We start from the raw sequence: 42,550 nt of genomic DNA on the forward strand, positions 1-42,550 counted from the left end.
GCCCGCGCGATGCGCTGGGGATCCCAGCCGAGAACCGCCGGCTTGCCCGAGAAGCCGTGGCCGGGGAGCGAGGGAATCACAAGGTCGAACGCGTCCGCGGCCTTGGCACCGTGTGCGGTCGGATCGGTGAGCGGACCGACGATCTTCATCTGCTCGATGATCGAGCCGGGCCAGCCATGCGTGACGATCATCGGCAGTGCATTCTCGTGCCGCGAGCGGACGTGAATGAAGTGAATGTCGACGCCGTCGATTTCGGTGACGAATTGCGGCAAGGCGTTCAACCGCGCTTCCAGCTTGCGCCAGTCGTAGTCGCTCTGCCAGTAGCGCACGAGCTGTTGCACCGTCGTCACCTGCACGCCCTGCGACTGATCATTGACGATCTCGCGATCCGGCCAGCGCGTGGCAGCCAGGCGCCGGCGCAGGTCGAGCAGATCCTGCTCGGGCACGTTGATCTGGAAGGGGAGGATGGCGCCGCCTGCGGCGGCCCTGGCCGGATGCAGCGGCAACAGGCTCGATACGCTGGCGGCAACCGCGGTCATCGCGGCCTGGCTCAGCAATTGACGGCGATCGGGATTGAGGCTCTCGGTTCGTGCTTGCGCGGTCATGTTGGATCTCCCTTGCCTTGGTCGGTGACGCTGACCGAGTTCGAAATCAACGCGTCGGTTGGTGTGCAGAGAGATTGGCGCGGGCCCCGGAAATTTGCTCGTTATGGATTGTTAGCCTGCGTTAGCCGTTGCGAGTCCGCGCACCGCAAGAGGACGATGACATGCGCGCGATGCGACACGGCGCGCGATGACCATGTCATCGCGCGCCGTGTCGGCTAAAGTCGGAGATGCCTTTCGCGGCAGCTCAAGTCGGCAACGGCTGGCCGGCCTGCTCGCGGGCGATGTAGTCGGCGTACCATTCCGCCCAGTTCTCGTCGTGCCCGCCGGTCCGCGCCTCATGCTCGCCATGCGCCAGCGCCGCGCGACGCAGCGCTGCGGCCAGATCGGTCGCTGAGGCGAATGCCGTACCGTCGCCTGCGATGCGTCCGGGCAATCGTGTCGTGACTTCCTGGAACAGCCAGCCATTGCCGTCGGGATCGCTGAACGCGGCGAATGAAGCATAGCTGCCGCGCTTCGGGTCAGCACCACTGACTCGAACGCTGCCGAACAGATAGGGCTCGTCAGGCCCGGCATGAACGTCGCCGGCACCGTGGAACGGCGCGCTGACTTCGACGCCGCGGTCGAGCAGATCCTGTCGTGCCGCCTCGAGATCGGAGACGACCAGATACAGGCCGCGCGCCGAGCCGGGCGCTGCCGCCGTGACGTTCCTGCCGAAGATCACCGAACAGGCCGAGCCCGGCGGCGTGAACTGGATCACGCGCCAGTCGTCGCCTGACGTGAAATCGGCATCCAGTCGCCAGCCGAGTCGCGCATAGAACGCCTTGGCGCGGTCGACATCGGACACCGGGATCACGAGGACCTCGAGCTTCATATCGACGCCGCGAGATGTCGAGGGCTTGGTTTCAGCTTCGCGATTGATCTCGATCACAGCCATGTCCAACTCCTTGTTTCAAGCCGCGGGCCCGGAATCGACACCCGCTCTGAACGTCAGGACTGTCGCGCAAACAACAGACCTTTGCCCGTTATGGAGTGTTAGGGTCCGCTAGCCGTTGTGAGGCAGGGGGAAGCTTCCCCCGCGGTCACGCCGCAGCAATCGGCATCACGATCGTGACCCGGGTGCCGCCCTCCCCCGCCTCGCCCTGCAGCCGCGCATGGATGCTGCGTGCGAGCCCTTCGAGAATCCGGCTACCGGTGCCCTGGAGCGGACCGGTCGCGCCGATGCCGTTGTCGGCCACCGTGCAGAGCCAGGCGCCGCCGCGTCGGGCCAGGCCGATGCGGATCAACGCACCATTCTTGCTCGGGAAAGCATGCTTTGCCGCATTCGTGACCAGCTCCGTCAGCATCAGCGCGAGCCGATGACGCTGCGCCGCCGGCAATGAGCCGCTTTCGATCGCAGCCTCGCAGCGGATACCTGCCGGTTCCAGCACAGCCTCGGAGATCGCCTCGCACAGGCTTTCGAAGAAGGCCGCTGTGGAGACGACCGGCAGATCGTCATGATCAGACAAGAGTTGATAGAGCCTGCCGAAGGCGACGATGCGCCGCTCGAGCCGGTCCACCGCCAGCGACATATCGCCCCTGCCCGCGCGCGTGAAATCGCGACGGACTGACGCACCCAGCAGCGTCAGCGTGTTCTTCATGCGATGGTGGGATTCCCGCAGCACGAGCTCCCAATCACGCGACTGATCATCGAGACCAGGTACAAATTGAGATCGAACGACGTGGTCGTTCGGCCGAGCGCCGATCGCGGACATCATAGCCTCCCGTTGAAAATTGCGTCTAACTCGAAGGCCATACTGGATGCTGTTTGCGCCCGTTGCTCGTTAGACGTTGCAAGATTCTGTTATGATCACCGTCGCGACGACCGAGATCCAGATCCGCCATCGCGGTCCAGCGCATTGCCGGATTGTCCCGATCGCTCGCTAGACCATTCGCGTTTAAGTTAGATTTGCGACGCTCCTCGCGCATCGGCCGATTGCGATGATCGCCACGCGATTTCGCCACTTTCGGCCAGTTTACTGGACGTCTCGTTCTGTTAGACCAAGACTGCACTTTAGCATTTTCACTGGAATTATTGGCCCGTGCCGGACACTAACGAGCAAGATTCGGTCATTGCCTTCGGACCATTCCGCTTGTTCGCGAAGTCGCGGCTGCTCGAGAAGGACGGCGTCCCGCTTCACCTCGGCGGCCGTGCGCTCGACATCCTCATTTTTCTCGCCGAGCGTGCGGGTGAGGTCGTTGACAAGCGGGAGCTGATCAAGCGCATCTGGGCCGACGTGAATGTCGACGAAGGCAGCCTGCGTTTCCACATCACGACGTTGCGCAAGGCTTTGAACGACAAGGCCTTGAACGATGCCGGCGAAGGCTCCCGCTACGTGATCAACGTCCCCGGACGCGGCTATTGCTTCGCGGCCCCGCTGCTCCGGGCTGCGCCTTCGGAGAGCCGGACCAGCCCGCCCGACGCTTCGCTCCGCTCGCTGCCCGCGCCGCTCGCGAAGATGATCGGGCGGGACGATGCGGTCGAGAAGATCTCGGCCGAGCTTGCCCAGCATCGCTTCGTCACAATCGTCGGCCCGGGCGGGATCGGCAAGACGTCGGTGGCACTTGCCGTCGCGCATCGCGAGCTTGCCGGCTTCGATGACCAGGTGTGTTTCGTCGATTTCGGCGCGTTGACGGATGTCCGGCTGGTTCCCGGCACGATTGCGGCCGCACTGGGCCTGACCGTCAACGCCGACGATCCCGTGCCGAGCCTGCTGACGGTCCTGCGCAGCCGGCGCATGCTGCTGGTGTTCGACAGTTGCGAGCATATCCTCGATGAGCTCGCCCCTCTGGCCGAGCGCATGGTCCGCGAGGCGCCGAAGCTGCATATTCTGGCCACCAGCCGCGAATCCTTTCGCACCGAAGGTGAGCGCGTCCACCGGCTGTTTCCGCTGGATTGCCCGCCGCAGCGCGAAGGCCTCGGCATCGCCGACATCCTTGCCTATCCCGCAAGCCAGCTCTTCGTGGAACGCATTGCCGAGAGCCTGAGCGAATTCGAGCTCACCGAGGAGGATGCGTCGCTCGTTGCCGAGATCTGCCGGCGGCTGGACGGCATTGCCCTGGCAATCGAGCTCGCGGCCGGACGCGTCAACGCCTATGGCATTGCCGGGACCGCATCGCTGCTGGACAGCCGCTTCTCGCTGCTGTGGCGGGGACGGCGCACCGCGATTCCGCGGCACCAGACCCTGAGCGCAGCGCTTGCCTGGAGCTACGATTTGCTGCCGCCGGCCGAGAGCGCGACCCTGCGCGGCTTGTCGGTGTTCGTCGGGCCGTTCACGCTGGAAGCCGCGCTTGCGGTCGCATCCTGCCAGGGCATCAGCGAGGGCGAAGGTGTGGAAGCCATTTCGAACCTGCTCTCCAAATCCCTGATCGCGACCTCGCCGGCGGAGCGGCGGTTGCGCTATCGCCTGCTCGACACCACCCGGGCCTTCATGGCGGACAAGCTCGTCGAGAATGGCGAAGCGGACCGCGTCGCGCGCGCCCACGCCGAATATTTCCGCGACTTCCTGCGCGACATTGCGCTGAAATCCACGGGCATGCAGAGCGCGGGCGGCTTCCTTCCCTATGCCGACCATGTGCCCAATGTCCGGGCCGCGCTGACCTTCAGCTTTTCGGACGGCGGCGACCGGACGATCGGCGTGGATCTGGCGGCCTCGGCGGCGCAGTTCTTCCTCGAACTGACATTGCTGACGGAATGCTACCGATGGACCCAGCAGGCGCTGGCGTCGCTCGACACCAGCGCGGTGGACAGCCGTCAGGAAATGACCTTGCAGGCCGCGCTCGGCGTCTCCGTGATGTTCACGCAAGGCAATACGGAAGCGGTCCGGTCGGCCTTCACGCGAAGTCTCGAGCTCGCCCGGCAGCTCGATGACCTGCACTGGCAGCTCTGGCTGCTGCGCGGATTGCACATCTACCTGACCAGGGTCGGAGATTTCCACGGCGCGCTCGGGACCGGCGAACAGGGCGAGGACGTTGCGCTCAAACTGAATGATTCCGCCGCCACGCTGAACGTGGATTGGATGCTCGGCGTCGCGCATCATCTGATCGGCAACCAGGACAAGGCGGTTCGGTTCTGCGAAAGCGCGATGGTGCACAATCCCGGCTCGCAACGGCTGAATATCGGGCATCTCGGCTATGACGACCGCATCGTCGCGCTGGTTGCGCTGGCGCGCGGGCTCTGGCTCACGGGCCGGCCCGAGCGAGCGGTCGAGGTGGCCAGATACACCGTTCGCGAGGCCGAGTTGCTCGAGCAGCCGCTCACCCTCGGCATCTCCCTGATTTGGACGATCTATGTGTTCCTCTGGGTCGGCGACTGGGCCAGTGCCGAAATCCTGATCGAGCGGCTGATCGACCATTCCGCGCGGCACTTCCTCGGCCCCTATCACGCGGTCGGCATCGGCCAGAAGGGCGAGCTGCTGCTGCGCCGGGGCGACGTCGCGGGGGGTATCGAGCACCTCCGCCGCAGTCAGGCTACGTTGTACGCCACACGGCACCGCATCATGACAACGGTGTTCGCGACGGCGCTCGCGGAGGGTCTCGCCTCCCAGAACCAGCCCGACGAGGCCTTGCAGACGATCAACGAGGCGATCGCCCAGATTCCCGATCATGGCGAATCCTTCGACATGCCAGAGATGCTCAGGATCAAGGGTGACATCCTCGCCGGGTCGGGCAACGCTGTGGAGGCCGAGAGTACCTTGCGCAGATCGCTCGATCTGTCCCGGCGTCAATCCGCGGTCGGCTGGGAGCTTCGCGGGGCGATCAGCCTCGCCCGCATCTGGGAGCAGGCCGGCAAGGCCGCTGACGTCCGCGCTTTGCTCAACCCCCTCGTTGCGCGCTACCAGGAGGGCCTCCAGACCCGCGATCTGATCGCTGCCAGGGAGCTGCTGGGCACCCTGAATTGAGAGTATCTTCAACGAGATACTGCCATGCTGCCCGCTCGCAACTCCTAACAACTTCTAACACGCCAAGCCGCATGCGCCCCGCCATGGTGGAGACACTGCACGGTGGATGTGACGGGACATGGCGCTTCTTGACGATGTAATCGATGCCAGCGGCGGAATGGCCCGCTGGAACAGCTTGAGCCGGTTCACGCTCCACCTTTCCGTTGGCGGGACGCTGTTCTCCAGTGCCGGCCATGCCCGGGAATTCAAGGATGTGACCGCTGAAGGCTCGACCCGGACGCAATCGGTGCGCTTCACCGGCATCACCGGGGGTGAGCACTCCGGCTCCTTTCAACCGGATGCGATCACGATCGAGAGCCTGGATGGTGAGGTCCTGCGGTCCTGGCGTGACCCGAGCCTTGCATTCTCCGAGGTCGATCCACCTGCGCTTGCCGATGAACTGCATCTCGTCTTCTTCTGCGGCGTCGCGATCTGGAGTTATCTGACGATTCCATTCCTGCTTGCCCACCCCGATGTCGTGATCGAGGAGCTGTCGCCCTGGCAGGAGAATGCCGAAACCTGGCGGCGGCTGCGGGCACGATTCCCGGCTCACCTGATGACGCTCGCGCCCGAGCAGATATTCTATTTCGACGAGAGCGCCCTGCAGCGGCGGACAGATCACGATCTCTTCGGGATGAAGGTCGCACATTCTTCCTGGGCTCATGACAACTTCGGCGGCATCCTGGTGCCGACACTTCGGCGCGCGCAGACATTGCGGCCCGATGGAACCGTGATTGCCAAGCCGGTGCTGATGGACGTCGAGATCTTCGACGCCGTCTTCGAATAGCGGCGACACCTGATATCGCCGCTCTCAACATCTAACATTACATAACGAGCCAACGGCCCGCCTCGAGCGCAGATTGGGTTCGCGAGCAACGCACGACGTGCTCGAACGAAACCCAGGCGACGCATCCACAAGCGTGGAATGCGTCGCAGCACTTTCCGCAAACCCTCGCGCCACGTGCAAGAGCAATGACATGAGCATTCCAGCCACACTCGCCCTCTCGGCCGCAATGGCCTGCGCCGTCGTGCAAGCCTCAGCGCAGGAATTGCGATCGAGCCGGCGCTCGATCAGCTATCACAGCGTCGATGTTCGTGACCTCAAGATATTCTACCGCGAAGCTGGGCCAGCCGACGCCCCGACCGTGCTGCTGCTGCACGGCTTTCCGTCCTCGTCGCGGATGTGGGAGCCCTTGCTGCCGCTGCTCGCCGACAAATATCACGTGATCGCACCGGACTATCCCGGCTTCGGCAACAGCAGCGCGCCGCCGCCGTCCGATTTCACCTATACGTTCGACAACATCGCCGGCGTGATGAACGAGCTTACGGTGAAGCTCGGTCTTGGCAACTACGTCCTGTTCATGCAGGACTATGGCGGCCCGGTCGGCTTCCGCATGGCGCTGGCGCATCCCGAACGTGTCCGCGGGATCATCATCCAGAATGCCGTGTCGCACGAGCAGGGCTTGAGCCCGCTCTGGGAGGCGCGTCGCAGATATTGGGCCGATCCGGCCCACGAGCTCGAGGCGCTCAAGGCCAATTTCACCTCGCTGGCGGCAACGCGCCAGCGGCATCTCGGCTCCAGCCCGCACCCCGAACGCTACGACCCCGATAGCTGGACCGACGAATACGCCTTCCTGACCCGTCCGGGACAGGCCGAGATCCAGACCACGCTGTTCCTGGATTACCGGACCAACGTCGCCTCCTATCCGGAATGGCAGGAATGGTTGCGCAAGACCCGGCCGCCAACGCTGGTGGTCTGGGGCAAATACGATCCGTCCTTCGCGGTCGCCGGCGCGTCGGCCTATCGCGACGACGTTCCGGATGCGCAGGTTCACATCCTGGAGGCGGGCCATTTCGCGCTGGATGAAGCCACCGACGAAATCGCTGCGCTCGTTCGCGGCTTCCTTGCGCGACTGGACGGGCACAAGGGCTGACAGCAACCCGCGGGGCGGATCGCTACGGAGGCGCCGCCGCTGTTCGGCTTGATCAGGGGGAAGGCGGATTCAGCATGAGCCGTGCGGCCTTGAGATCGGCGGTCTCGAACCCTTCGGAGAACCGCGTGTACGTCTTGGCGAGTTGTTCGCGCGGATCTCGTACACCCTGCCGCTCGCGTAGCCGCGCCAGCGACATCTCGGTGCGCAGCCGCCAGGACAGCGCGCCCTGTTGCTCGGCGAGCTCTGCCGACGCAACAAGGCTAGCCTCGGCCGCGTCGAGCTTTCCGCTCTGCGCCTCCAGCTCTCCGCGCAGACGGAGCAGCTCCGGCATGTCGAAGGCGCCGCCTTCCTGCTCGACGCGGTCGATGGTTTCGTGAAGGACCTGAGCGCCTTCCGCCAAGCGCCCCAACGAGACCAGCCCGGAAGACAGATCCGCGGCGAACGCCGACATATAGAGCTCGTAGCGATCCGCGTGCAGACGCGGAAGCGCGCTCCGCAACAGGTCGATGCCGCCAATGGCCTCGCCGTGGGCAATCATGGTCTGCGCCCGAAAGCCGGTCGCAACGGCTTCGTAGGGGACGAGCCCGTGCATACTCGCATGCGTCGCCAGGCGAGTGCTCATGGTCTCGACGGCGGACCAGTCGCCGACCCAACCGAACACCGAGGCGGACCAGCACAGCGCGATACAATGCATGACCACGTCGCGCGGCGCTGATGCGCCGACGAGCGGGAGGACGCATTCGAGCGCGCGATCGGGATAGCCGCGCAGCCACAACACGCGCGCGAGCGGAATTTGCGGCGTACGCGAATAGGCGAAATGTCCCGGTTGCGTGCCCCGCAGCGCGGCGTCGTCGCGCATGCCCTCGTCGAGATGAGCTTGCGCCTCGGCCTGGTCGCCGGCGAGGTGATAGGACACGCCGAGAAGCGCCTTGCTGCCCGCAATGCCCGCGGTATCGCCGATCAGGCGCGCGATCCGCTCGGCGTGACGCGCTGTCGGCACCAGCTGCCGGTAGCCGCCGGTCCGGCGGTAGAACATGTTCAGTCGCGACAGCAGCCTGAACGTGTTGGCATGGTCGCCGAGCGCTTGCGCGATCTCCAGCCCGCGCCTGAGCGCCGCTTCCGCCTGCTCGCTGTTGCGCTCGGTGAACATGAAGGCGTGGCCGAGCGTCGACTGGAGCTCGAGCTCCCATCGGCCGCCACGATCGGCGTCGTCGAGCATCGCGAGTGCGCGATCGGACCAGATGCGCGCCTCGTTCAGCAAATTGAGCTCGACGAACAGCCCCGTGCAACTGCCGGCAAGCGGCACGCGCAAATCGGCGCCGTCATCATGGGCGTAGCTCCAGGCCAGCGCCGCGCGGGAATCGGCGAGCAGACCCGCGCGCTCCTGCGAGCGGGACACCTGGCCGCCGCCGCCCTGCGCCGTCAGGCCGGCTTCGAGCGTGCGTTGAACGTAACAGGCGTGACGGCGCGCGATAGTGTTGGCCTCACCGCCATCCGCCAGCTTCTGCATGGCATAGGCACGCGTGGCATCCAGCAGGCGATAGCGCCGCGATGCGCCGTCCGGCTGCGAGGACACCAGCGACTTGGCCACGAGCTGCTCCAGCGCCTCGATGACGCGATCCTCCGGCGTTGCCTCCTTGGCCGCCACCGCTATGGCGCCCTTCAGGGTGAAGTGACCTGCGAAGACGGCGAGCCGCAGAAACACGATGCGCTCGTTCTCGCCGATCAGGCCGAAACTCCAGTCGAGCGTGGCACCGAGCGTCTGCTGCCGCGGCGGCGCCGTTCGCCGCCCGCGCCATTCGAGCTGCAGACGGCTGTCGAGCAGCGCCGCCATCTCGCGCAGCCCGTAGAGACCGACGCGCGCGGCGGCAAGTTCGATCGCGAGCGCGATGCCATCGAGCTTGCCGCAGATCTGCACCAGGATTTCCGCATCCTCGTCGGTGAGATCGTCGCGATGCCCCGCCGCACTGGCGCGGTCGACGAACAGGCGCGCCGCCGGATAATTCAGCACCTCGCCGGCGCTGAGGCGTGTGCCTTGCGGCGGGCCGGGCAGCGGAGCAAGCTCGAAAACCTGCTCGCCCGCCACCGACAGCTGCTCGCGGCTGGTGGCGAGGATGGCGACGCCGGGCGCCTCGCGGTGGATGTCTTCCGCGAGACGTGCGACCGCGTCGATGACGTGCTCACAGCTGTCGAGAACGAGAAGCAGCCGCCGCCCGCGCAGGAAATTGACGATGCTGCCACTCGGATCGTTGTGATGCACGACGAGGCCAAGCGCGGCGGCAACCGTGCTCGCTACCAACGCGGCATCCTTGAGCGGACCGAATTCAAGGAAATGGACGTTGCCCTCGAACCTGTCGTACAGGTCATGCGCGAGCGCGACCGCAATGGTGGTCTTGCCGATGCCGCCTGGCCCGCGCAGCGTGATGAAACGATCGCGGAGCAAGCGCGGCGCCAATTCGGCCACGATTTCGTCCCGCCCGACCATCCGGTCCAGGCGATGCGGCAGAGACGGCGACGGCGTCACCCTTTCGGCCGGCCGCGACGTGAGCGCAGGCGGCTCAGCGCGTGGGCCACGCTGCACCGGCGCGACGAAGCAATAACCCCGGCTCGGGATGTTGGTGATGTAGCGGACACCGTCCTTGCCGTCGCCGAGCACCTTGCGCAGCTCCGCGACATGAACCCGCAAGGAGATCTCCTCGACGGAGAGTCCGGACCACGCGTAGCCGAGAATCTCGTTCTTTGGCACCACCTCGCCGGCTCGGCTGACGAGCAGGCGCAAAATATCCATCGCCCGACTGCCGAGCTTGACCGGCACGCCGTCCTTCTCCAGCAGCCGCGAGCGCAGCGAGAACGGCCCGAACGAGACGGCATCGAGATCTGGGATCGTTCCGGCGCCGCCGCTGCGGGGGCCATGTCCTGCCGTGAGGTCGGTCACATCTTGCTCATCTTGACGACTGCTTCCTCGAAACGCGCGGGGACTATACCCGGCACCGATGCGAGGTCCAGCGAAGGCCCTGCGCGGATCTCACACCGGCACGTCGATCCCCACGCGATCCTCCTTGAGGTCCCCTCAAACAGCGGCAGCCGGGCAAATCTCCGACAAATTGGACTTGATCAAACGACTGCGGCGGGCTGTCGCACCTGGTGCACGCGCACAAAATCTAACAGATCCTAATCACCACTAACGGGCGTCCTGGCCAGCTCACGCCTATCCTCCGAGTATGGAAAGCATTGGGTTTGCGCGTTTGCCGGTCGTTGCAAACCGCGGCAAAGCCAGGAGAGGACGAGCGATGTCGAACAATTTGCACGCGGCCCATGCCTGGATCGATTTTCCAGCCGGCTCGCGGGATCACGAGGTTCTTCGCCCGACGCAGGTGATCGCCCGGGAGAGCCAATGGCGTCAGATCGATCGCGCTCCGGACGCCGCGACCCAGGACATCACGATCTCGCGATGGGAGGACACGCGGAGCAGCTCGTCGCACGAGACGACGACGCCGGACGATCGCTATTTCATCGGCATCGCCCTGAAGACCACGCGCGCGAAGCTGACACGGGACCGCCAGATCATTTTCGACGGCACCATGCCTGCGGGGACGCTCTATGTCACCGCTCCGTCGAAATCTCTCGGCGTGCAGTTCCAGTCGCCATGCGCCTTCCTGCACGTCCACATCTCCACGGATCATCTTCCGGCCCATGTCGTTGCGACTGACGGGCTCAATGATCTCGTGCTGCTCCGCGATCCGCTCGCCGCCGAACTTGCCAAGGCGCTGATCGAGCAGAGTGATGCCAAAGACCGGCATTTCACGCAGTGCATCGGCCGGACCCTGGCGATGCATCTCACCCGGATGGAGTTGCCGCGCGTCAGGGTCAACGCCTTGCCGAAATGGCGGCTGCGGCGTGTCGAGCAATATATCGCCGATCATTTCCACCGCGGCATCAGCCTGTCCGAGCTCGCCAATGTCGCCGGCCTGTCCCGGATGCACTTTGCGGCACAATTCCGCGCAGCGACGGGTTACCGTCCCCGCGAATATCTGCTCAATCACCGGACCGAGCAGGCGAAGACGCTGCTTGCAACCACCGAGCGGCCATTGGCGGAGATCGCTCTTGCCGTGGGCTTCAGCACGCAGGCGCATTTCTCGACCGTGTTCAAGCGCATCAGCGGCGAGTCACCGGCACGCTGGCGCCTCGCCAGCAGGGGTGAGCGGCTCGAGGTCGAAGCGCCGCCGCGGCGCCGCCCTTCCCCGCAGATCGGTTGGATCGCCAGCGCCGCGGCGTAGTGCAGCGTCGGGCGCACGTGAGGGCTACACCGGATCGAACGCGCGGATCGGCGGCAGATTGCCGGTGAACTTCTCCACCTCGACCACCGTCAGCTGCCCGGTGCAGCCTTGCGCGAACGACGAGGTCCCGATGTCGCGGGTGAGCACGTTCGGATTGCCGTGAACGCAGAGCGGCGCCTCGTCCTCGGGGTCCATCGGATCGTACCAGGCGCCGGTCGGAAGCTGCACCACGCCGGGCGCGATGCCGTCGGTGACGTGGACCGCGGCGAGGCACGCACCGCGATCGTTGAACAGGCGGATGATGTCGCCGTCCTTGATGCCACGCGCGTTCGCATCGCGCGGGTTCATCCGCGCGACCTCGCGGCCGCGATGTTTGGCGGCAAGCGAGTGCCCGCCGAAATCAAGCTGGCTGTGCAGGCGCGTCACCGGCTGGTTGGCGACGAGGAAGCACGGCGCCCCCGGCTTGGGCATGTCGGTCTTGTCGAGCCAGACCGGATGTCCCGGACAATCCGCATCGTTGTGCCCGGCAATCTTGGCCGAAAATATCTCGATGCGCCCGCTCGGCGTCGGCAGCGCGTGATTGACGGGATCCTCACGGAAGCGGCGCAGCCGGCCGCCGTCATCGGGCTGCTGCGGCACGACCAGGCTGCCGCGCGCCCAGAACTCGTCGAAGCGAGGGGCTTCCAGGCCGCGCTTGGCGAGCGAGGCGCGGGTCGGCTCGTAGAGATGCTCCAGCCATTGCCGCGAGGTGCGGCCCTCGGTGAAGGGTTCGCGGGCCCCCAAACGGTCGGCGAGATCGGCAAAGATATCGTAGTCGTCGCGCGAAAGCCCGAATGGCTCGGCGATCTGGTGCATGGCCACCATGAGGGGGTCGTTGCTGGAATAGCCGATGTCCTCGCGCTCGAGCGTCATCGTCGACGGCAGCACGATGTCGGCATGACGGGCGGTGGCGGTCCAGGCAAGCTCATGCACGACGAACGTATCGAGTTTCGCAAAAGCCTTGCGCAGGCGGTTGATATCCTGGTGGTGATGGAAGGGATTGCCGCCGGCCCAGTAGACCATGCGGATGTCCGGATAGGTCCGCGTCTCGCCATTGTAGCGATAGGTGCTGCCCGGCTTGAGCAGCATGTCGGCGATGCGCGCCACGGGAATGAAATCGGCGACGCCGTTGCGGCCCTGCCCCAGCGTCGGCCCCGGCACGTCGTTGACGCGGCGGCCGTAATAGCCGATGGCCCCGAGCGAATAGGCATAGCCGCCGCCGGGAAGGCCGATCTGGCCGAGGGCTGCCGCCAGCACCATGCCCATCCACACCGGCTGCTCGCCATGCTCGGCGCGCTGCAGCGAATGCGAGACGGTGATCAGCGCGCGCTTTCCGGCGAGCCGGCGCGCGAGCTTGCGGATCGTCTCCGCCTCGACGCCTGAGATCGCGGCGGCCCATTCGGCATGCTTGGCCTGCCCGTCACTCTCGCCGGTGAGGTAGCGCAGGAAGACCGGCCAACCCTCGGTGTAACGATCGAGGAAGGCCTGATCGTGCAGGCCTTCGCTGACCAGCGTGTGAACGATGCCGAGCATCAGCGCGGTATCGGTGCCGGGCACGCAGCTCATCCATTTGGCACCGGCTTCCACCGGCAGATCGTCACGCAGCGGGCTGACCAGGATGAAGTCGCAGCCGCGCCGGCTCGCCGCTGCCATCGCGCCGCGCTCGACGTGCTTGCTGATGGAGCCGCCGGCCACCATTGAGTTCTTCAGCGCCATGCCGCCGAAGGCCAGCACGATGTCGGTGGTCTCGGCGATCTGCTCCCAGGTGACATTGCGCTTGGTGATGTCCTCGTAACCCGCCAGAATCTGCGGCAGCAGCACCGAGGACGCGCCGGAGGAATAGGTGTTGACCGAGCGCACATAGCCGCCCATCGCGATGTTGAGGAAGCGATGCACCTGGCTCTGGGCGTGATGAAAGCGGCCGGCGCTCGACCAGCCATAGGAGCCGCCGAACACGGCGCCAGGCCCTCGCGTATCGCGGATGCGCGACAGCTCGTCGCCGAGGAGGTCAAGCGCCTTCTCCCAGCTCACGGAGACGAATTCGTCGCGGCCGCGGCGATCGTCGGGGCCCGGCCCGCGCTCGAGCCAGCCGCGGCGGATCGCCGGCTGGGAAATGCGCGCCTGATGGCGGAGCGCGCCGGGGAAATTGTCGATGATGCCGTTCGGATCGGGGTCGCCCGCATAAGCCCTGACCTCCAGCCCGGCCGCGCCCTGACGCGCGGAAAACACGCCCCAATGCGAGGTGTGCGGCTTGAAGCCATCCGACAGGTCGAGACCGGGATCGGGGAAGCCAATCGTATCGTCCATCATCTGATCCTTGTTCCGGTACGTGGCGGCAGTATACCGATCCCAGCCGGGATGTCGCCGAGATCAGCGCCGACAGAAACGCCGGGCTGTCGTGCGCAAGCCCGGGCTGGCAACCGTCGCCAGACCATGCGGCGGCGATTCACAGGACAATGCGCCGAAAATGTGCGATATGCCGCTCCTCTCACAGCGACAACGGACACCTCATGATCAAACGCCATTTGCCGTACGAAGGTCTGCTCCACGAAGTGGTCGAGCACAATGGCGTGCTTTACATCGGCGGCATCGTCCCGGAGGACACCAGCCTCGATATGTCGGGCCAGGCCAAGGACGTCCTCACTCAACTGACGCAGCTCTTGAAGACGCTCGGATCCGACCCAGCCAACGTCTTGCAGGTGACGATCTACATGACAGATCTCAAGGAGAAGGCTGAGTTCAACGCGGTCTGGAAACCGCACTTCGCAGAAGTTCATCTGCCGGCTCGCGCCGCAATCGGCGTGGCCGATCTCGGTCCGGGTGTCAAACTCGAGATGACCGCCATAGCTGCCGCGCAATAGTGCGGCCCAGGGATTCGCTGCTTGCTGCGTCGACGACGCGAGAGGATCCCGTCATCTCCAATCGCCAGTGCTTCGCGGTCCGTCATCGCGCCATGACTCCGTCATCGCACGATGACACAATGCGCGGTCACGGGGCGCGTCCGATTTGGAACGGCATCACTCACCTGCGCAGCAATCCACCAGCAGCTGCCAGATCCGCTGCGCCTCGCGTCTCTCGTGGCTCTCCGTCACCTTATCGGCGCCGGACTGACCATAGCCGGCGATGGTGCGCGCTTCACGCGGCGCGATCCACCGTTCCGAGATCGGGTCGTACCATTTTCCGATGTTCATCTCAGTCACGGCGATCGACTCACAAATTTTCCAACGGTCGAGCGATGCACCTCCTTGCGGCCTCATGCGAACCATCCGGCGGCGCGTCGCTCAGTTACCAATCAGCGGCGCGTATGTTGGTTCCAGTCGCTGCATCATCCCGGCCGGGCCGGATGAAGCGTACGCGGGTGCCGCTCGTGCAACAGCCGCGCGAGCTCCTCGCGCTCGGTCTCGCGCCCCTTCATGGCCGTCTCGAACAGCGCTTCCTGGATGTCGCGAGGCATGTCGCCCCACACGTCCATCGCCGCGCGGCCGAGCAGGCCCGCAAGATGATCAATTCCGTCGCTCATTCGGCCCTCCTGGTCTGCACACAGGAATGGAACAGCTGCGGCCGCGCAGCGTTCCAGTGTCATCATTGTGAAAAGGAGGCGTCTTTTATGGGATTCTTCACCAAGGACATCAAATCGATGGAAGACCTGCTGCTGCACGGGCTGCAGGACATCTATTACGCGGAGCAGCAGATCCTGAAGGCGCTGCCGAAGATGATCGACAAGGCGACCAACAGGGATCTCGTCGCCGGCCTGAAGGCTCATCTGGACGAGACCAACAAGCAGGTGGAACGGCTCAACAAGGTGTTCGCCAAGCTCGGCAAGGAGCCCAGCGGCACGCAGTGCCCCGCCATCGACGGCCTCATCGAGGAAGCCGACGCGACCGCCGGCGAGATCGAGGACAAGGCCGTGCTCGATGCCGCGATCGTGGCCAACGCGCAGGCCGTCGAGCACTACGAGATGTGCCGCTACGGCACGCTGATCGCCTGGGCGCAGGAGCTCGGCCACGACGACATCGTGCGCTTCCTCACGACCAATTTGAACGAAGAGAAGGCCGCCAACACCAAGCTGAACACGGTGGCGCTCCGCAAGGGCGTCAACGCCAAGGCGTCCAACGCCGCCTGATCGATCTGCTGGCCAGGACGTGGCGGCCCGGCCTCCGGCGCCGCCACGATCCTCGTGCTCTCAAGACGCTGACGAGGCACCTTCAATCAGATGAACGGCTTCCCGCCGGTGACGGCCAAGGTGGCCCCCGAGGTGAAGCTCGATAGCGGATCGGCCAGCATGACATAGGCGGTCGCGAGCTCGGCCGGCTGGCCGGCGCGCTGCATCGGGACCTGCTTGCCGAAATTCTTGACCCTTTCCTCCGACATCGTCGACGGGATCAGCGGCGTCCAGATCGGCCCCGGAGCCACGGCGTTGACCCGAATGCCTTTCTCGGCCAGCATCTGCGCCAGCCCACCCGTGAAATTCTGGATGGCGCCCTTGGTCGTGGCGTAAGCCAGCAAGGTCGGGTTCGGCATGTCGGAGTTCACCGACGCCGTGTTGATGATCGCAGCGCCCGGCCGCATGTGAGGCACGGCGGCCTTGGTCAGATAGAACATGGCGTGGATGTTGGTCTCGAACGTGCGCTGCCACTCCTCGTCGCTGATGTCGGCGATGTCCTTGAACGTGGCCTGGTGGGCGGCATTGTTGACGAGGATATCGATCCCACCGAGCTCCTCGACCGTGCGACGCATGATGGACCGGCAGTGCTCGGGATTGCTGATGTCGCCGGGAATCAGGATCGCCTTGCGTCCCGCTTGCTCTACCAGCGCCTTGACCTCGGCTGCATCCTCGTCCTCGTTCAGATAGGAGATGCCGATGTCCGCGCCCTCACGGGCATAGGCGATCGCGACCGCGCGGCCGATGCCGCTGTCACCACCGGTGATGAGCGCCTTCTTTCCGGCCAAACGTCCTGAGCCTCTGTAGCTCTCCTCGCCATGATCGGGGCGTGGATTCATCGCACCCGTCGAACCAGGCATCGGCTGCTGTTGCGAAGGATAAGGCGGCTTGGGGTATTCGATCATGGACAGCTCCAGCAATTCGCTCCGCTAACGGAGCCCCGCCCGAAGCGTTCCTGTGACAGCCTGTTGCACCGCGGAACCATTTGCGCCGCACCATTCAAAAATGAGACTGCCCGTCAAACCAAAGGAGGCGCTAACGGATGCACCGCATCCGACTTCGGTTAGCTTTCCCATCAAAGCCGCGGGCCTTTCGAGAGCCACGCGGCGACAAAAGACGACACACAGGGAGGAGCACAATGTCGAAATGCAGTGTGGGACTGCTCGCGCTGAGCAGCTTGTTTCTTTCAAGCGCAGCGATCGCCCAGGAAAAGATCAAGGTGGGCGTAACCGCAACCCTCGAAGGCACCTACACGGTGCTCGGCGAGGACGGCATGCGCGGCCACCAGACGGCACTCAACGTCCTCGGCAAGAAGGTCGGCGACAAGGAGCTCGAATTCATCGTCGCCTCGACCGACGCAACGCCGGACAGCGCGGTGCGCGCCGTGCGCAAGCTGATCGAGCAGGACAAGGTGCAGATCCTGCTGTCGCCGCTCTCCGGCGACGAAGGCATCGCGGTGAAGAACTTCGCAAAGACCCATCCGGAGCTGACCTTCATCAACGCAGCCTCCGGCGCGCAGGAAACCACTTATGTCGATCCTGCCCCGAACTTCTTCCGCTACAACATGGACGGCGCGCAGTGGCAGGTCGGCCTCGGCAAATACGCCTTTGAGGACAAGAAGTATCGCAAGATCGCGACCGTCGGCGAGGACTATTCCTTCATCTACACCCAGGTGTTCGGCCTCGTGCTCGAGTTCTGCGGCGCCGGCGGACAGGTCACCAACCGGCAATGGGTGCCGCTCGGCACCAAGGATTTCGCCTCGGTCATCGCCGCACTGCCCGACGACGTCGACGCGATCTATCTCGGGCTTGGCGGCGCCGATGCCGTCAACTTCCTCAACCAGTACCAGCAGGCCGGCGGCAAGGCGCATCTGATGGGCGGTTCCATCATGATCGACCAGACCATCCTGTCGTCGAAGGGCAACGCCAAGAACGCCCTGGTCGGCACCATCGCGGCGAGCGGCCAGGCCGATACCTGGGAGGATCCGGGCTGGCAGAAATTCGTGAAGGCCTATCAGGACGCCTTCCCGCCGAACAAGCGCTTCCCGAGCCCGTCACTGCTCGCCACCAACTATTACGGCTCGACCATGGCGCTGATCCTGGCGCTGCGTGAGGTCAATGGCGATCTCTCCAACAACCAGGCCAAGTACAAGGAAGCCCTCGCCAAAATCGAAATCGATGCGCCGAACGGCAAGATCAAGCTCGACTCCAACCGGCAGGCGATCGGCACCAACTTCGTCACCGAAGTCGTTGATGACGGCAAGGGCGCGCTGTTCAGCAAGGTCGTGAAGGTGATCCCGAACGTGAACCAGACGCTCGGCTACGATCCGGCCGTCTTCTCCAAGATCGGGCTGCCGAGCCGCACCGTGCCGGAATGTAAGAAATACTGACGCATCACCTCCGCGATGCACAACCCGGGGAGCGACTTGCTGACGCGGTCGCTCTCCGCTCTTGCAATCTCGTCGGCGTTGTTGAACGCTGAGCGAAAAGACAAGAACATTCGGGAGGGGAAGGCATGAGCCGTGCGCTCGCCGTCTTCCACGGCCGGTTCGGCCGGGCGACGGTTTATCAGTTGAACCGCCCTTTCAATATTCACGCCCATCGTGAAGGTCATCTGATCTTCCATGTTGGCGGCATGCCGGCATGCATCGACGTCTCCGAGGGACACCACGATCTCAACGAGACGTCCGTCGTCGCGGTCAATCCCTGGGAGCCGCATAATTTCCTGCCCGCCGATCTCGACGGCGGCGCGATCTTCTTCGTGCTCTATGTCAATGCCGAATGGTTTGCACCCGATGCCTCCGGCACCCATCGGATGCGTTTCGGCCGCACCCAGTTCCGGCGCACGCCGGCGCTGGACAAGCACATCAGGCGGACGGCCGCGCTCGTGTGCGGCGCACCATCGCTCTCCAGCCTCGATTCCGAGCTGCGGCGGCTGATCGACATCTGCTACGACGAAAGCTGGCAGCAGGCCGAGATCGCGCGCGATCCACGCGCAAACGGCTCCGTCACCGATTTCCGCGTGCGCAAATGCATCAAGATGATGTCGGAGAGCCCCGGCGCCGAGATCGAGCTCGATACGATCGCGCGGGAATCCGGACTGTCGCGACCGCATTTCTACCGGCTGTTCCGCGTCCAGACCGGCGTGACGCCGAACCTCTATCTCAACACGCTGATCATGGAACATGCGCTCGAAGCGCTGGTGGCAAGCGAGACGCCGATCGCCGATATCGGCTTCGATCTCGGCTTCTCCTCGCAGAGCGGCTTCACCCGCTTCTTCGCCGCCAATGTGGGAATGGCCCCGACCGATTATCGACGCGCAGCCAAGATTTTGCGCGCCTGAGAGCGGGCCACGAAAAGATACTCACGATCAAACGTCGCCCTCGCAGCCCCGCTAGGATGCGGGCAACGCGATCCCGAAAGAGGGTCGCGAGTCCAGGGAGGACGTGCGTCCATGGCAGGGCCAGCAGCAGCCGGCAACGGCTTGCATGCCCCCTCGCCCCGCTTGCAGGGAGAGGGTTGGGGTGAACCCGCGTGCTCGGCGCGACCTCTCTCCGCACGCGCGAGCGCAATCGCACACGATCTCCTGGAGCCGCCTGAACAAGCGCCTCCTCCTTCGAGACGATCGCTGCGCGGTCTCCTCAGGATGAGGCTAATCGGCATCGACCCCGCTGAAATTGCTGCCGCATACTCTGCCCTCATCCTGAGGAGCCCGCCAAAGCGGGCGTCTCGAAGGATGGGCCGCGGAAAATCCGCTTACGATATGCCATTGCCCCGCCGCAAGCGATACGAGGCGAGAGCATGAGCCGCTTCGTCGAACGCCATCCGGCCTGGGCGCTGATCTCGATCATTGCCATTGCCGTCGGGCTGTGGCTGGTCTTCGCGGTCTGGCCGCCGGGCCTGGAAGAGGCCATTGGCCGCAAGCGCGTCTTCCTCAACGCGGTCTTCAACGGCATCACGCTCGGCGGACTCTACTTCCTCGTCGCCAGCGGCTTCACGCTGATCTTCGGCCTGATGCGCAACGTCAACCTCGCGCACGGCTCGCTCTATCTGTTCGGCGGCTATGTCGGCTACGCCATCAGCACGGCGACCGGCTCCTGGCTGCTCAGCTTCATCGTCGCCTTCATCCTCACCGCCCTGGTCGGCGTCCTGCTCCAGTTGATCGTGTTCCGCCGGATGGAGGGACAGGACCTCAGGCAGACCATGGTGACGATCGGGCTTTCGATCGTGTTCGCCGATCTCATGCTGTGGGCCTGTGGCGGCGACTTCTACCAGATCCAGACGCCGAACTGGCTGATCGGCCCCATCGAGCTGCCGCTGGTCACGGCGATCAAATCCTCGGGCGAGCCGGTCTATCTCCGATATCCCCTGGTGCGGCTGGTGATCTTCGCCGCCTCTGTCGTGATCGGCGTGGCGATGTGGCTCGCGCTCAATCGCACCCGCGCCGGCATGATCATCCGCGCCGGCGTCGACGACCGCGATATCCTCGCCGCGACCGGGGTGCGCATCCAGCTCGTCTTCGTGGCGGTGTTCGCGTTCGGCGCAGGACTTGCCGGCATCGCCGGCGTCGTCGGCGGCACCTTCCAGTCATTATCCCCGGGCGAGGACATCCGCTTCCTGCTCGCCTCCCTCGTCGTCGTGATCGTGGGCGGCATGGGCTCGATCCCCGGCGCGGCGCTCGGCGCGCTGATCATCGGCCTCGCCGAACAGCTCGGCTCGGTCTACATCCCGACCTATGCCATCGTCGTGACCTTCCTGATCATGGTGCTGGTGTTGGCGATCCGGCCGCAAGGCCTGTTGGCGAGGCGCTGACATGTCGCTCGCCCACGATGCCCGCGTTACCGTTCGCCCCGCCGATGTTGCGCAGCGCCCGGCGCGGACATGGCCGGAGATCAACAATCCCGCCGCCTGGATCGTCGCAGTCATTCTCTTGATCATGCCGTTGATCGCGAGCGGCTTCTTCCTGATCGAGATCTTCGCGACCACGCTGATTCTCGGCATCATGGCGCTCAGCCTGATGTTCCTTGCCGGCTATGGCGGCATGGTCAGCCTGATGCAGCTCACCATCGCGGGCTTCTCGGCCTACATGGTCGCCGTGTTCGGCGTCAGCGGCAACGCCAATATCAGCCTGGGCTGGCCGTGGTGGCTCGCGGTCCCCATGGCGCTGGCGCTGGCGACCGCCTTCGGCACGCTCGGCGGCGCGCTCGCGGTGCGCACCGAAGGCATCTACACCATCATGATCACGCTCGCGATCGGAGCGGCCTTCTACTATTTCACCAACCAGAACTGGGCGATCTTCAACGGCCATACCGGCATCAACACCGTGGCGACGCCGCACTTCTGGGGCGTGAACTGGCGCGCCGACATTCCCTTCTACTATATCGTGCTCGCGGTTGCCGCGCTGTGCTATTTCGCCGTCGAATATCTCTCGCGCGCTCCGTTCGGGCTCGCGCTTCAGGGCGTGCGCGACAACCCGCGCCGGATGGCGGCGCTCGGCTTCAACGTCAATGCGCATCGCGTCGCCGCCTATGCCTTCGCCTCCTTCGTGGCGGCACTCGCCGGCGTCCTCCAGGTCTGGAACTACCGCCAGATCTCGCCGGGCTCGGTCAGCGTCGGGGCCTGCATCGACGTGCTGATCATCGCCGTCGTCGGCGGCATCACCCGTCCGATCGGTCCCTTCATCGGCGCGCTGATCTTCGTGCTGCTGCGCACTTTCGCGCTCGACTTCCTTGTCAGGCTCGGCCTCGACGGCAACCGCTTCCGCCTGCTGATCGGTCTCGGTTTCCTCGCCATCGTGTTCTGGTCCTCGGACGGCGTCATCGGCCTGTGGCAGCGCTGGCGCCAGAGCCGGCGTCCTGCCGCAAATCGACCGGGCGGAGGACGCGGCCATGGATAGCGTCGCCCAACGCCTCTCGGCCGTCGGCGCCGGCGCCGCGCTGGAGCTGCGCGGCGTGACGCGGTTGTTCGGCGCGCTCGCGGCGCTGACCGACGTCACCATCACCGTGCGGCCCGGCGAACGCCGCGCCGTGCTCGGCTCCAACGGCGCCGGCAAGACCACGTTGTTCAACTGCATCACCGGCGACTTCGCGCCCTCCTCCGGCACGATCCGCTTCTTCGGCGAGGACGTCACGCATTTCCCGCCCTATGAACGCATCCGCCGCGGGCTGCGCCGGACCTACCAGATCTCGGCCTTGTTTCCCGGCCTCACCGTGCAGGACAATGTCTATCTCGCCTGCCGCGGCGTCTCGCGCGGACGCTTCTCGTTGCTGCGGCCGGGACAGAACGATGCCCTGATGCATGCGGCCGACAACCTCGTCCAGGCCGTGCATCTGGCCGCCGTGAAAGACCAGCGCGTGGCGGAGCTCGCGCACGGCCAGCAGCGCCAGCTCGAGATCGCGCTCGCGCTCGCCGGCGCCCCGCGCTTCGTCCTGTTCGACGAGCCGGCCGCGGGCCTGTCGCCGACCGAACGGGCCGAGCTGATCGAGATCCTGACCTCGCTGCCGGCGCATATCGGCTACATCATCATCGAGCACGACATGGACGTCGCCTTGCGCGTCGTCGAGAGCGTCACGATGATGCACAACGGCCGCATCTTCAAGGAGGGCCTGCCGGAGGAGATCCAGTCCGACCCCGAGGTGCAGGAGCTTTATCTCGGAGGCGGCCATGAATGAGGCCCGTCGCTCCGCCGCCGGGCTCGAGGTCCGCGGGCTCGACGTCTATTACGGGCACTCGCACGCGCTGCAAAGCGTCGACCTCACGCTCGAGAGCGGCGTGTTCTCCGTCGTCGGCCGCAACGGCATGGGCAAGACCACGCTGTGCAAGGCGATCATGGGGCTGGTCGGCGTCAGCGGCGGGTCGATCCGTGTCCGCGGCGCGGACATCACAAGGCGGCCGCCCGCCCAGATCGCCCGGCTCGGCGTCGGCTACGTACCGCAGGGGCGCCGCCTGTGGCGCTCGCTCAGCGTCGACGAGCATTTGCGGCTGGCCGGCGGCATGCGCTCCGGCGCCTGGACGGTCGAGCGCATCTACGACACCTTCCCGCGCCTTGCCGAGCGAAGGGATCACGGCGGCGGCCAGCTCTCCGGCGGCGAGCAGCAGATGCTGGCGATCTCGCGCGCGCTGCTCACCAATCCGCATTTGCTGATCATGGACGAGCCGACCGAGGGACTTGCGCCCGTCATCGTGGCGCAGGTCGAGGAGATGCTGCTGCGGCTCGGTGAGGACGGCGACATGTCCGTGCTCGTGATCGAGCAGAATATCGGGGTTGCCACCGCGGTCTCGCGCAACGTCGCCATCATGGTCAACGGCCGCATCAATCGCATCATCGACTCCGCACGACTCGCCGCCGACCGCGAGCTCCAGCAACGCCTGCTCGGCGTCGGGCTTCATGCCGAGCTCGAGCCGGATATCGAGATCTCGGCGACCGGCCCGGAAGCTAAACCTGCGCCGGCGCCGCGCCGCGACGGGCCGATCCGCATCTACGTCTCCAACCCGACGCTGCCGACGCGATGGTCGCAGCCGGTGCCGATCGCCCGCATCGAGGCCGCAGCGCGCACGCTCTCGACGCAGGTCGCGCGGCTCGACGACACCGCGCGGCGCAAGCGCGAGCCGATGGCGGCGCAAACCGCGGGCCCGCCTGTCGTCCTGGTCGTCGGCACGCTCGACACCAAGGGCCTCGAGCTGCGCTTCATCCGCGACATCATCGCCGAAACCGGCCTGCGTACGCGGCTGGTCGACGTCTCGACCAGCGGCAAGCATTCCAGCTGCGATGTCTCCGCGCAGGAGATCGCCCTCAACCACGGCCGCGGCGGTGCCGCGGTATTCGGCCCCGACCGCGGCGCGGCCGTGACCGCGATGGCCGATGCGTTCGCGAGCTGGCTACGGCGCCAGGGCAATGTCGTCGGCGTGATCACGGCGGGCGGGTCGGGCGCGGCGTCGCTGGTTGCCCCCGGGATGCGCGCGCTTCCGGTCGGCGTCCCGAAGCTGATCATCTCCTCCGTCGCATCCGGCGATGTCGGGCCCTATGTCGGCCCGGCCGACATCACCATGATGCACTCGGTCACCGACGTGCAGGGCTTGAACTCGATCTCGCGCGCGGTGCTGGCCAACGGCGCCCATGCGCTTGCCGGCATGGTCAAGGCGCGGCTGGATGCGCGCGCCGCGACGGCACGGGAGGCTGGCGGCCTGCCTTCGGTCGGCATCACCATGTTCGGCGTGACGACGCCGGCGGTGCAGAAGATCGCCGCCGAGCTGCGCGACGATTTCGAGTGCCTGGTCTTCCATGCCACCGGCGTCGGCGGCCGTTCCATGGAGAAACTCGTCGAGTCCGGCCAGCTCGCCGGCGTCATCGACCTCACCACGACGGAGGTCTGCGATCTCCTGATGGGCGGCGTGTTTCCCGCAACCGAGGACCGCTTCGGTGCGATCATCCGCACGCGTATCCCCTATGTCGGCTCGGTCGGCGCACTCGACATGGTCAATTTCGGCGCGCCCGACACCATTCCCGAGCGCTACCGCGGCCGCAAATTCCACGTCCACAATCCGCAGGTGACGTTGATGCGGACGAACGTGGAGGAGAACGAGCGCATGGGCCGCTGGATCGGCGAGCGGCTCAACCAGATGGACGGCCCGGTGCGCTTCTTCCTGCCCGAGGGCGGCGTCTCCGCGCTCGACGCGCGGGGCCAGCCGTTCTGGGATCCGGACGCCGATGCCGCGCTGTTCCGCACGCTGGAGCGCACCGTGCGGCAGACCGGCCATCGCCAGCTCATCCGCACGCCCAAGAACATCAACGATCCCGATTTCGCCGCCGCCATCGTCGGTGCGTTCCGAACCCTGTTCGGCCGCACCGGCACGCGGCGGAGACTAGCGAGGTGAGCGATGCCAAGGTTTGAACGCGCAGCACTTCTGAGGCGGTTCCGCGAGATGGCGAAGCGGGGCGAGCCGATCGTCGGCGGCGGCGCCGGCACCGGCCTGTCAGCCAAATGCGAGGAGGCCGGCGGCGTCGATCTCATCGTGATCTACAATTCCGGACGCTACCGCATGGCCGGACGCGGCTCGCTCGCGGGCCTGATGGCTTACGGCGATGCCAACGCCATCGTGCTGGAGATGGCCGGCGAAGTGCTGCCCGTGGTCACGAGGACGCCGGTGCTCGCGGGCGTCAACGGCACCGATCCGTTCCGCGACATGGACGCGTTTCTCGACCAGCTGAAGGCGCTCGGCTTCGCAGGCGTGCAGAACTTTCCGACCGTCGGCCTGATCGACGGCACCTTCCGCGCCAATCTCGAAGAGACCGGCATGTCCTACGCGCTCGAGATCGACATGATCGCCAAGGCGCACGACAAGGACATGCTGACGACGCCCTATGTGTTCAGCGAGAAGGAAGCCGCCGCGATGGCGATCGCCGGCGCCGACATCGTCGTCTGCCACATGGGGCTGACGACCGGCGGCACGATCGGCGCGCAGACCGCGTTGAAGCTGAAGGACTGTCCGGCGCAGATCGACACCTGGGCCTCCGCCGCGCTCAGCGTCAATCCCGACATCCTGGTGCTGGCGCATGGCGGCCCGATCGCGGATCCCGCCGACGCCGATTTCATCATGAAGAACACCCGCCATTGCCACGGCTTCTACGGGGCCTCCTCGATGGAACGGCTTCCCGTGGAGCGGGCGTTGACGGAGCAGGTACGTCAATTCAAGGCGATCGGCGCGCGCTAACGCCTGAAGGTTCGAGGGAGGAAAAGATGTCGGGGATGCTCGTCGGTGAATTGATCCTCTGGCTGATCGTCGCGATCGTCGTGATCGTGGTCGGCGTCTATATCGTGAACTGGCTCTATCACCGCTCCTCCAAGGAGACATCGTTCGTCCGGACCGGTTTCCTCGGCGAGCGCGTGGTGATCAATGGCGGAGCCTTCGTGCTGCCGTTCATCCACGATTACACGCCGGTCAACATGAACGTGCTGCCGATGGGTATCGTGCGCTCCCGGCAGGACGCCGTCATCACCCGCGACCGCATGCGCGTCGACATCGAGGCCGATTTCTACGTCCGCGTCCAGGCGACCCGCGCAGCGGTGTCCATCGCGGCCGCCACCCTCGGCCGCCGCACCATGGAGCCGGGGCAACTGCATGCCCTCCTCGCCGGCAAGTTCATCTCGGCGATCCGTTCAATCGCCTCCGAAATGACCCTCGAGCAGATGCACGAGCAGCGCGGCGAGTATGTCGCCCGCGTCAAGGCCAACGCGGCGGAGGCCCTCGCTCAGAACGGGCTCGAGCTGGAGTCGGTCGCCATCACCGATCTCGACCAGACCGACCTCGAATTCTTCAACCCCTCGAACCGGTTCGACGCCGAAGGCCTGACCCAGCTGATGCAGGACATCGAGGCCAAGCGGAAGCTGCGCAACGACATCGAGCAGGACTCGATGATCAAGATTCGCGCCCGCAACCTGGAGGCCGAGCGGCAGGCGCTCGAGATCGAGCGCGAGAGCGAGACCGCGCGGCTGGAGCAGGAACGCGACATCGAGATGCGCCGCGCGCTTCAGCGCACGGAAGTCGCCCGCGAACGGGCGCTGCGCGAAACCGAGGCCGAGCAGGCGCAGATCTCCGCGCGCGAAGCCATCGAGCGCGCCCGCATCGCCAACGACCAGGCGATTGCGGAAGCCCGCATCGCCTCCGAGCGCGAAACCCGCCAGAAGGAGATCGAGCGGACCCGCACCATCGAGGAAAAGGAGCTGCTGGCACGCGAGGAGATCGAGAAGACGAGGATCGCCAACCAGCGCTCGATCGACACCACGCGGATCGCATCCGAGCGCGAGGTGCGCCAGCGCGAGATCGAGCGGATGCGCACGGTCGAGGAAGCCGAGATCGCGGCGCGCGAAGCCATCGAGAAGGCGCGGATCCAGCAGGACCGCGTCGTCACCGATGCCCGCATCGCCAACGAGGAGGAAACGCGCCGCCGCGAGATCGAGCGCACCCGCGCGGTCGACGAGGCCGAGATCGCCGCCCGTGAGGCCACCGAGAAGGCCCGCATCGCCCAGACGCTGATCGTCAATGTCGAGCGCATCTCCTCGGACGAGCGCACCCGCGCGCTGGAGATCCAGCAGGTTCGCACCATCCAGGAGGCCGAGATCGAGGCGCAGCGCGCGGTCGAGGCCGCCCGCATCGCCCGCGAGCGGACGCTCGCCGCCGAGCGCATCGCCGCCGAGCAGAACACGCGGCAGCTGGAGATCGAGCGCAACCAGGCACTCGACGTCGCCGGCATTGCGGCGCGCGAGACCACCGAGGCCAGCCGGATCGCCCAGGAGGAGCGCGTGCGCTCGCTGGAGATCGCCCGCAACCGCGCCGTCGAGGAGGCCGACATCGCCTCGCGCGAGGCGATCGAGGCGGCCCGCATCGCCCAGGAGAAGGCGATCGCGGCCGAGCGCATCCAGGCCGAGCGCGATACGCGTTCGCTCGAGATCGAGCGCACCGGCGTGCTGGAGGCGGCCGAGCTGAAGCGGCGCGACGCCATCGAGCGCCAGCGCATCACGGTCGATCTGGCGCTCGAGGCCGAGCGCATCAATTCCTCCAAGAAGCGCGAGGTGCTCAACATCGAGCAGAAGAAGGCGATCGAGATCGCCGACGAGGACCGCGTCATCGCACTGTCGACCAAGAAGTCCGAGCGGATCGATGCCGATCGCCAGGTCCGGCAGGCCGAGATCGTCGCGCGCAAGGAGGTCGAGACCACGGACGTGTCGCGCGAGCAGGCGCTGGAAGCGGCCCGGATCGAGCGGCGGCGCTCGATCGAGCAGCTCGAAGTCGCCCGGGTGCAGTCGCTGCAGGAGGCCGAGATCGCCTCTCGCGAGGAGGTCGAGCGCGCGCGCATCGCATCCGACCGCGGCCTCGACGAAGCCCGCGTCGGCCGCGAGCGCGAGCTGCGCAAGCTCGAGGTCAACCGCGAGAAGGAGGTCGAGACCGTCCTGATGGAGAAGGCCATCGCCATCCATCTGAAGTCTCTCGAAGAGTCCGCCGCCAAGGCGTCGGCCGAGGAAGCGCGGATGCGCGCGACCGAAGCCACCGAGCGCGTCATTACCGCGCGCGAGAGCGAGATCGCCAAGCGGCGCAAGACGGTCGAGGTGCTGCTCGCCGAGAAACAGGCCGAGGAGACCCGGATCGCCGCGGAAGCCGAGCGCGTGCGCGCCGCCGTCGAGGCCGAAGCGCAGCGGATGCTGAACGAGGCCGAGAACGTGCTGACCGATCAGGCGCGCTACTCGCTGTTCCGCCGCAAGCTGCTCGACCGGATCGAGGGCATCGTCCGCGAGAGCGTCAAGCCGATGGAGAAGATCGAGGGCATCCGCATCCTCCAGGTCGACGGCCTCAACGGCAACGGCCACGGCGGCAATGGCGGCCGCAGCGCCACCGACGAAGTCATCGACTCCGCCCTGCGCTATCGCGTCCAAGCGCCGCTAATCGACTCGATCCTGTCGGACATCGGCGTCGAAGGCGGCAGTCTCTCCAAAATGCCGGGCCTGATCCGCGAAGCCCGTGACATGCAGGGGATCAAGGAGTCCGCGCGCAAGAGCGGCGGAGGCGGAGGTGGCGGCGACAAGCCGGCGGCCTCGCCGGCCCCCTCGGCCGAAGGTGGGGAACCGCCGGCCGAGCGCGGGCCGCGGAAGAAGAGCTGAGGTCGCGCCATGGCTCGCGTCTACGTCTCCACCGTCGTCAATGCCCGCAACGACCGCGTCTGGGCGCGGGTGCGCGATTTCAATGGCTTGCCGAACTGGCATCCGGCGATCGCCGAAAGCCGCATCGAGGGCGGCGAGCCCGCCGACAAGATCGGTTGTGTGCGAGATTTTCGCCTGCGCAACGGCGACCGCATCCGCGAGAAGCTGCTCGGCCTCTCCGACTACGACATGTTCTGCACCTATTCGATCCTGGAATCGCCGATGGGTGTCGAGAACTATGTCGCAACCCTGCGGCTCACCCCCGTCACCGACGGCGACCAGACCTTCATGGAATGGACCGCCGAATTCGACTGCGCGCCGGAGCGGGAGACCGAGCTCGTCAGCAATATCGGCGGCGGCGTGTTCCAGGGCGGATTTGATGCGCTCAAGCGCGTGTTCGGAGGCTGACCGTGCCGCATGTCGTCAAGAGCACGATCCTGGACGCACCGACCGATACGGTGTGGACCGTGCTGCGCGATTTCAACGGGCACGATCGCTGGCATCCGGTTGTCGCGACCTCGTCGATCGAACGCGCGCAGTCCTCCGACAGGATCGGCTGCATCAGGCGGTTCAAGCTCAACGACGGCTCCGAGCTGCGCGAGCAATTGCTGGCGCTGTCGGACCTGGAGCAGTCCTTCAGCTATTGCCTGCTCGACACGCCGGTGCCGATGTTCAACTACGTCGCCCATGTCAGGCTGCTGCCGGTCACCGACGGCGACCGCACCTTCTGGCACTGGGAATCCCGTTTCACCACCAAGCCGGAAGATCGGGACCGCATCACCCACATGGTCGCGGAAGACATTTACCAGGCTGGATTCGAGGCAATCCGCCGGCATCTGAGGGAGGCCGCATAGTCATGGCCGTGACAGTGAAGACGTTTGCAAGCGCCAGCGAGGCGGCGGGGGCATTGTCCTCGGACCGCAGCGCGCGCTATCTCGGCGGCGGCACGCTGGTGATGCGGGCATTGAACGAGGGCGATGTCGCGATCTCGATCGTGGTCCGCGCCAACGATCAGGCGCTGACCCGGATCGACGCCTCGGGACCGCGCATCACGCTCGGCGCCGGCGTCACCTTCGCGCGCATCCTTGCTGAGCGGGACCTCGCCTTCCTGCACGCGCCCGCCCGCTCGATCGGCGGTCCCGCCGTGCGCAACATGGGCACGGTCGGCGGCAATCTTTTTGCCAAAGCTCCCTACGGCGATTTCACCGTGGCGCTGCTGGCGCTCGATGCGACCGTCGCCGTCGCGGGCGGCTTTGGTGCCCGCGACATCCCGATCGAGGAGTTCTTGCAGGCGCGCGAACGTCAGGCCGGAACCCTTGTGCTGTCGGTCTCCTGCACCCGGCCGGCGAGCAGCGACGCGTTCCGCTATCGCAAGATCGCCCGCATCAAGCCGAAGGGCGGCTCGGTCGTCACGCTTGCCGCGCATCTGCCGATCAGCGGCGGCCGGATCGCGGGCGCTCGGATCGCGCTGGGATCGATGGCGCCGACCCAGATCCGCGCCCGCGCCGCCGAGCGCGCCCTGGAGGGCCGCTCGCTGGACGCTGCAACCATCGCGGCCGCCGCATCCGCAGCGACCGAGGGAACGTCGCCATCTGACAACGCGCTCGGCAGCGCGTGGTATCGCCGCGAGATCGTCGGCGTCCATCTGCGGCGCCTGCTGTCAGGCCAGGAATAGAGCCATGTCCAAGATACCCCTGCAATTTCGTCACAACGGCCGCGATGTCGCGATCTTCGTCGACGGCGGCACCAATCTTCTGGTGGCGCTGCGCGAGCTGATCGGCGACATGACGCCGAAATTCGGCTGCGGCCAGGGCGGCTGCGGCACGTGCAGTGTGCTTGTTGACGGCGAGCTTCATCTCTCCTGCCTGACGCTGGCGGAGACGGTGGCCGGCCGTTCCATCGAGACGCTCGACGGCATGAAGCAGGGCCCGAACCTGCACCCGCTGCAGCGCGCCTTCGCGGACCATTTCGCGGCCCAGTGCGGCTATTGCACGCCGGGCATGCTGATGGCCGCCAAGGCGCTGCTCGACCGCAATCCCTCGCCGAGCCGCGACGAGGTCATTGAAGCCATCTCCGGCAACATCTGCCGCTGCACCGGCTACGAGCCGATCATCAATGCCATCCTGGCCGCAGCGAGCGGCCGGGTCAGCGCCTGAGGTCAACCATGCTGGAACTGCGCAAGGACATTTTCGCCGACGAGCGCGACGATAACCTCAAGGAGATCGGCAAGGGCACCCAGCGCCAGGACATGCTCGGCCATGTCACGGGCACGTCGAGCTACTTCAACGATCACAAGCTGCAAGGCATGCTGCACCTGAAGGTCGTACGCTCGACCCAGGCCCATGCAAGGATCCGTCGCATCGATACCACCGAGGCCGAACGTTCGGCCGGCGTTCGCCGGATCATCCGTGGCACCGACGTGCCGGTCAATCTCAACACGCTGCTCAGCCTGATCAACTTCGGCAAGGATGACGAGCCGTCGCTGGCGGTCGACAAGGTCCGCTACAAGGGCGAGCCGATCCTCGCCATCGTCGCCGACAGCGAGCGCGAAGCGTTCGAAGCCATCGCGAGGGTCAAGGTCGACTACGAGCCGCTCCCGACTGTGTTCGATGTCGAGGACGCGCTGAAGCCCGGCGCGCCCGTGGTCAACGAGACCTATCCGAAGAACGCCTTCATCTATCACGACGTCTACGATCATCAGCGCCTGCGCTTCGGCGATGCCGATGCTGCGCTCGCCAGCGCCGACCACGTGCTGGAGCAACGCTACCAGATGTCGCCGATCGAGCACGCGCCGACCGAGACCAACGGCGCGATCGCCGCGCCCGACACCAACGGCCGCTACGTCGTCTACACCTCGACCCAGGCGCTGTTTTTCTCCGTCGACACCTGCGCCAAGATTCTGGACGTGCCCTCCAACACGTTCCACTTCATCGGCGGCACCGTTGGCGGCGGCTTCGGCGGCAAGGTGGACACGTTGACCGAGCCACTTGCGATCCTCGGCGCGATGCTGACCGGACGCCCCGTCCGCTACGTGTTCGGGCGCGAGGAGGAGATGCAGTACGGCCCGCCGCGCGGCGCCGAACGCATCTACATCAAGGACGGCGTGATGCGCGACGGCCGCATCGTCGCGCGCAAGATCCGCGCTTTTTTCGACAGCGGCGCCTATACGCGACTCTCCAGCTACGCCGCAGTGAAGTGCGCCGCCCATCTTCCAGGCCCCTACACCATCCCGAACGTCTATGGCGACGTCTATTGCGTCTTCACCAATCGCACGCCCGCGACCGCCATGCGCGGCTTCGGCGTCACCGCTATGGACTTCGCGATCGAATGCCAGATGGACAAGCTCGCAAACCTCGTCGGCATGGACCCGATGGAGTTTCGCATTCTCAACGCCTATCGCGACGGCGACATGAAGGCGCACCGGCGCGAGGCCAAGAACACCGCGCTGATCGAATGCGTTCAGGTCGCGGCCGAGAAGGCCAAATGGCCGATCCGCGACGAGTTCAGGCGCGCCTCCTCGCGCAAGGACGGCGGCGGCAGCCGCGCGGTGATCCCGCCGACCGCAACGGAGTCCCGCGCACGTCCGGCTGCGCCTGCACAGCAGCGCACGAGCTACGACCGTGCACCCGTAACCACGACACGGGAGCCGCCGCGCGATCCACCCCCGCCGGCACCGCCGCCTCCCCCACCACGCCCGGCCGCACCATCGCACGGCGCGACGCGGTTCTCGTCGGTGTTCGGCACCAGGAGACGCTGACATGACCAGGCATCGCGGACGCGGCATGGCGTCGATCAACTACCCCATCGGCATGAACCTTGGCGGCGACCCGAGCCAGGCCCTGGTTCACTCCAATCCCAGCGGCAAGTTCACGGTGGCGCTGTCGTCGATCGACCTCGGCCAGGGCATGAAATCGGTGACGCGGCAGATCTGCGCCGAGACGCTGGGCGTGCCGGTCGAGGACGTCTATGTCGACACGGCGGATTCCGACACCGGCCCGCACTGCATGGGCTCGTTCGCCTCGCGCGGCACCCACCGGGTCGGCAATGCCGTGATGGCCGCGGCGCGTGAGGCCCGCGGCGTGATGATGGAAGCGGCGGCTGAGGAGCTCGAGGTCAATGCCGCCGATCTCGAAACCGACGGCCGCGGCAATATTCACGTCAAGGGCGCGCCGCACCGTTCGATCTCGACCAAGGATGTCGCGATTGCCGCGCAGTTCAAGCAGGGCAAGACCATTTCGGGCCGCGGCATCTTTCTGGTTCCCCTTTCCAACGTCGATCCGGAGACCGGCGAGATGTCGCCGGCGACCTGCTACGCCCATGCCTGCCTCGTCGCCGAGGTCGAGGTCGACGACGAGACCGGCGATGTCGCGATGGTCCGGATGGATTCCGCCTATGAGCTCGGTCGCGCGCTGAACCCGCGTCTGGTCGAGCAGCAAGTGGTCGGCGGTGCCTGGATGGGTGTCAGCCACGCGCTCTATGAGACCCCGGAGCCCTATTATCCCGATCCCATTCACGGCCCCCGCGACTTCGTCGAATATCTGATGCCCGGCCCCGGCGACATCTGCCCGCACGATATCGCGGTGCTGGAACGTCCCGCTCCCGATGGCCCCTTTGGTGCCAAGGGCCCCGGCGAGATGTGCGCCAACCCGGTGCTACCGGCCGTCGCCAATGCGATCTTCAATGCCGTCGGCGTGCGCATCGACGACCTGCCGATCACGCCTGAAAAGGTGCTGCGCGCGATCAAGGCCCAGGGCGGCGCGCGGCCGCAGGCACGGCGCTAGAGGATCAGTCGTGGCGGTTCGCAGCAACATCGTCGGCATCGACAGCCCGGAGGCGCTGGAGAAGGCGCTGCGGGCAGCCTATTACCTGGCCGACGAGGGCCTTGCGACATCAGCCTATCTCGGTCTCGCGCTCGGCAAGCCGCTGCTGCTCGAGGGCGCACCCGGCGTCGGCAAGACGGAAGCCGCAAAAGCCATTGCCGCCGTGCTCGGCCGGCGCCTGATCCGCCTGCAATGCTACGAGGGCATCGACGCCTCTGCCGCGCTCTATGAGTGGAACTATCCGCGCCAGATGCTGGCGATCCGCCAGGCCGGCGACGAGAGCATCGACATCTATGGCGAGACGTTTCTGATCGAGCGGCCGATGCTGGCCACGCTCCGCGCGCCCGATTCCACCGTGCTGCTGATCGACGAGATCGACCGCGCCGATCAGGAGTTCGAGGCCTTCCTGCTCGAATTCCTCTCCGACTTCCAGATCTCCATTCCCGAGCGCGGCACAGTGCGCGCGGCGGAACGCCCCGTGGTCGTGCTGACGTCGAACCGGACGCGCGATCTGCACGAGGCCTTGCGCCGGCGCTGCGTCTATCACTGGATCGACTATCCGAGCGCCGAGCGTGAGGCGCGGATCATCATGATGCGTGCCTCCAGCGTTGCCGAGGCCACGGCCCGCGCCGTCGTCGCGGCCGTGGAGAAGCTGCGGCGCGAGCCGCTGAGCAAGGCGCCCGGCATTGCCGAGGCCGTCGACTGGGCCGAGGCCGCGACGCTGCTGCACAAGGGCGGCGCGCGCTGGCCGGATGCATTCAAGCGCTCGATCGGCGTGGCGCTGAAGGACGAAGAGGATCTGCATTTCATCTCGCCGCGGCTCGACGCCATGCTCGCGGAGGCGACCGCATGAGCGCCGAACTGCAGCTCCCGCGCGCCGCGCGCATCTTCGTCGCCTTCGTCCCGCTGCTGCGCGCGAACGGCTTTGCCGTCGCACCGGAGCAAACCACCACGTTCCTCGCCGCGATCGAGCTGCTCGGCCCGCGCGACATCGAGCACGTCAGGCAAGCCGCCCTCGCGACGCTGGCGCCGCCGCCCGAGCGCCGTGTGACCTTCGACCGGCTGTTCGATCTCCACTTCCGCGGCAGCGAGGCCATCGCGCGAGACGACGAGGGCGAGGACGACGAGACAGTCCGCCTCCAGGAAGAGGGCCGCGGCGACGATGCCCCCCTGCTCTCCGACGAGGCCAATGAGTCCGGCCTCACCGCGACCCGAAGCGAGGCGCTGGTCGAGCGCCGCTTTGGGGCGGCCTCGAGCACGGACGCATTGCGCCGCCTGGCGCGGGAGGCACCGCGGCGCCTGCCGCGACGGCGCGGCCATAGCCGCATGCGCGCCCGCCGCGGACCGTTTGCCGATCTCCGCCGCACCTTGCGCGACAGTGTCCGCAGCGACGGCGAGATTCTGCGGCTCGGTCACATGAAGCGGCGCCAGCGTCCGCGCAAGATGCTCCTGCTGATCGACGTCTCCGGCTCGATGAAGGGCCGCACCGAGGAGAACATGAAGCTCGCGCATGCGCTGGTGCAGGCCGCGCCCAGTGTCGAGGTCTTCACCTTCGGCACGCGGCTGACCCGCATCACCCGCCCGCTGCGACTGAAGCGCCGCGAGCAGGCCATGAACGCCGCCGCGCATCTGGTCAGCGATTGGGACGGCGGCACCCGCATCGGCGACGCACTCCAGGCCTTCCTCGCCGTGCCCCGCTTCGGCGGCTATGCGCGCGGCGCCGCCGTGATCGTCGTCTCCGACGGACTGGAGCGCGGCGAGATCGACGCGCTTCGCGACGCCGTCGCGAAATTGTCGCGGCGGGCCTGGCGCCTGAGCTGGCTGACGCCGCTGGCGACAAGCCCCGGCTTCCACCCGCAGACCGAGGCGCTCATCGCCATCGAGCGCTTCGTCGATGACCTCGTGGATGGCGGTTCGAGCGCGTCGATCGTCGCGCATATTCTGGCGCTGGGACGAAGGAGAGCGGCGTGACCGACATTGTCGACGGCCATCATCACATCTGGCGGCAGGCCGACCTGCCCTGGCTGACCGGCCCCATGCAGCCGCGCATCTTCGGACCCTATGAGCCGATCCGGCGCGACTATCCGATCCAGGAATATCTCGACGACCTCAAGGATACCGGCGTCACGCGTTCGGTCTATGTGCAAACCAACTGGGCCAACGACCGCTTCGAGGACGAGGCCGCGTGGGTGCAGCAGACTGCGGACGAACACGGCTGGCCGCACGCGATCGTCGCCTATGCCAATTTCGCCGTGGACGACGTGCGTCCGCAGCTCGATCGCCTGAAGCGCTACAAGCTGGTGCGCGGCGTGCGCATGCAGCTGCACTGGCACGAGAACCCGCTCTATCGCTTTGCCGCCCGCCCGGATCTCTGCACCGATCCGATGATCAGCCGCAACGTCGCGCGCCTCGCCGACTATGGTTGGAGCTTCGACCTGCAGGTGTTCACCCCGCAGATGCCGGATGCCGCAGCGCTGGCCGAAGCCTGCCCCGACGTGACCTTCATCCTCCAGCATGCCGGCATGCTGGAGGATCTCTCTCCTGGTGGCCGCGCCGCCTGGCGCAGCGGAATGGCCCGGCTCGCGGCCTGCGCGAACGTGGTCTCAAAGCTCTCCGGGCTCGGCACCTTCATCCATCGCAACGATCCCGCGCACATCGCCGCCGTGCTCATCGACACCGTCGCGATCTTCGGCGCCGAGCGCTGCCTGTTCGGCTCCAATTTCCCCATCGAGAAATTGTGGACCAGCTATCGCGAGCTCGTCGGCGCCTTTCGCACGGCCGCCGCGCCGTTCAGCGCGGAGCAGCAGGACGCTATCTTCAAGACGACGGCGAGGCGCGTCTACCGGCTTTGACAGACAAGAAACAGATGAGGGAGGGCAACGAATGGCGCTGGAGATCAAGATCCTGGACTATGGCGATATCGAGCTGGAATCGAGCTTTCTGGTTCTCGGCCGCGACTGCGGTCGCACCCGCCGCGTCCTCACCCTCGGTTTCCTGATCCTCGGGGGGAAATATCCGGTCGTGGTCGACACCGGCTACCGCTCCAACCAGATCATGGAGACGCTGGGCATGCGGGGCTTGCAGTACCACGAGAACATGATCGAGAACCAGCTCGCGCGCCACGGCGTGCGCATGGGCGACGTCCGCTTCGTCTGCCACACCCATCTGCACATCGACCATGCCGGCAAGGACGATCTGTTCCCGATGAACACGACTGTCGTGCTCAACCGCAAGGAACTCGAATATTCCGTCTCCGGCCTGATGCATCCGCAATATCCGGCGCCCGACATCAAGCACCTGATCGACCGGCTGCACACCAAGAGCGCGCTGCGCTTCCTCGACCTCGAGATCACCGGCCCGGTCGAGCTGATGCCCGGCGTCTATTGCGACGCGGCCAATGCGCATACGGAGGGCTCGATGAACGTCATCGTCGAGACGGCCGACGGGATTGCGACCATCTGCGGCGACGTGATCTACGATTTCAATGACCAGATCGTGACGCCCTTCAACGAGATCCACGATTGGGAGCCGCGCACGACGGGCAACCACGGCACCAGCAAGCGGGCGGAGAAGGCTTCGATCAAGAAGCTGCTGAGCAATTCGCGCTATCTGCTGCCGGTGCACGACCGCCCGGCCAAGATCGAAGGCGGCAACGTCGTCGGGCGCCTGCACGATCAGGTCCCCGGACCGATCGTCCAGTCCTTGCCCGCACGCAACTGGTTCCCGGCTTGAGATGATCTTGGGGATCGACCGATGACGCACGTCACCTTGCGAAGCGAATTCGAAACTTTGATCGACCCCTATGCGCCGGTCGCGCAGGTCGGCACCGGCTTTGACTTCACGGAGGGACCGATCTGGCATCCGGTCGATCACTATCTGCTGTTCTCGGACATGCCGGGTGACGTGCGCCGGCGCTGGGATGCGCGGCGCGGCGTGGCCGAGGTCAAGCGTCCCTCGAACAAGTGCAACGGCATGACCTATGATGCCGAGCTCAATCTGATCGTCTGCGAGCACGCGACCTCGTCGCTGATCCGCGAACGGCCGGACGGGCGGCGCGAGGTGCTGGCTTCGCATTTCCAGGGCCAGGAGCTGAACAGCCCGAACGACCTCTGCGTGCACTCCTCCGGCGCGATCTATTTCTCCGACCCCTGGTACGGCCGCATGCCGGTCTATGGCGTCGAGCGGCCGCGCGAGCTCGGCTTCCAGGGCGTCTATCGCCTCGTGCCCGGCGGCGAACCGAAGCTCGTGGTCGAGCGCAATCTGTTCGACCAGCCGAACGGCCTGTGCTTCTCGCCGGACGAGAAGCTGCTCTATGTCAACGACACCGTGCAGGCGCTGATCCGCGTCTTCGACGTCAACGCCGACGGCTCGCTGTCGAATGCGCGGGTGTTCGCAAGCGGCATCCGCTCCGAGCTCGAAGCCGGCCTGCCCGACGGCATGAAGTGCGATCAGCACGGCAATATCTGGGTCACCGCGCCCGGCGGCGTCTGGGTCTATTCGCCGCGCGGCGAGCTGCTCGGCAAGGTCCGCGCGCCCGAGATGGTCGCCAACCTCGCCTGGGGCGGGCCGGATTTCCGCACGCTGTATCTGACCTCGACACATTCGGTCTATGCCATTCCGACCAAGGTCGGTCCGCGGCACGAGCCCTATATGGCCGGCCGGCGAAGCGGCGGCGGCCAGGCGGCAAGCGCCTCGCCGGCGGCGCCTATCCTCGCTGACGGCGACATGCGGCTTGATCCGCAGCGATGCGCGATGATCATCCAGGATTTGCAGAACGACGTCATCATGGACGGCGGCGCGTTCGCCGAGTCCGGCGCTCCCGGTCATGCGAAACAGCAACATGTCGTCGAGAATGTCCGCCGTCTCGCGGAGACCGCGCGGGCCCGCGGCGTCGCCATCATCCACGTCTGGTTCGTCGTCGAGCCGGGTGCGCCGGGTGTCACGCTGAACGCACCGCTGTTCGAAGGCCTCGTCGACAGCAAGGCGATGGTGCGTGGAAGCTGGGGCGCGGCGCCCGTCTCCGGCCTCGAGCCCCGGCCCGGCGATTTCGTCGTCGAGAAGATGCGGATGAGCGCGTGGGAGGGCACGCGGCTGGAGACAATCCTCAAGGCGACCGGGCGCGACATGATCATCAACACCGGTGCATGGACCAACATGTCGGTCGAGCACACCGCCCGCACCGGGGCAGACAAGGGCTACTTCATGATCGTCCCCGAAGATTGCTGCTCGACCATGAACGCCGACTGGCACAATGCGTCGATTAACTTTGCCATGCAGAACGTGGCGATCGTCACGAGGGCGGATGCCGTCATCAGGGCGTTGGGATGAGCGGTGGCAAAGCTCCTGCACCTGTCCTGCTCGCCCCGCGCCGACTCCTTCTCAGGTGCCGGCGCGCGCGTCTTTCTTGACGGCTTTCGCCAGGCCCGGCCGGACTGGGACCTCGATGTCCTGGACCTCTGGCGGGAGCGGATGCCGGAATTCTCAGGGCCCATCGCCGAGGCCAAATATGCACGGATGAACGGGCAAGCCTTCAACGACGCGCAACGCGACAGCTTTGCCGAGGCCGAGCGAATGGCGCTGCGGTTTTCGTTGGCCGATCGCGTGCTGATCTCGACGCCGATGTGGAACTTCAGCATTCCCTACAAGCTCAAGCAGTGGTTCGACATCATCGTCCAGCCCGGGCTGACGTTCCGGTTCGACCCGTCACAGGGTTATCTCCCACTGCTCAAGGACCGGCCGACGCTGGTGATTCTCGCCAGCGGCAGCGACTTCGCCACCGGCATGAACCGCGGCCGCATCGACATGGCAACGCCTTACCTGCGCGACATCCTGCGCTTCATCGGTATCGATAATGTCCGCTTCGTGCCGATCGGGCCAACCACGGGACCGCAACAGCCGATCGAGGCCGCGCGGGACAGGGCCCATCGACGGCTGGCCGCAATGGCCGCGACTTTCTGAGCGCTCGGAGCGTCGCCCCGTTTAGCGAGTCCCGATCTGCGCCGCGCCTTGCGCATCCCCTGATCGGGCCTGACGGTAGACGTGCCCCGGCTCGGCCCACAGGAAGCCATTCGAGAACGGCACGCCCGGATAGGCCGCGGCAAGCCGGCGATTTCCACCCTCGACATCGTCGCGACCGTCCAGCACGTCGCGAAAGGTCCTGGCGACGACGACCATGTCACAATCCTGCGGCGACAGGCGCAGTGATCCGACGTTGCTCTCGTGCAAGAGGCCGGCCTCACCCAGCAGATTGGCGCAGGTGTGCGACAGCGTCTGCACGCCGTTGATGGTCAGGAAGTCCTGCTGCTCCAGCGTGTTCAAGAGGAGTCCATCCGGGTCCTTCTCACAGACGAAACGGCAATTGTCCTTGGTGAGCTTGTGAAGGCGCGCATGATAGCACCGCGCGGAGATGGCCAGCGGCACCCGGCCGAACGCGAACACTTCGATCGTGGCGTCGGGAACAGCCTTCGCGATCGTGGCCACCGAGGCCAGCGGCAATTCCGGCGGCAGGCAGATGCGCCTCGCCCCGCGTGCGGCGTGAAAGGCCGCGCTCGCCTCGTTGTAGATGTTGACGAACGGACCGATGGCGTGCGGCCGGCCTGCAAGCGCCCTGAGACAGGTCAGATCGTTGACCTCGACCACGGCGCCCTCGACCGCCGCGAGCTCTTCAGTCTGGCGGCGCTCGCGCCGCAGCGAGACCAGGATCAGCGAGCCCAGCAGCACCTGCTTGCCGGCGCTTTGCAGCCGTTCGACCACGGCCGGGATGTGATCTGCGAAGAACGGCGAGCGCTTCGAGCAGACGATCTCGCCGACGGACACGACGTCAACCGGCGCTTCATCGGCGATCCGGAAATAGAAGTCGCGCCAGCGTTCCGGCGCCCAATTGTACAGAACTGGACCGAGGCTGAGTTGCATCTTTCGGATCTCACATCGTCGAACGGATTAGCGCCAGGTCTTGCGATAGGCGCCAACCGTCGAGGCCTGACCTTCGGTGAACGGCTTCAGGCTCGCGATGTCGGCCTCGCTGCCGGTCTCGAGCGCGGCGAGCGCCTGGCGGAAGTGGCGCACCACGCTCTCGACATAGGCACGGCCGCGCTGGCGGCCCTCGATCTTGAGCGCGGTCACGCCGGCATCGCGCATGCCTTTGAGCAGCGCCGTGGCGTCCAGGCTGACCGGGTCCTCGAAAATATAGCCGGCGCCCTGGGAGGTCGAGAAGCGGCCCTTGCACAGCGTCGGATAGCCCGCGGGCTCGCTCACGGCGAACCGGTTGATGGCGAAGCCGCCGAGACTGGACTTCGTCCCCTCCGCAGTCTGTTCGTAGGTCACATGGCTCGGCGGCGAACAGACGCCCTGCATGTTCGGCGACTTGCCGGTCGCATAGGACGACAGCGAGCAGCGCCCTTCGGCCATGACGCAGAGGCCGCCGAACACGAAGACCTCGGTCTCGCAGGCCGACTCCCGGGTGATCTCGGCGATCTCAGGCACGCTCAGGACACGCGGCAGCACGACGCGCCGCGCCCCGAAAGTCTCGGCGTAGAAGGCGATGGCATCGGGATTGGCGGCCGCAGCCTGAACCGAGACGTGCAGACGCTGGTTGGGATGGCGCCTTGCCGCATAGTCCATCAATCCGATATCCGCGAGGATCAGCGCATCGGCCCCCGCACTCGCCGCATCGTCCACCGCGCGATGCCAGATGTCGACGGCGGAGGCGCGCGGAAAGGTGTTGATGGCCACCAGGATCTTCGCGCCGCGGCCATGCGCCAGCGCGATCCCCTTGCGCAGCTCGTCGCGGCTGAAGTTCAGCCCCGGAAAATTGCGCGCGTTGGTCTCGTCGTTGAAGCCGCAATAGATCGCATCGGCGCCGGCATCGATGGCGCTCTTCAACGCCGCCGGCGTGCCGGCAGGACAGATCAGCTCCATCATCTCGATTGCTCGCCATGGCCTGAGGAGCCGATCACGCGGCCACGGGCGGCTTCGAAGGCGCGCCTCGCTGGCGCGCCCAGCGGGCCAAACAGCGAGGACAGCTCTTCGGCCAGATCGAGCTGGGCGTCGTCGATCGCATTGCGCAGCGCCAGCACTGCCTCGACATCGCCCTCGACCACGAGCTCGCGCGAGAACATCAGGGCATCGCCATCGACCTTGCCTTCGAGCAGCGCCAGCAGATTGGCGAGCGAGGCTGAGATCCGCGCATCCAGACCTCGCGGCAAGTCGCGCACCACGGACAGGCGCGGCGGCCTGGCCTCGACCACGAAGGCGAACGGCAGATCGATCGGCTTGATACCGAACCGCGCGCGCGCGTGATCACCGAGCCGGTCGAATATTGCGGGGTTGCGCCGGTGGATCCCCTGCAGGACGCCGGCGAGAACGAGCTGCAGCGGCAGCAGAGGCAGGGGACGCATGGCCAATGCGACAAGGGGCGGAATCGTCGGCAACGGGCCGGGCGATGCGGCGGACGGATCATTCATGGCCCCACATCTGGACGGATTGCAAGCCGCTGTATTTGAGCGGGAACAATGAAGACCGAAAACAACCCGGCTAGCTCTGATTTTTTGGGAGCTCGTCCAGTTGCAACGTGATGTGCCGCGCTTTCGCGACCTGTCCGACTTCCTGCGCTTCATCGAAAGCCGGGGGCAGTTGCGACGCATTCGCGAGAAGGTCTCCGTCGTCCACGAGATCACGGAAATCCACCGGCGTGTGCTTGAGGCACACGGACCGGCATTATTGTTCGAGCAGCCCGTCAGGGCCGATGGCAACGCGTCGGAGATGCCGCTCCTCACCAACCTGTTTGGAACGGTCGAGCGGATCGCGTGGGGCATGGGCATCACGCCCGACCGTCTCGGAGAGCTCGGCGCGCTGATGGCCGAGCTCCGCGCGCCGCGACCACCGCACGGCATCAGGGATGCTTTCGAGAAGATCCCGCTTGCGCGCGCTGCGCTGGCGACGCGCCCGCGCACACGCCCGGCGGCCCCGGTGCAGGACTGCGTCGCGATGGGGCCCGACGTCGATCTTGCAAGATTGCCGGTCCAGATCTGCTGGCCCGGCGAGCCGG

At 66.1% G+C, this 42,550-nt stretch carries 37 protein-coding genes and 1 pseudogene; 27 read left to right on the top strand and 11 right to left on the bottom strand.

All coding sequences use genetic code 11. The annotated features are described in order from the left end of the window. From IC66_RS0126120 to IC66_RS0126130, 3 genes are all read right to left on the bottom strand, one after another. On the bottom strand, window positions 1-605 hold a 605-nt coding region (locus IC66_RS0126120), incomplete at its 3' end, for an epoxide hydrolase family protein (RefSeq protein WP_038949640.1). Window positions 606-849: 244 nt separating this feature from the next. After that, window positions 850-1,539, bottom strand: a complete 690-nt coding sequence (locus IC66_RS0126125) for a VOC family protein (protein ID WP_038949641.1) — start codon at window positions 1,537-1,539, stop codon at window positions 850-852. A gap of 145 nt (window positions 1,540-1,684) precedes the next feature. Continuing rightward, window positions 1,685-2,356, bottom strand: coding sequence for a sensor histidine kinase (locus tag IC66_RS0126130; RefSeq protein ID WP_028143739.1), 672 nt, complete (start codon window positions 2,354-2,356; stop codon window positions 1,685-1,687). A gap of 327 nt (window positions 2,357-2,683) precedes the next feature. Here IC66_RS0126130 and IC66_RS0126140 point away from each other — a divergent pair, with 327 nt between their 5' ends. The 3 genes from IC66_RS0126140 to IC66_RS0126150 all read left to right on the top strand — a co-directional run bounded on the left by IC66_RS0126140 (window position 2,684) and on the right by IC66_RS0126150 (window position 7,515). Further along, window positions 2,684-5,542 (top strand): ATP-binding protein, encoded by a 2,859-nt coding sequence (locus IC66_RS0126140; RefSeq protein ID WP_038949642.1) that lies wholly within the window; start codon window positions 2,684-2,686, stop codon window positions 5,540-5,542. A gap of 118 nt (window positions 5,543-5,660) precedes the next feature. After that, window positions 5,661-6,368 carry a hypothetical protein gene (locus tag IC66_RS0126145; RefSeq protein WP_038949643.1) on the top strand — a complete coding sequence of 236 codons (708 nt, stop codon included), beginning with the start codon at window positions 5,661-5,663 and terminating at the stop codon, window positions 6,366-6,368. A gap of 190 nt (window positions 6,369-6,558) precedes the next feature. After that, window positions 6,559-7,515, top strand: coding sequence for an alpha/beta fold hydrolase (locus tag IC66_RS0126150; RefSeq protein ID WP_038949644.1), 957 nt, complete (start codon window positions 6,559-6,561; stop codon window positions 7,513-7,515). 52 nt (window positions 7,516-7,567) lie between these two features. Here IC66_RS0126150 and IC66_RS0126155 read toward each other — a convergent pair whose 3' ends face one another. After that, entirely contained in the window at window positions 7,568-10,450 is a 2,883-nt protein-coding gene (locus tag IC66_RS0126155; RefSeq protein ID WP_038949645.1) for an ATP-binding protein, read from the bottom strand. A gap of 355 nt (window positions 10,451-10,805) precedes the next feature. Here IC66_RS0126155 and IC66_RS0126160 point away from each other — a divergent pair, with 355 nt between their 5' ends. Next, window positions 10,806-11,792 carry a helix-turn-helix domain-containing protein gene (locus IC66_RS0126160; protein ID WP_038949646.1) on the top strand — a complete coding sequence of 329 codons (987 nt, stop codon included), beginning with the start codon at window positions 10,806-10,808 and terminating at the stop codon, window positions 11,790-11,792. 24 nt (window positions 11,793-11,816) lie between these two features. Here the strand turns inward: IC66_RS0126160 and IC66_RS0126165 are convergent, their stop codons facing one another. Continuing rightward, the gene (locus IC66_RS0126165) at window positions 11,817-14,138 is read right to left on the bottom strand and encodes a molybdopterin guanine dinucleotide-containing S/N-oxide reductase (protein ID WP_038949647.1); all 2,322 of its coding nucleotides are present in this window, start codon (window positions 14,136-14,138) and stop codon (window positions 11,817-11,819) included. Window positions 14,139-14,341: 203 nt separating this feature from the next. Here IC66_RS0126165 and IC66_RS0126170 point away from each other — a divergent pair, with 203 nt between their 5' ends. Further along, entirely contained in the window at window positions 14,342-14,692 is a 351-nt protein-coding gene (locus IC66_RS0126170; RefSeq protein ID WP_038949648.1) for a RidA family protein, read from the top strand. Window positions 14,693-14,848: 156 nt separating this feature from the next. Here the strand turns inward: IC66_RS0126170 and IC66_RS46475 are convergent, their stop codons facing one another. Continuing rightward, window positions 14,849-15,031 (bottom strand): hypothetical protein, encoded by a 183-nt coding sequence (locus tag IC66_RS46475; protein WP_157158098.1) that lies wholly within the window; start codon window positions 15,029-15,031, stop codon window positions 14,849-14,851. Between the two features lie 125 nt (window positions 15,032-15,156). Further along, window positions 15,157-15,351 (bottom strand): hypothetical protein, encoded by a 195-nt coding sequence (locus IC66_RS0126180; protein ID WP_038949649.1) that lies wholly within the window; start codon window positions 15,349-15,351, stop codon window positions 15,157-15,159. A gap of 87 nt (window positions 15,352-15,438) precedes the next feature. Between IC66_RS0126180 and IC66_RS0126185 the strand changes: the two genes are divergently transcribed. Then, window positions 15,439-15,954: a YciE/YciF ferroxidase family protein gene (locus IC66_RS0126185; RefSeq protein ID WP_028143756.1), complete on the top strand. Its 516-nt coding sequence runs from the start codon at window positions 15,439-15,441 to the stop codon at window positions 15,952-15,954. A gap of 86 nt (window positions 15,955-16,040) precedes the next feature. Here the strand turns inward: IC66_RS0126185 and IC66_RS0126190 are convergent, their stop codons facing one another. Further along, window positions 16,041-16,898, bottom strand: coding sequence for an SDR family oxidoreductase (locus IC66_RS0126190; RefSeq protein ID WP_038949650.1), 858 nt, complete (start codon window positions 16,896-16,898; stop codon window positions 16,041-16,043). A 233-nt stretch (window positions 16,899-17,131) separates the two neighbouring features. On the opposite strand from IC66_RS0126190, the gene IC66_RS0126195 reads away from it, so the two are divergent. From IC66_RS0126195 to IC66_RS0126290, 20 genes are all read left to right on the top strand, one after another. Next, window positions 17,132-18,382, top strand: a complete 1,251-nt coding sequence (locus tag IC66_RS0126195) for an ABC transporter substrate-binding protein (RefSeq protein ID WP_028143758.1) — start codon at window positions 17,132-17,134, stop codon at window positions 18,380-18,382. A gap of 125 nt (window positions 18,383-18,507) precedes the next feature. Then, complete coding sequence (locus IC66_RS0126200) at window positions 18,508-19,335, top strand: helix-turn-helix transcriptional regulator (RefSeq protein ID WP_028143759.1); 828 nt, start codon at window positions 18,508-18,510, stop codon at window positions 19,333-19,335. Window positions 19,336-19,793: 458 nt separating this feature from the next. After that, window positions 19,794-20,804, top strand: a complete 1,011-nt coding sequence (locus IC66_RS0126205) for a branched-chain amino acid ABC transporter permease (RefSeq protein WP_028143760.1) — start codon at window positions 19,794-19,796, stop codon at window positions 20,802-20,804. A 1-nt stretch (window position 20,805) separates the two neighbouring features. Then, on the top strand, window positions 20,806-21,888 hold the full coding sequence (locus IC66_RS0126210; protein WP_038949651.1) for a branched-chain amino acid ABC transporter permease: 1,083 nt from the start codon (window positions 20,806-20,808) through the stop codon (window positions 21,886-21,888). After that, entirely contained in the window at window positions 21,881-22,663 is a 783-nt protein-coding gene (locus IC66_RS0126215; protein ID WP_028143762.1) for an ABC transporter ATP-binding protein, read from the top strand. The genes IC66_RS0126210 and IC66_RS0126215 overlap by 8 nt, the downstream gene beginning before the upstream one ends. Beyond that, on the top strand, window positions 22,656-24,866 hold the full coding sequence (locus IC66_RS0126220) for an ABC transporter permease (RefSeq protein ID WP_038949653.1): 2,211 nt from the start codon (window positions 22,656-22,658) through the stop codon (window positions 24,864-24,866). Before IC66_RS0126215 ends, IC66_RS0126220 begins: the two co-directional genes overlap by 8 nt. Before the next feature lie 3 nt (window positions 24,867-24,869). Then, on the top strand, window positions 24,870-25,703 hold the full coding sequence (locus IC66_RS0126225) for a phosphoenolpyruvate hydrolase family protein (RefSeq protein WP_038949654.1): 834 nt from the start codon (window positions 24,870-24,872) through the stop codon (window positions 25,701-25,703). A gap of 26 nt (window positions 25,704-25,729) precedes the next feature. Then, window positions 25,730-28,645: a flotillin family protein gene (locus IC66_RS0126230; RefSeq protein WP_038949655.1), complete on the top strand. Its 2,916-nt coding sequence runs from the start codon at window positions 25,730-25,732 to the stop codon at window positions 28,643-28,645. Window positions 28,646-28,654: 9 nt separating this feature from the next. Then, on the top strand, window positions 28,655-29,092 hold the full coding sequence (locus IC66_RS0126235) for an SRPBCC family protein (protein ID WP_018318067.1): 438 nt from the start codon (window positions 28,655-28,657) through the stop codon (window positions 29,090-29,092). Between the two features lie 2 nt (window positions 29,093-29,094). After that, window positions 29,095-29,538 carry an SRPBCC family protein gene (locus tag IC66_RS0126240; protein ID WP_038949657.1) on the top strand — a complete coding sequence of 148 codons (444 nt, stop codon included), beginning with the start codon at window positions 29,095-29,097 and terminating at the stop codon, window positions 29,536-29,538. Window positions 29,539-29,540: 2 nt separating this feature from the next. Beyond that, a complete protein-coding gene (locus IC66_RS0126245; RefSeq protein WP_038949658.1) occupies window positions 29,541-30,359 on the top strand; it encodes an FAD binding domain-containing protein in 819 nt (272 codons plus the stop codon). Between the two features lie 4 nt (window positions 30,360-30,363). Further along, a complete protein-coding gene (locus IC66_RS0126250; RefSeq protein WP_038949659.1) occupies window positions 30,364-30,840 on the top strand; it encodes a (2Fe-2S)-binding protein in 477 nt (158 codons plus the stop codon). Between the two features lie 8 nt (window positions 30,841-30,848). Continuing rightward, window positions 30,849-32,441, top strand: a complete 1,593-nt coding sequence (locus IC66_RS0126255) for a xanthine dehydrogenase family protein molybdopterin-binding subunit (protein WP_038949660.1) — start codon at window positions 30,849-30,851, stop codon at window positions 32,439-32,441. Between the two features lies 1 nt (window position 32,442). Beyond that, window positions 32,443-33,465, top strand: coding sequence for a xanthine dehydrogenase family protein molybdopterin-binding subunit (locus IC66_RS0126260; RefSeq protein WP_038949661.1), 1,023 nt, complete (start codon window positions 32,443-32,445; stop codon window positions 33,463-33,465). A gap of 10 nt (window positions 33,466-33,475) precedes the next feature. Further along, the gene (locus IC66_RS0126265) at window positions 33,476-34,357 is read left to right on the top strand and encodes an AAA family ATPase (RefSeq protein WP_038949662.1); all 882 of its coding nucleotides are present in this window, start codon (window positions 33,476-33,478) and stop codon (window positions 34,355-34,357) included. Next, window positions 34,354-35,475 (top strand): vWA domain-containing protein, encoded by a 1,122-nt coding sequence (locus IC66_RS0126270; RefSeq protein WP_038949663.1) that lies wholly within the window; start codon window positions 34,354-34,356, stop codon window positions 35,473-35,475. Before IC66_RS0126265 ends, IC66_RS0126270 begins: the two co-directional genes overlap by 4 nt. After that, the gene (locus IC66_RS0126275; protein WP_028143773.1) at window positions 35,472-36,356 is read left to right on the top strand and encodes an amidohydrolase family protein; all 885 of its coding nucleotides are present in this window, start codon (window positions 35,472-35,474) and stop codon (window positions 36,354-36,356) included. Before IC66_RS0126270 ends, IC66_RS0126275 begins: the two co-directional genes overlap by 4 nt. A 31-nt stretch (window positions 36,357-36,387) precedes the next feature. Continuing rightward, the gene (locus tag IC66_RS0126280; RefSeq protein WP_028143774.1) at window positions 36,388-37,236 is read left to right on the top strand and encodes an N-acyl homoserine lactonase family protein; all 849 of its coding nucleotides are present in this window, start codon (window positions 36,388-36,390) and stop codon (window positions 37,234-37,236) included. 21 nt (window positions 37,237-37,257) lie between these two features. After that, window positions 37,258-38,832, top strand: a complete 1,575-nt coding sequence (locus tag IC66_RS0126285; RefSeq protein WP_038949664.1) for an isochorismatase family protein — start codon at window positions 37,258-37,260, stop codon at window positions 38,830-38,832. Between the two features lie 3 nt (window positions 38,833-38,835). Continuing rightward, complete coding sequence (locus IC66_RS0126290; protein WP_038949665.1) at window positions 38,836-39,462, top strand: FMN-dependent NADH-azoreductase; 627 nt, start codon at window positions 38,836-38,838, stop codon at window positions 39,460-39,462. 21 nt (window positions 39,463-39,483) lie between these two features. Here the strand turns inward: IC66_RS0126290 and ubiV are convergent, their stop codons facing one another. The 3 genes from ubiV to ubiT are packed head-to-tail and all read right to left on the bottom strand — an operon-like array spanning window position 39,484 to window position 41,900. Then, on the bottom strand, window positions 39,484-40,416 hold the full coding sequence (ubiV, locus tag IC66_RS0126295; RefSeq protein WP_038949666.1) for a ubiquinone anaerobic biosynthesis protein UbiV: 933 nt from the start codon (window positions 40,414-40,416) through the stop codon (window positions 39,484-39,486). Window positions 40,417-40,443: 27 nt separating this feature from the next. Then, a complete protein-coding gene (ubiU, locus tag IC66_RS0126300; RefSeq protein WP_038949667.1) occupies window positions 40,444-41,421 on the bottom strand; it encodes a ubiquinone anaerobic biosynthesis protein UbiU in 978 nt (325 codons plus the stop codon). After that, complete coding sequence (gene ubiT, locus IC66_RS0126305) at window positions 41,421-41,900, bottom strand: ubiquinone anaerobic biosynthesis accessory factor UbiT (protein ID WP_244429168.1); 480 nt, start codon at window positions 41,898-41,900, stop codon at window positions 41,421-41,423. Before ubiT ends, ubiU begins: the two co-directional genes overlap by 1 nt. A gap of 166 nt (window positions 41,901-42,066) precedes the next feature. On the opposite strand from ubiT, the pseudogene IC66_RS0126310 reads away from it, so the two are divergent. Then, window positions 42,067-42,550, top strand: a pseudogene (locus IC66_RS0126310) (UbiD family decarboxylase domain-containing protein); the annotation flags it as partial.

Origin of the sequence: Bradyrhizobium genomosp. III (assembly GCF_000261705.1) — a bacterium.
Classification (GTDB): domain Bacteria; phylum Pseudomonadota; class Alphaproteobacteria; order Rhizobiales; family Xanthobacteraceae; genus Bradyrhizobium; species Bradyrhizobium ottawaense.

Bases quoted from the DNA above. Each gene is read 5' to 3' on its own strand.
- IC66_RS0126125 (WP_038949641.1), bottom strand. From the start codon at position 1,539: ATGGCTGTGATCGAGATCAATCGCGAAGCTGAAACCAAGCCCTCGACA.
- IC66_RS0126130 (WP_028143739.1), bottom strand. From the start codon at position 2,356: ATGTCCGCGATCGGCGCTCGGCCGAACGACCACGTCGTTCGATCTCAA.
- IC66_RS0126145 (WP_038949643.1), top strand. From the start codon at position 5,661: ATGGCGCTTCTTGACGATGTAATCGATGCCAGCGGCGGAATGGCCCGC.
- IC66_RS0126150 (WP_038949644.1), top strand. From the start codon at position 6,559: ATGAGCATTCCAGCCACACTCGCCCTCTCGGCCGCAATGGCCTGCGCC.
- IC66_RS0126160 (WP_038949646.1), top strand. From the start codon at position 10,806: ATGTCGAACAATTTGCACGCGGCCCATGCCTGGATCGATTTTCCAGCC.
- IC66_RS0126165 (WP_038949647.1), bottom strand. From the start codon at position 14,138: ATGGACGATACGATTGGCTTCCCCGATCCCGGTCTCGACCTGTCGGAT.
- IC66_RS0126170 (WP_038949648.1), top strand. From the start codon at position 14,342: ATGATCAAACGCCATTTGCCGTACGAAGGTCTGCTCCACGAAGTGGTC.
- IC66_RS0126180 (WP_038949649.1), bottom strand. From the start codon at position 15,351: ATGAGCGACGGAATTGATCATCTTGCGGGCCTGCTCGGCCGCGCGGCG.
- IC66_RS0126185 (WP_028143756.1), top strand. From the start codon at position 15,439: ATGGGATTCTTCACCAAGGACATCAAATCGATGGAAGACCTGCTGCTG.
- IC66_RS0126190 (WP_038949650.1), bottom strand. From the start codon at position 16,898: ATGATCGAATACCCCAAGCCGCCTTATCCTTCGCAACAGCAGCCGATG.
- IC66_RS0126195 (WP_028143758.1), top strand. From the start codon at position 17,132: ATGTCGAAATGCAGTGTGGGACTGCTCGCGCTGAGCAGCTTGTTTCTT.
- IC66_RS0126200 (WP_028143759.1), top strand. From the start codon at position 18,508: ATGAGCCGTGCGCTCGCCGTCTTCCACGGCCGGTTCGGCCGGGCGACG.
- IC66_RS0126205 (WP_028143760.1), top strand. From the start codon at position 19,794: ATGAGCCGCTTCGTCGAACGCCATCCGGCCTGGGCGCTGATCTCGATC.
- IC66_RS0126210 (WP_038949651.1), top strand. From the start codon at position 20,806: ATGTCGCTCGCCCACGATGCCCGCGTTACCGTTCGCCCCGCCGATGTT.
- IC66_RS0126215 (WP_028143762.1), top strand. From the start codon at position 21,881: ATGGATAGCGTCGCCCAACGCCTCTCGGCCGTCGGCGCCGGCGCCGCG.
- IC66_RS0126220 (WP_038949653.1), top strand. From the start codon at position 22,656: ATGAATGAGGCCCGTCGCTCCGCCGCCGGGCTCGAGGTCCGCGGGCTC.
- IC66_RS0126225 (WP_038949654.1), top strand. From the start codon at position 24,870: ATGCCAAGGTTTGAACGCGCAGCACTTCTGAGGCGGTTCCGCGAGATG.
- IC66_RS0126230 (WP_038949655.1), top strand. From the start codon at position 25,730: ATGTCGGGGATGCTCGTCGGTGAATTGATCCTCTGGCTGATCGTCGCG.
- IC66_RS0126235 (WP_018318067.1), top strand. From the start codon at position 28,655: ATGGCTCGCGTCTACGTCTCCACCGTCGTCAATGCCCGCAACGACCGC.
- IC66_RS0126245 (WP_038949658.1), top strand. From the start codon at position 29,541: ATGGCCGTGACAGTGAAGACGTTTGCAAGCGCCAGCGAGGCGGCGGGG.
- IC66_RS0126250 (WP_038949659.1), top strand. From the start codon at position 30,364: ATGTCCAAGATACCCCTGCAATTTCGTCACAACGGCCGCGATGTCGCG.
- IC66_RS0126255 (WP_038949660.1), top strand. From the start codon at position 30,849: ATGCTGGAACTGCGCAAGGACATTTTCGCCGACGAGCGCGACGATAAC.
- IC66_RS0126260 (WP_038949661.1), top strand. From the start codon at position 32,443: ATGACCAGGCATCGCGGACGCGGCATGGCGTCGATCAACTACCCCATC.
- IC66_RS0126270 (WP_038949663.1), top strand. From the start codon at position 34,354: ATGAGCGCCGAACTGCAGCTCCCGCGCGCCGCGCGCATCTTCGTCGCC.
- IC66_RS0126280 (WP_028143774.1), top strand. From the start codon at position 36,388: ATGGCGCTGGAGATCAAGATCCTGGACTATGGCGATATCGAGCTGGAA.
- IC66_RS0126285 (WP_038949664.1), top strand. From the start codon at position 37,258: ATGACGCACGTCACCTTGCGAAGCGAATTCGAAACTTTGATCGACCCC.
- ubiV (WP_038949666.1), bottom strand. From the start codon at position 40,416: ATGCAACTCAGCCTCGGTCCAGTTCTGTACAATTGGGCGCCGGAACGC.
- ubiU (WP_038949667.1), bottom strand. From the start codon at position 41,421: ATGGAGCTGATCTGTCCTGCCGGCACGCCGGCGGCGTTGAAGAGCGCC.
- ubiT (WP_244429168.1), bottom strand. From the start codon at position 41,900: ATGCGTCCCCTGCCTCTGCTGCCGCTGCAGCTCGTTCTCGCCGGCGTC.